At 59.0% G+C, this 57,671-nt stretch carries 48 protein-coding genes and 2 pseudogenes (1 of these 50 running past the window's edge); 15 read left to right on the top strand and 35 right to left on the bottom strand.

Annotated features, from left to right (window positions below):
* The 3 genes from ACI77H_RS29155 to ACI77H_RS29145 form a co-directional block, all read left to right on the top strand.
* Positions 1-698 carry the 3' portion of a glutamine synthetase family protein gene (locus ACI77H_RS29155; RefSeq protein WP_407015315.1) on the top strand. Its footprint begins 649 nt before the window's first position, so only the last 698 of its 1,347 coding nucleotides appear in the window; its start codon lies off the left edge, out of view; its stop codon occupies positions 696-698.
* 63 nt (positions 699-761) lie between these two features.
* The gene (locus tag ACI77H_RS29150) at positions 762-2,129 is read left to right on the top strand and encodes an aspartate aminotransferase family protein (protein WP_407015314.1); all 1,368 of its coding nucleotides are present in this window, start codon (positions 762-764) and stop codon (positions 2,127-2,129) included.
* A 118-nt stretch (positions 2,130-2,247) separates the two neighbouring features.
* The gene (locus tag ACI77H_RS29145) at positions 2,248-3,339 is read left to right on the top strand and encodes an alkene reductase (protein ID WP_348131587.1); all 1,092 of its coding nucleotides are present in this window, start codon (positions 2,248-2,250) and stop codon (positions 3,337-3,339) included.
* 498 nt (positions 3,340-3,837) lie between these two features.
* Here ACI77H_RS29145 and ACI77H_RS29140 read toward each other — a convergent pair whose 3' ends face one another.
* The 16 genes from ACI77H_RS29140 to ACI77H_RS29065 all read right to left on the bottom strand — a co-directional run bounded on the left by ACI77H_RS29140 (position 3,838) and on the right by ACI77H_RS29065 (position 23,550).
* Positions 3,838-4,707: a GyrI-like domain-containing protein gene (locus ACI77H_RS29140; protein ID WP_407015313.1), complete on the bottom strand. Its 870-nt coding sequence runs from the start codon at positions 4,705-4,707 to the stop codon at positions 3,838-3,840.
* Between the two features lie 558 nt (positions 4,708-5,265).
* Entirely contained in the window at positions 5,266-5,556 is a 291-nt protein-coding gene (locus tag ACI77H_RS29135; protein ID WP_407015312.1) for a fructose-bisphosphate aldolase, read from the bottom strand.
* Between the two features lie 575 nt (positions 5,557-6,131).
* Positions 6,132-6,350, bottom strand: a complete 219-nt coding sequence (locus ACI77H_RS29130) for a PLD nuclease N-terminal domain-containing protein (protein WP_407015311.1) — start codon at positions 6,348-6,350, stop codon at positions 6,132-6,134.
* 184 nt (positions 6,351-6,534) lie between these two features.
* On the bottom strand, positions 6,535-7,956 hold the full coding sequence (locus ACI77H_RS29125) for a mannose-1-phosphate guanylyltransferase/mannose-6-phosphate isomerase (RefSeq protein ID WP_407015310.1): 1,422 nt from the start codon (positions 7,954-7,956) through the stop codon (positions 6,535-6,537).
* A gap of 116 nt (positions 7,957-8,072) precedes the next feature.
* Complete coding sequence (locus tag ACI77H_RS29120) at positions 8,073-9,161, bottom strand: mannuronate-specific alginate lyase (protein ID WP_407015309.1); 1,089 nt, start codon at positions 9,159-9,161, stop codon at positions 8,073-8,075.
* Positions 9,161-10,558: an alginate O-acetyltransferase AlgX-related protein gene (locus tag ACI77H_RS29115; protein ID WP_407015308.1), complete on the bottom strand. Its 1,398-nt coding sequence runs from the start codon at positions 10,556-10,558 to the stop codon at positions 9,161-9,163. Before ACI77H_RS29115 ends, ACI77H_RS29120 begins: the two co-directional genes overlap by 1 nt.
* Before the next feature lie 11 nt (positions 10,559-10,569).
* The gene (gene algG / locus ACI77H_RS29110; RefSeq protein WP_407015306.1) at positions 10,570-12,084 is read right to left on the bottom strand and encodes a mannuronan 5-epimerase AlgG; all 1,515 of its coding nucleotides are present in this window, start codon (positions 12,082-12,084) and stop codon (positions 10,570-10,572) included.
* An 83-nt stretch (positions 12,085-12,167) separates the two neighbouring features.
* Positions 12,168-13,556 carry an alginate export family protein gene (locus ACI77H_RS29105; protein WP_407015333.1) on the bottom strand — a complete coding sequence of 463 codons (1,389 nt, stop codon included), beginning with the start codon at positions 13,554-13,556 and terminating at the stop codon, positions 12,168-12,170.
* Positions 13,557-13,597: 41 nt separating this feature from the next.
* Positions 13,598-14,998: an alginate biosynthesis protein AlgK gene (locus ACI77H_RS29100; RefSeq protein WP_407015304.1), complete on the bottom strand. Its 1,401-nt coding sequence runs from the start codon at positions 14,996-14,998 to the stop codon at positions 13,598-13,600.
* Entirely contained in the window at positions 14,995-16,209 is a 1,215-nt protein-coding gene (locus ACI77H_RS29095) for an HlyD family efflux transporter periplasmic adaptor subunit (protein WP_407015303.1), read from the bottom strand. Before ACI77H_RS29095 ends, ACI77H_RS29100 begins: the two co-directional genes overlap by 4 nt.
* A 64-nt stretch (positions 16,210-16,273) precedes the next feature.
* Positions 16,274-17,755: a glycosyltransferase family 2 protein gene (locus ACI77H_RS29090; RefSeq protein WP_407015302.1), complete on the bottom strand. Its 1,482-nt coding sequence runs from the start codon at positions 17,753-17,755 to the stop codon at positions 16,274-16,276.
* Between the two features lie 58 nt (positions 17,756-17,813).
* Positions 17,814-19,124 (bottom strand): nucleotide sugar dehydrogenase, encoded by a 1,311-nt coding sequence (locus ACI77H_RS29085; RefSeq protein WP_407015300.1) that lies wholly within the window; start codon positions 19,122-19,124, stop codon positions 17,814-17,816.
* Between the two features lie 723 nt (positions 19,125-19,847).
* Positions 19,848-20,999: an acetylornithine deacetylase gene (gene argE / locus ACI77H_RS29080; RefSeq protein WP_407015299.1), complete on the bottom strand. Its 1,152-nt coding sequence runs from the start codon at positions 20,997-20,999 to the stop codon at positions 19,848-19,850.
* Positions 20,996-21,673: a DUF1028 domain-containing protein gene (locus tag ACI77H_RS29075; RefSeq protein WP_407015297.1), complete on the bottom strand. Its 678-nt coding sequence runs from the start codon at positions 21,671-21,673 to the stop codon at positions 20,996-20,998. Before ACI77H_RS29075 ends, argE begins: the two co-directional genes overlap by 4 nt.
* Before the next feature lie 126 nt (positions 21,674-21,799).
* Positions 21,800-22,216, bottom strand: a complete 417-nt coding sequence (locus tag ACI77H_RS29070; protein WP_017338215.1) for a RidA family protein — start codon at positions 22,214-22,216, stop codon at positions 21,800-21,802.
* 23 nt (positions 22,217-22,239) lie between these two features.
* Positions 22,240-23,550: a flavin-containing monooxygenase gene (locus ACI77H_RS29065; RefSeq protein ID WP_407015295.1), complete on the bottom strand. Its 1,311-nt coding sequence runs from the start codon at positions 23,548-23,550 to the stop codon at positions 22,240-22,242.
* Between the two features lie 207 nt (positions 23,551-23,757).
* Here ACI77H_RS29065 and ACI77H_RS29060 point away from each other — a divergent pair, with 207 nt between their 5' ends.
* The gene (locus ACI77H_RS29060; protein WP_407015293.1) at positions 23,758-24,744 is read left to right on the top strand and encodes a GNAT family N-acetyltransferase; all 987 of its coding nucleotides are present in this window, start codon (positions 23,758-23,760) and stop codon (positions 24,742-24,744) included.
* Positions 24,745-24,783: 39 nt separating this feature from the next.
* A complete protein-coding gene (locus ACI77H_RS29055) occupies positions 24,784-25,164 on the top strand; it encodes a RidA family protein (RefSeq protein ID WP_150632989.1) in 381 nt (126 codons plus the stop codon).
* Between the two features lie 139 nt (positions 25,165-25,303).
* Here the strand turns inward: ACI77H_RS29055 and ACI77H_RS29050 are convergent.
* Positions 25,304-25,900: pseudogene (locus ACI77H_RS29050) on the bottom strand (LysR substrate-binding domain-containing protein); the annotation flags it as partial.
* Between ACI77H_RS29050 and ACI77H_RS29045 the strand changes: the two are divergent.
* Together ACI77H_RS29045 and ACI77H_RS29040 are read left to right on the top strand one after the other, a co-directional pair.
* The gene (locus tag ACI77H_RS29045) at positions 25,896-27,182 is read left to right on the top strand and encodes an agmatine/peptidylarginine deiminase (RefSeq protein WP_407015291.1); all 1,287 of its coding nucleotides are present in this window, start codon (positions 25,896-25,898) and stop codon (positions 27,180-27,182) included. The pseudogene ACI77H_RS29050 and the gene ACI77H_RS29045 sit on opposite strands and share 5 nt — an antisense overlap.
* 50 nt (positions 27,183-27,232) lie before the next feature.
* Positions 27,233-27,691, top strand: coding sequence for a metallophosphoesterase family protein (locus ACI77H_RS29040; RefSeq protein ID WP_407015289.1), 459 nt, complete (start codon positions 27,233-27,235; stop codon positions 27,689-27,691).
* A 169-nt stretch (positions 27,692-27,860) separates the two neighbouring features.
* Here ACI77H_RS29040 and ACI77H_RS29035 read toward each other — a convergent pair whose 3' ends face one another.
* The gene (locus ACI77H_RS29035; protein WP_407015287.1) at positions 27,861-28,745 is read right to left on the bottom strand and encodes a LysR substrate-binding domain-containing protein; all 885 of its coding nucleotides are present in this window, start codon (positions 28,743-28,745) and stop codon (positions 27,861-27,863) included.
* Positions 28,746-28,902: 157 nt separating this feature from the next.
* On the opposite strand from ACI77H_RS29035, the gene ACI77H_RS29030 reads away from it, so the two are divergent.
* Positions 28,903-31,926 carry an FAD-binding and (Fe-S)-binding domain-containing protein gene (locus ACI77H_RS29030; RefSeq protein WP_407015285.1) on the top strand — a complete coding sequence of 1,008 codons (3,024 nt, stop codon included), beginning with the start codon at positions 28,903-28,905 and terminating at the stop codon, positions 31,924-31,926.
* Between the two features lie 19 nt (positions 31,927-31,945).
* On the opposite strand, the gene ACI77H_RS29025 is transcribed toward ACI77H_RS29030, so the two are convergent.
* The 4 genes from ACI77H_RS29025 to ACI77H_RS29010 form a co-directional block, all read right to left on the bottom strand.
* Positions 31,946-32,401: a VOC family protein gene (locus ACI77H_RS29025; RefSeq protein WP_407015283.1), complete on the bottom strand. Its 456-nt coding sequence runs from the start codon at positions 32,399-32,401 to the stop codon at positions 31,946-31,948.
* 174 nt (positions 32,402-32,575) lie between these two features.
* The gene (locus ACI77H_RS29020; RefSeq protein ID WP_407015281.1) at positions 32,576-32,926 is read right to left on the bottom strand and encodes a hypothetical protein; all 351 of its coding nucleotides are present in this window, start codon (positions 32,924-32,926) and stop codon (positions 32,576-32,578) included.
* 262 nt (positions 32,927-33,188) lie between these two features.
* Positions 33,189-33,611 (bottom strand): MAPEG family protein, encoded by a 423-nt coding sequence (locus tag ACI77H_RS29015; protein ID WP_407015279.1) that lies wholly within the window; start codon positions 33,609-33,611, stop codon positions 33,189-33,191.
* A gap of 72 nt (positions 33,612-33,683) precedes the next feature.
* Complete coding sequence (locus tag ACI77H_RS29010; protein WP_407015278.1) at positions 33,684-34,637, bottom strand: hypothetical protein; 954 nt, start codon at positions 34,635-34,637, stop codon at positions 33,684-33,686.
* A gap of 198 nt (positions 34,638-34,835) precedes the next feature.
* Here ACI77H_RS29010 and ACI77H_RS29005 point away from each other — a divergent pair, with 198 nt between their 5' ends.
* Positions 34,836-35,792, top strand: a complete 957-nt coding sequence (locus tag ACI77H_RS29005) for an AraC family transcriptional regulator (protein ID WP_407015277.1) — start codon at positions 34,836-34,838, stop codon at positions 35,790-35,792.
* Between the two features lie 6 nt (positions 35,793-35,798).
* Here ACI77H_RS29005 and ACI77H_RS29000 read toward each other — a convergent pair whose 3' ends face one another.
* The 12 genes and pseudogenes from ACI77H_RS29000 to ACI77H_RS28945 form a co-directional block, all read right to left on the bottom strand.
* Positions 35,799-36,200 carry a GFA family protein gene (locus ACI77H_RS29000; RefSeq protein WP_407015276.1) on the bottom strand — a complete coding sequence of 134 codons (402 nt, stop codon included), beginning with the start codon at positions 36,198-36,200 and terminating at the stop codon, positions 35,799-35,801.
* Between the two features lie 139 nt (positions 36,201-36,339).
* On the bottom strand, positions 36,340-37,014 hold the full coding sequence (gene arsH / locus ACI77H_RS28995; protein WP_407015274.1) for an arsenical resistance protein ArsH: 675 nt from the start codon (positions 37,012-37,014) through the stop codon (positions 36,340-36,342).
* Between the two features lie 11 nt (positions 37,015-37,025).
* Positions 37,026-37,496 carry an arsenate reductase ArsC gene (locus tag ACI77H_RS28990; RefSeq protein ID WP_407015272.1) on the bottom strand — a complete coding sequence of 157 codons (471 nt, stop codon included), beginning with the start codon at positions 37,494-37,496 and terminating at the stop codon, positions 37,026-37,028.
* Between the two features lie 196 nt (positions 37,497-37,692).
* Entirely contained in the window at positions 37,693-37,992 is a 300-nt protein-coding gene (locus ACI77H_RS28985; protein ID WP_407015270.1) for a hypothetical protein, read from the bottom strand.
* A 315-nt stretch (positions 37,993-38,307) separates the two neighbouring features.
* Positions 38,308-39,087, bottom strand: coding sequence for a hypothetical protein (locus tag ACI77H_RS28980; protein WP_407015332.1), 780 nt, complete (start codon positions 39,085-39,087; stop codon positions 38,308-38,310).
* A 77-nt stretch (positions 39,088-39,164) separates the two neighbouring features.
* Positions 39,165-40,154 carry an alginate O-acetyltransferase AlgX-related protein gene (locus ACI77H_RS28975; protein WP_407015268.1) on the bottom strand — a complete coding sequence of 330 codons (990 nt, stop codon included), beginning with the start codon at positions 40,152-40,154 and terminating at the stop codon, positions 39,165-39,167.
* Positions 40,151-40,804 (bottom strand): alginate O-acetyltransferase AlgF, encoded by a 654-nt coding sequence (locus ACI77H_RS28970; protein WP_407015266.1) that lies wholly within the window; start codon positions 40,802-40,804, stop codon positions 40,151-40,153. Before ACI77H_RS28970 ends, ACI77H_RS28975 begins: the two co-directional genes overlap by 4 nt.
* A gap of 8 nt (positions 40,805-40,812) precedes the next feature.
* The gene (locus ACI77H_RS28965) at positions 40,813-43,356 is read right to left on the bottom strand and encodes an NfrA family protein (protein WP_407015265.1); all 2,544 of its coding nucleotides are present in this window, start codon (positions 43,354-43,356) and stop codon (positions 40,813-40,815) included.
* The gene (locus tag ACI77H_RS28960) at positions 43,353-45,467 is read right to left on the bottom strand and encodes a glycosyl transferase family protein (RefSeq protein WP_407015264.1); all 2,115 of its coding nucleotides are present in this window, start codon (positions 45,465-45,467) and stop codon (positions 43,353-43,355) included. The genes ACI77H_RS28965 and ACI77H_RS28960 overlap by 4 nt, the downstream gene beginning before the upstream one ends.
* A 12-nt stretch (positions 45,468-45,479) precedes the next feature.
* On the bottom strand, positions 45,480-47,693 hold the full coding sequence (locus tag ACI77H_RS28955; protein ID WP_407015262.1) for a hypothetical protein: 2,214 nt from the start codon (positions 47,691-47,693) through the stop codon (positions 45,480-45,482).
* Between the two features lie 42 nt (positions 47,694-47,735).
* Entirely contained in the window at positions 47,736-48,914 is a 1,179-nt protein-coding gene (gene wecB, locus ACI77H_RS28950) for a non-hydrolyzing UDP-N-acetylglucosamine 2-epimerase (RefSeq protein WP_407015261.1), read from the bottom strand.
* Positions 48,915-49,550: 636 nt separating this feature from the next.
* A pseudogene (locus ACI77H_RS28945) lies at positions 49,551-49,829 on the bottom strand (hypothetical protein); the annotation flags it as partial.
* 123 nt (positions 49,830-49,952) lie between these two features.
* Between ACI77H_RS28945 and ACI77H_RS28940 the strand changes: the two are divergent.
* Together ACI77H_RS28940 and ACI77H_RS28935 are read left to right on the top strand one after the other, a co-directional pair.
* Positions 49,953-50,966 (top strand): GlxA family transcriptional regulator, encoded by a 1,014-nt coding sequence (locus ACI77H_RS28940; protein ID WP_407015259.1) that lies wholly within the window; start codon positions 49,953-49,955, stop codon positions 50,964-50,966.
* Between the two features lie 505 nt (positions 50,967-51,471).
* A complete protein-coding gene (locus ACI77H_RS28935) occupies positions 51,472-52,869 on the top strand; it encodes an MFS transporter (RefSeq protein ID WP_407015257.1) in 1,398 nt (465 codons plus the stop codon).
* Between the two features lie 115 nt (positions 52,870-52,984).
* Here the strand turns inward: ACI77H_RS28935 and ACI77H_RS28930 are convergent, their stop codons facing one another.
* On the bottom strand, positions 52,985-53,902 hold the full coding sequence (locus ACI77H_RS28930) for a LysR substrate-binding domain-containing protein (protein WP_407015256.1): 918 nt from the start codon (positions 53,900-53,902) through the stop codon (positions 52,985-52,987).
* A gap of 383 nt (positions 53,903-54,285) precedes the next feature.
* Here ACI77H_RS28930 and ACI77H_RS28925 point away from each other — a divergent pair, with 383 nt between their 5' ends.
* The 4 genes from ACI77H_RS28925 (at position 54,286) to ACI77H_RS28910 (ending at position 57,524) form a co-directional block, all read left to right on the top strand.
* Complete coding sequence (locus tag ACI77H_RS28925) at positions 54,286-54,738, top strand: Ohr family peroxiredoxin (RefSeq protein WP_407015255.1); 453 nt, start codon at positions 54,286-54,288, stop codon at positions 54,736-54,738.
* A gap of 40 nt (positions 54,739-54,778) precedes the next feature.
* Positions 54,779-55,984, top strand: a complete 1,206-nt coding sequence (locus tag ACI77H_RS28920; RefSeq protein WP_407015254.1) for an epoxide hydrolase family protein — start codon at positions 54,779-54,781, stop codon at positions 55,982-55,984.
* A gap of 223 nt (positions 55,985-56,207) precedes the next feature.
* Positions 56,208-56,666 carry a MarR family winged helix-turn-helix transcriptional regulator gene (locus ACI77H_RS28915; protein WP_407015252.1) on the top strand — a complete coding sequence of 153 codons (459 nt, stop codon included), beginning with the start codon at positions 56,208-56,210 and terminating at the stop codon, positions 56,664-56,666.
* Between the two features lie 162 nt (positions 56,667-56,828).
* Positions 56,829-57,524: a tRNA (adenine(22)-N(1))-methyltransferase gene (locus ACI77H_RS28910; RefSeq protein WP_407015250.1), complete on the top strand. Its 696-nt coding sequence runs from the start codon at positions 56,829-56,831 to the stop codon at positions 57,522-57,524.
* Positions 57,525-57,671 lie beyond the last annotated feature (147 nt).

The following is a 57,671-nucleotide window of genomic DNA, read 5'->3' as shown; positions in this document are numbered from 1 at the left end:
TCAATTTCGGCCATCTAGACGACGGTCTGCGTGCCGCGGACTGGGCTGCCTTGTTTTGCCGTAGCACCCGTGGAGTAGCGCTGAAACATGGTTACCGTGCCAGCTTTATGGCCAAGCCCTATCTGGAACATCCAGGTAGCGGCATGCACGTACACGTCAGCCTGTACGACGCTGATGGCAACAACTTATTGGCGGCCAACGAGCAACAAGCATTGCGCCACTCGGTAGCTGGATGCCTGGAGTTGCTGCCGTTTTGCATGCCGATTTTTGCTCCTAATCAAAATGCCTACCGCCGCCTGGGTGGCTCAGTAAATTCCGCAGCGCGTGCCAGTTGGGGTTACGAGGATCGTGATGCCTGCGTGCGTATTCCCGAATCGGACGCGAAGAACTTGCGCATCGAACACCGAATCGCCGGTGCCGACGCCAACCCGTACCTTGTGCTGGCCGCGATTCTGGTCGGTATGGAGCAGGGATTGGAGAATCGTCTCGACCCTATAGCACCGCTAAATGAAGACCGAAGCAGTGGCATTGATTTTCCTCTGGACATTCTCCATGGCGTTCGCGCCATGCAGCAACAGCGTCAAGTTCGCGAAGGGTTAGGGGCCGAGTTTGTCGACGTGTACTGCGAAAACAAACGCCAGGATCATTTAGCGCTCCAGCACGAAATCAGTGTCCGTGAATACCGCTGGTTTCTCTGATTTCGAGTGGTTACTGCTCGGTTTCAGCAACCCGGACCAATAGAACACTTTCAGGAGACAGCCATGAACAAAACCGTGCATACCCCCAAGACTCTGGAATGGCAGGCGCTAAGCGACAAGCATCACTTGGCACCGTTCAGCGACTATAAACAGTTGAAACAAACCGGCGCGCGGATAATCACCGAGGCCAACGGCGTGTATCTATGGGACAGCGAGGGCAATAAGATCCTTGATGCCATGGCCGGGCTTTGGTGCGTAGCCATCGGTTATGGTCGAGACGAGTTGGCAAAAGCTGCCAGTCATCAGATGAACGTACTCCCTTACTACAACACCTTCTTCATGACGGCACACCCGCCGGTGCTGGAATTGGCAAAGGTCATTGCAGAGTTGGCTCCTGCGCATATGAACCATGTGTTCTTTACTGGCTCCGGCTCGGAAGCGAACGACACCATGGTGCGCATGGTTCGTCACTACTGGGCGGTCAAAGGCCAACCAGAGAAGAAGGTCATCATCGGTCGTTTGAACGGCTACCACGGCTCCACCGTGGCCGGCGCGAGCTTGGGTGGCATGAAAGCTATGCATGACCAAGGTGGGATGATTCCGGACATCGTGCACATCGCACAGCCGTACTGGTTCGGCGAAGGTGGCGATATGAGCGCCGACGAATTCGGCACTTGGGCCGCGGACCAGTTGGAAAAGAAAATACTCGAGATCGGTATTGATAACGTCGCGGCCTTTGTTGCCGAGCCTATCCAGGGGGCGGGTGGCGTGATCATTGCGCCTGACACTTACTGGCCAAGGATTCGCGAGATTCTCGCCAAATACGACATCCTGTTCACCGCCGATGAGGTGGTCTGTGGTTTTGGTCGTACCGGCGAATGGTTCGGTAGCGACTATTACGGCATCAGCCCTGATTTTATGACAATCGCAAAGGGGCTGACCTCTGGTTACATCCCCATGGGCGGCTTGATCGTCAGCGACAAAGTGGCCGAGGTGCTTAACGAGGGAGGTGATTTCTATCATGGTTTCACCTACTCCGGGCACCCTGTATCGGCGGCAGTGGCACTGGAAAACATACGGATCATCCGCGACGAAAAGATTCTTGAGCGCGTTCGGGAAGAAACGGCTCCCTATCTGCAAAAGCGTTTGCGCGAACTGGAGGACCATCCACTCGTGGGTGAAATACGAGGGTTGGGAATGCTCGGAGCGATCGAGTTGGTGAAGAACAAGCACACACGCGAACGTTTCGAGTCCAATGGGGTGGGCATGATTTGCCGCAACCATTGTTTCAACAATGGCCTGATCATGCGCGCAGTCGGGGAGACCATGGTAATCGCACCACCGCTGGTGATCAGCAAATCCGAAATCGACGAGCTGATAGCGAAGGCGCGTCTGTGCCTGGACCTCACCTATAAAGAAGTTCTTGTTTGAATAATTAAAGATTAGTGCGGGCTGTACTTTATAGCACGCTGAGATAACGCACCTTTCTCTCTGATACGCACAATCAACTTTAATAAACTTTTTCACCTTCAAGAAAATGAGAACTCCTATGAAATATAAAAAACTGTTCAGCCCGTTACAAAGTGGTGATCTTACCCTTAAAAATCGCATTATTATGGCGCCGCTAACTCGCATGCGGGCAGGAGAAGATTTTTCTCCGACTGAGCTAAATGCTGAATATTACGCACAACGTGCTAGTGCGGGACTTATTATTACCGAGGCAACGCAAATCTCACAGCAAGGGCAAGGATATTTGAATACGCCTGGTATTTATACCGACCAACATGAAGCCGCCTGGAAACGAGTAGTTGATGGCGTGCATGCCAACGACGGTAAGATTGCGCTGCAACTCTGGCATGTCGGTCGCATTTCTCACAGCAAGCTGCAGCCGGGCGAAACACTACCCGTTGCGCCCTCCGCCGTTCCAGTCACAGAGTCAACTTCGAGAATACCGAAAGATGGAGGTTTTGAACGAGTCTTGTGCGATGGCCCAAGAGCTTTAACTCTCGACGAAATTCCGGGCATTGTGAATGATTACACCAATGCTGCAATTCGAGCCAAGCGCGCGGGGTTTGATGCTATTGAAATCCACTCGGGCAACGGCTATTTACTAAACCAATTTTTATCAACCAATACCAACCATCGTAATGACATCTACGGAGGCAGCCTGGAGAATAGGGCGCGAATCTTGCTCGAAGTCATTGATGCAGCGACTTCCATATATGGTGCCGGACGTATAGGCGTGCGCTTAACCCCTAACGGCATCTTCAATGAAATTCAAGATACTGATGCTGAAGAAATGACTGAGTATTTGGCCCGTGCGTTTAGCCAGCGCGGGTTGGCCTATCTGCATATTGCTGAACCAGATTGGGCAGGAGGAGAACCGCTGACTGATACATTCAGACAGGAAATCAGGAAAAACTTCACAGGAAGCCTGTTTTTCTGCAGCCACTACACTGCCGAAAGAGCAGATAAACTGTTGTGTGAAGACATTGCAGACGCTGTTGCTTTTGGAAGGCTTTTTCTCGCGAATCCAGATCTCCCCGAGCGTTTTCGACTGAATGCTCCATTGAATGAACCAGACAGTTCTACATTTTATTGTGGTGGGGCCGAAGGGTATACGGATTACCCAGCGCTATAAGTTAACAACCAGCAAAGCTACTTTTCAGGCTTGAAATAATAGTTTCCGTATTGGCGTAGCCTGAGAAATATCTGAGATATTTCGGAGGAACATATATTTATGAAACCTCATCCTGGGGACTTCCGCATACGAACTCTGCACGCCGAGTGTCACAAAGACTTTGAACAAAATTTCGGGTTCAGCATCCTCGAAATAGCGGACGAACGTACAGGGAAGGACGAAATGATGCAGAAGGTAACCCCTTGGAAACGACGTCTTCTGACCTGCGACAGCGGCTTGAACGGAACTGAATGAGCTCGGAATCCTCTGTCGACAACTGACGATTCTGGAGAGCTCATATCGGCCGAAAGCTATTCTTCACGAAGGGCAGCTTTGGGTCGACTGGAGCCCTAGGCGACAGGCAGCTATGGGTCGTTTTCAGTCGGTCGCGACAGGCAGAAATTGGCCGTTTTTTGCCTGTCACGAATGATCAGTTTGGCTCGAAAGCTACTTGCTCCGCTATTGCAGCGGAACATACACATCTGTTTGCCATTGATCCTGTGGTGTCTCAGGATGGACGCTCAGGTAATTGAAGAATAGCGGCTGGTCACGAAGTTCCTCACCACTGGCAGGAAGCCAATCGCGGTAAATCGGATAGATTGTTTCGCCGATGTGATCCGGTGACCCCGCGTGTCGCACCACGACGTAGCGACCGGCAGGAATGACGATCTCGTGCACGCCGAACTCATTCGGCGCCACGGCCTCGTGAATCTCGCCGCAGATTGCGAAGCGGAATGCTTGTGGAGGTGTCGTATCGGGGTTGCTATAGGGAATGCCAAAGGTGCGACTCGATGCCACCGGCGACTGTCCGCTCTGCATACGCCACTCGATGAACGTGCGCACGCTCTCATTGACGAGCCCGGCTGGTCCGCAGTGCTCAAGCGCTGCTACCTTGACTTCAGGGAAATCTATGATTCGTACTTGCATGATGATAGTCCTGGAAAAGTGAGGGATTGCGAATACCGCATTCCAGACCTGCCAGTTCGGTTCCTTCCTGAACGCACTCGGCGACATACCGAACGCCCGCCTGAACGCCCTGCAAAATGCCTCGGGGCTTTCAAAGCCGGCATCGAGTGCGGCGTCCAGTACCGAGTGATCAGCGAGGGCGGCTAGTCTATGTGCCGCGCGTCGTAGTCGCATCAGTTGCACATAACGTGAGACAGGCACTCCTACGAACGCGGTGAATTGTCGATGGAAGTGAAACGCCGAAAAGTTCGCCACATGGCTCAACGTCTTCACCGACAGGTCACCTTCAAGATTGGCATCAATGTAGGCGAGTACGGCGTTGAAGCGTTTTGTGTAAGCGAAATTGGTCGGCATGTCAGACACTGGAAAAAGCTCCTGGAGGTACGGTCGGCAATAGAGTCGACTATAGCGGCGTGAACGCGCCTAGCCGCGTTTGCTCAAGGCACGTTTTGAGTTAGCCAATACGATCTCTTCCAAGGCGATGTAAAGGTCGGGGGTATTTCAGGTGTCCACTTCTGGCCGTTCTCTGCTGGTCATGGTTACGAAGCGTGCTGGTCAAGTCCGATGCAAATGACTGGTCAGGTCGAATGCAAACGGGTGGTCAAGTCAGTGCAATTACCCCGTTAATGGGGGGATTAAGGAAAAAAGGTGACAGATCTATTTAATAAATAGGTCTGTCACCTTTTTGATTTAATGCTGTGTCACCGGCCTTGATGGTTTCTGCGATGTAAGCAGCCATTATCTTCGGGCTGTCGAGAAAGCGGAAAGCTGAGTGAATACTTGTGCCAAAAGTATCGAGGTAGAGGATAGGCATAGCCCAAATGGCGTTTCTATTAGGTTATTGAAGCTCTTCCAGCTGAGTCGCTATGAGGTAATAAAAACCCGCATCACACGCGGGTTTTTTTGCTTTGAATTCGGTCATTAACCTTTGGACGTATCAAACCCACGCTGCTCAATCACTCGAAACACATCGCCGACATCCCGGAGCAGGATCAAGGCGATGTTGGTGACGGTGTTGATGTCGTTTTCGGCGTAGTCCGGCAGGCTGGTGCAGGCCATGAGGTTGAGGTATTTGAGGACGGCGTTGAGGCGTTCGCTGACGCAGTTGTGCAGTTCGCGGAGGGGGGCGTCGCTGTCGATGAGGAGGACGGGGTAGTCGGTGGCGAATTGGGACATGGGTGTGAAGCTGTGAGACGGATTGTTCATTGGCATAGATAAATCTTCCTCGTATTTGAAAGAAGAGCTGCCGCCGTTCGCTGCGAAACGAATTGGGTGGTAGCTGTGTGCGGGTTCGCAGACCAAGGATACGAGGAGCCCGGCAGACCCGAAGGTCTCCCACACACAGCCACCATAAAACGGGTTTCGGACACTGTTGCGACCGTCATTCCATTTATGGTGCTGCGTTCTACACGTATCTTAAGGGCTGCGAAACCCCAGTCGCTGACTTGTATCTGCGACTGGCCGAACTATAGGCGCCCATTTTGGCGCTCACAACCGGGCTGTAGGACGCTTTCGCGGTTGTTGCGGCAAGGCTGAATGCCACTGTTTTCCGGCTTGTCACGGTGATTCGGGACATGCGGAGTGCCTTGGGAAATGGGGTGCAGGTTTTGGGGCCGCTTCGCAGCCCAGCGGGGATAAATCCCCTCGCCACAAAGGGTAAATTCCTACGAAATTTTCGGACTTCAGTTTTGAAGTCGAGTGGCCAGAAACGACGAAGCCCCAATCATTGGGGCTTTGTCATTTCAAACTGGGGTGTTTTCCAAACTGCTATCGCGGCTCCCCCGACATCATTGTCCAGCCTGCGGCGAATGCGGATTGTGATCGGTGTGTTTCGGGCCGGCCACTGCCCACGCGATCAGCCCCAACAGCGGCACAAACACGATCACCACCATCCATACGAGTTTGTTGCTGGATTTGCCTTCGGCTTTGCGCACTTTGTTGATTGCCCATAGCTCAACCAGCACGAGAACTGCGGCGATTACGATCCAGATGGTTTCTGTTTGCACGGGTTACCCTCCTGATGGTTTTACAGTTAGGTGGGCAGCGGGTGGTGGGGTTCATTAATTTTTGAGACTTCCCGGGTGTTGTGGATGACTTGCTGATGGGTCAGCTAACGAGTAGGTCGGCAAGCCGGTCTCGCTCCCACAGGGGGAGCGTGTCGTGCCCTCACTATAAGAACGCCAGGCGGGCTTAATTATTGACCTGCTGATTCCTCCCATACACATCTTCCAAGCGCTGAATATCGTCCTCACCCAAATAACTCCCGGACTGCACTTCAATCACTTCCAACGGAATTTTCCCGGGATTGGCCAGCCGATGCACCGAAGCAATCGGAATGTAGGTGGACTGGTTTTCCGTCAGCAGAAACACCTTGTCGTTGCACGTCACCTGGGCGGTGCCGGAGACGACGATCCAGTGTTCGGCGCGGTGGTGGTGCATTTGCAGGGACAGTTGCGCGCCCGGTTTGACGGTGATGTGTTTGACCTGGTGGCGGATGCCGTTGTCCACCGAGTGGTAACTGCCCCAGGGACGATACACCGCGCAGTTGTTCTGGGTTTCCGAGCGACCCTTGGCGTCGAGCGCATTCACCAGTTTTTTCACGTCTTGCACGTTGTCGCGGTTTGCGACCATCAGTGCGTCCTCGGTTTCTATCACGACCAGGTTTTCCACTCCGAGCAGGGTCACCAGTTTGCTGCTGCCATGTACGAAGCAGCTGCGGCTGTTGTAGCTGACGACATCGCCTTTGAACACGTTGCCATCGGTGTCCTTTTCGTGCACATCCCACAGCGAAGACCAGCAACCGACGTCACTCCAGCCGGCGCTGAGCGGTACGACCCAGGCGCGGCTGGTGTGCTCCATCACCGCGTAATCGATGGAATTGTCCGGGCAGCATTCAAAGGTGACGCGATCGATGCTGGTCACGCCTTCGTTGCTGGGGCTGCGTTCCAGGGCCATCACGCAGGTGTCGTACATGTCCGGTTCGTGAGTGCGCAGTTCTTCGAGGTAGCGGCTGGCACGGAACAGGAACATGCCGCTGTTCCAGAAGTATTCGCCGGAGCGGACAAATTCGGCGGCGGTTGGCGCGTCGGGTTTTTCGATAAATTGCTCGACCTTGAAGGCGCTGGCGTCGGCATCGCTGCAATCGGCCTTGATGTACCCAAAGCCGGTTTCCGGACGCAGCGCCGGAATGCCGAACAGCACGAGATTGCCTTTGAGCGCTTCCTCCTGCGCGATTCCCAATGTGGCGCGCAAGGCGGGAACGTCGCCGATCACATGGTCGGCAGGCAGCACCAGCATGAGCTCATCGCGGCCTTCGGCGATCAGTTTGAGGGCTGCTAATGCCACCGCCGGTGCGGTGTTGCGACCGAAGGGTTCGAGCAGGATCGCCTGCGGCGTGCAGCCGATGGCGGCGAGTTGTTCGTTGACGAGAAAGCGATGCTCCTGATTGCACACCACGATCGGCTTGCCAATACCCTCGAATTCCAGGCGCTGCAGGGTTTGCTGGAATAGCGATCCTTCGCCGGCCAGGCTCAGGAACTGTTTGGGGTACAACTTGCGCGACAGCGGCCACAACCGTGAACCACTGCCGCCGGACAGAATGACTGGAATCATTTTCTTGCCTCCCGCACCTTCATCATTCGATATGAAGGCGCTTCGAACAGCGAAGGACTGCCTTCCATTATTTGAAACACGAGCTCAATTCAGAGTGGCCGCATCGGCTGATGCCTTTATTCCTTTTGGTCAGCAAACAGCTGGGTGATGTCGCCGCCCAAGCGATAGTTTTTCATCGGTTCGACCGATTCGCGCCAGCGGTTGGTTTGCGCCGAGCAGGCGTACAGCGCGCAGTACGGTTCCAGCCAGGCAAACTTGCCATCCTCGTTGAGGTCCTCGAGTGCTTGCTTGTAGCCGGTCTTGCGTTCAAACAAGCCAGGATCCTTGATGCCTTCTTCCACCCGCGCCGCCAGACGCCGCATGGCGCCATGGTTTTCTTCGCGCAGGTCGACGCCGTTGGTTTGGGCGAAGGAGGCGATCATCATCAGCGGCCCCATCGCGTAGTTGTGGTAGGCCAGCGCGCGGGTGTCGCGGCCCAGTTCGTTGGGCAGATAACCGTCTGAATCGACCTGGGACGCGCCGATGCGAAACTGCGCGACCGACCAGTCGAACAGGTCGCGCCGGTCGACCACCACCGAGGCCGCCATGACCGACCAGGCCGCCCAATACTGGTGATTGTTGAGGCGGTCCAGCGGTTGGTCACGCCAGTCGCGCACCACCTGTTCGGCAACCTTGCCGATCCAGGCCTCGATCGGCCGGGTCTGCGCCTCGCGGCCCCTCAGTGGTTGCGAACGCGAAAACTTGAGTCGTAAATACGCCGAAGAAATACTGCCCAGCGCCCATTTGCGCATCGACTTGCCGGTGTGGGTGTAAGTGGTACTCAGCAGCGCCTGCGCCTTGGCCCAATCGCCCAGCCAACTCAAGGTGCAGTCCACATGACCGGGACGGCCGACCCGTAAATAGGCGGCGACTTGTTTGTTGACGCCTTTTTCCAGTTCGTTGATATCGCCTGACATTTCTTTGTAGCGTTTGTTGGATTCGGCGTTGAGCTGATCCCGCGCCTTGCCCGAGCCCTCGTATTTACTGGGGATCATCAGGTCTCCGGTGTAGGGTTTGGGCGTCGCGGGGCAGTCCGGCGCGTCGCCTTTTTTTTCTATGGCCGGCGCGTAATAGCCCTGCGGCGGGCGAAGTTGAGCGCACGCCTGCACGATAGGCCCCATCAGAATGAAGGCCACGCCAACGGCGGCCCAGTGCGCCTGACGCATCAGTTCTGCTCCGTCTGCGCGGTGCGCAGGGAAGGTGCGGCGGTGATGACCGGCTTGACACACAAGCGGGTCGAGAGCGTTCCGGAGGTCATTTCCGGCGGTGGTTGCACGTCCATGGACAGAAAAGTCTGATCGACCCAGTCCCCGTCGCCGCGCAGTTCGAAGGCGAAGCGGCCCTGGGTACTGACCGTCGGCGAACGGCTCAAGCTGAGGTTTTCCTGGCGACCGTTCAGGTAGGTCAGAGTCGCGTTCAGCAGGCGTACGCCGGGATCAGAAAACGTGAGGTCGACCAGATAACGATTGCCCTTGATCGGGTACACGTTGCCGCCGCCGCCGTTGAACAACACCTGATTGCGCCCGCCGTGCAGGGTCGCCTGGCTTTTGAGCAGGGGGGCCTGGTTGTCGCAGCCATCGCTCAGCGCCGCCATCGCCTGCCGGGAGAAACTGGATTTGCCGAGGTTGTCGAGATTGTCGGTTTCCCACACCAGCACCGTCGGCGGGGCGTTCTGGAAGTCGTCGCCGAGCAAGTAGGCGATCAACGAATCATCGTAGCCACCGCCCGGTACGCTGAAGTTGCGGACTGGAGTTTCCAGATATTGTTCGAGGAAACCGGCAAAGTTGAACAGCTCGCTGCTGGCGCTGGTGCCGATCAACGCGACCTTGGCCGGGCCCTTGGAATCGCCCTGGGCGTGGGTTTGGTAACGGGTGACATACTGCGCCGCATAGCCGTTGCCACAGATTTGTGCGGCGGCTTTTTGCAGCGTGCCCGAGCGTCCGAGCAGGCCCGCCGGTTGGCTGGCGAAGAGCTGATGCGGCAACGCCTTGAGCACATCGTTGCCTTTGAGCGTCTGGGCCACCAATTGGGCGCTGCGGTCGGCGCCATAGGGTGTCCAGTTGTGGTCGCCCTTGAAGTAGAAGGACTGCCCGGCGGGCTGTGGCTCACTCAACAGGGGAGTAAAGTCCGGGGCCACAATACCCAGGCCGCGCACCCGGACCAGGGTTTGCAGGTAGTTCTGCCGGGCGCTGGCCTGATCGAAGCTGGCCAGTTCCAGCGGCGTCAGGCGGTCGGCGTGCAGCAAGCCGCGACTGGGCGGCATCACCAGCACCAGTTCGACCCCGCGCTGGGCGAGCCCGTCGCGCAGGCGCTTGAGGGTGTTGTAACCGCTCTCGTCGAGGCCAAAGTCGGTGCGAAAATCACTGCGGGTGCGAAACAGCCACTGGTCCTTGGCCTCCACCAGCGTCGCGTAGTTTTTCAGCTCCGGTGGTTCGTAATAGGTTGCCTGCGCCGCTTGCGGGCACAGCTGGCAACAGGCCTCGGCCGTGTAATGCGGCTGCGCCTGTGCCCCCATCGACATGGACAGCAAGGTCACAGCGGCAAATCCATGAAGGGTGTTCATCGGCAGGCTCCTCACAGTGTCACGGGCAGAATCAGCGCGGCGGCATGGCGGCGCAGGAGGATGTCCATCAAGTCGCTCTGAACCTCACCCAGCAAACCGGTGAAGGCCAGGCCGTCCTGTTTCTGTGGCGCCAGAAAGGTCAAGTCATAGAGTTCCAGGCGCGTGGGTGAAAACACAGCGATGGGGCTGGAACCGTTGCCGATCAGCTTGCCGCCGACGACGGTGAGCGACAGTTTTTCTTCGTAGGGGTCCTCCTTCAGATCGCGGTCGCTGCCACGCAAGTCCTTGATGTGGCCATAGATCCCGGTCAGGGCATTGGCCATCAGTTCGTTTTCATAAAGCCGCACGCCGGTGCTGTTGCGTACCCGGATGCCGTGCCGGTCATTGTCCGCCGCACGGTTGCGCCACATCAGGTTATTGCCGCTCTCATACAGGGTGATGCCGTCGGAGCGGTTTTTGTAGGTTTCGTTATAGGCCAGCAGGTTGTTGACGCTGGAACGGTCCAGGACGATGCCGGACAGCTGATTGTTGTAGGTGCGGTTGTAGATGATCCAGCTGTCGTTGACCTCTCGCGAAAGGATGATGCCGTGCTTCTTGTGGGTATCGAAGACATCGTTATGGGCAATGATCAGCCGGCGCGAACGGTCGTGCGGGTCGATGCCATACACGATGTTTGCGCGAAAGGTGTTGCGCAGAATCACCACGTCGTCGGCCTCGTAGCAATAGAAGCCGAAATAGTTGTCGACGAACTGCGAATTGATCAGCCAGCCGGTCGGTTTTTTGCGCTTCATCTTCGGTGCCATGCTCGGGCTGTACTGGGAAATACTCACCCCGTAGCTCTTGCTCTCGGTGTAGCCGAAACTGGTGATGGTGCTGTTGACGATGTAGGTCTCGGTGCCGCCCCAGGAGATGAGGAACGGCCGAAACGTTTCCTCTTTTTTGAACCAGGCCGGGCTGTTGTCTTTCTCGCTCCAGGCGCTGACCTTGGTGTCGGTAATGAACAGCTTGCCGTCATTGACCAGGAAGGAACCGCCGTCCTGGGACAAGCGCAATTCCTTGACCGACTTGTCGATATGCAGTGTCCCGCCGGGACGAATGACGATCGGCAGGCGCGCGAGGAACACCCCAGGCGCGGTTTCGCGCAAGGCGGACTGTGGCAGGCTGCGCGCCAGTTGCGTCAGGCTCATGTAGCCGCGATCGATGAAGATCGCCACGGGCATTTGCTTCTGGCGCACCACCCATTCCTTGAAGCGATCCTCGCCGCCGATAAACTCGTCGAGCGCGTTTTCCTTGATCATCGGCTGGATCAAGGCACGGCCGGCGGGCTTGTAGGCAATCTTCGCGGCGACTGCCTCGGCGGTATAGCCGGACAGGTCGGGCATTTTCGGTTCCTTGATCAGCAATGGTTTCCCTGGCGCCTCGCTGATGGTGTAGCGCGGTATCAGGATGTCACCCGCTGTGGCGCCTGCCGTCTGCATCAACAGCATGGCGGCGAGCAACAGTCCTATCTTGACGACACGGTCCATAAGTCTCACTCATCAAAAATGCAGCCTGGTGTGTTCAATGTGCCGTTGCCCGCGATGGCGTCACCGCGGGCAACCACCGGTTCCTAGATTTTCCAGACGAAATCAATGAACGCCCGGTGCATGCTCGAATCGGTGTCATTGGCGTAGGCGTCACCGGGGAAGAACACGCCCAGACGCAAGCGGATCAGTGCCGAGGGTTCGTCGACCCAATCCACCATGCTCGCGGGCAACAGGCCTTGTTTGAAGTACTTGGTCATGACCAGGTCGACTTCCTGGCCCAGGTCTTTCTCGCCGTCCACCAGCGCTGCATTGACGATCCCGTCGTCGCCGGTTTGCTCCTTGTCGTCGACCCGCCAGAAGCGGTGGTAGACGAGGCTGGCGTCGTAGTCCTCGCGCATCTGCCAGGAGCCGAACAGCGTCGCCGCCTGGAGGTTGCTCAGTTCACCGCGAAAGGCTTCGCCGAAGCGGTGTACGCGTGAACGGGTGCCGGTGAAGTTGGAGCGGTTGCTCTGCAGGCCGGTTTGCTGAAATTGATTTTCCTGATCGTTACCGCCGCCGTCGCCGCGGGCGGCGGCAGCACCGAGGCGCCAGCTTTCATCGATGTTCCAGCGCAAGCCAAGGTCTGCGGCCCAGGCGTTGACGTCGCCACTGGTGTGGCCCGTCGCGACTCGATCGCCGGCAGGGCTGATCACGCTGGTGAGGTTGTCGCGATCGCCAGTCAGCCAGGTTGCGCTGGCCCAGTAATTGAGCGGCATCGTCGAGCGATAGTTGTAGCCGTCACCGTTCGCTTCGAGACCGACCCAGGTCAGGCTGCCGGTGTTGGTCTTGTCGAGTGTATCGACCTGTTCGCCGGGATTGGGCAGGCTGCCGCTGTCCTCTGAGTGATGGACACGCAGGCCTACCCAGTTATTGGGCGTCCATTGCGTTGAGATGTCGGCGAAGACATGGGAGCGGTCTTCATCTTCGGGCGCCAGGTCGTCGAAGTCGGTGCGATAGTCGGAAAAGCGTTGGGCGGCGCCGAGGTGGGTGCGCAGCAGTGTGGTTTCGAAGGTCCAGTTGAGCGCTTCGATGTTGGAGTCCATCCACTCGCCACTGTCTTCTCGCAGACGCTGGCGTCCCAAGCGCAGATGTTCGCCCGGATAGGCCGTGATGCCCGAATAATCGACCCAGAACTCGCGAAGCGCGAGGTAGCTGTCATCCGCTTTGCGGGTGTTGTTCTGGTCGGTACCGTTGTTCACCGTATCGGTGTCAATGGTGTCGGTCGCCGCCACCGCCTGCGCCATCGTATAGGCGCTCCAGTTGCCCCATTGGCCGAAGGCCCAGGGGCGCAAGTCGAGGCCGATATCGTTGAGAGTCCCACCGGGGGCCGTGCCCAGGTCCCGGTCGTCCTGCGACTCACCGGTAATCTTCACATCCAGGCCGAAATTTTTCGGCGCCCCTTCCGCCGCCAGCACCAGGCCGGCGCTGCACATCAGCGAAGCTCCCAGACCACAACCAGCCAACAATGCTTGATTCATAGTAAGTCCTGTCCATCTTCCGGAGTTTGCAGCCTGGCTAAAGCCGCGCCCGTCAGACGGGCCTGGGCTTCTTCCTCAAGCAAGGGTTGCGCGATTTTCTTCTCTGCCGGGGTCATTCCCGACTGCACGGCCAACAGCACTGGCCCTGCATTGACCACGCCCTGGCGTTGTGCGAGTTGCGCAAAGACAAAAGCGTTGATCCGATTGACCTTGACCCCGCGGGAGTCGGAAAACATGTGGGCCAGGGCCAAATCGGCGTTGGGCGAGCCATTGCGGGCTGCCAGCAGCAAATGTTGCAGTGCTTTCTGCGGTTCGACCTGGCCCAGGTAACCGCGCCGGTACAACTGGCCCAGATAGTAATGCGCCTTGAATTCACCGGCCGCGGCCGCCTTGAGCAAGTGTTCTTGCGCCAGGCGCGGATCTTGCGGCAACCATTTGCCGAGGTAATACAGCCGCCCGGTCAGCAGTTCCGCCCGTGGATCGCGCGCTTCGCGCCCGCGCTGCAAGGCCGAGAGTAATTGCGCCGCATCGCCTTGGGCGGGGTAGTCGTCGATCAACCGAGCCAGACTGGTCCAGGCCGGCGGATACTCCGGTGCCAGTTCCTCGAGCAGGCGCTGGGCGCTTTGCGGGTCGGCCTGGCCTTCGAGGGCCGGCGATGACAGCACGCGCGCCACCGATTCGACCCGCAAGGGCGCTACTTGTCCCCGGTGCCAAGCCTGGCGCAACTGCACCAACAAGTCCGCTTGCGCCTTGGGCTGGGCGCGCATGCGGTTGATGGTGGCCAGCTCGATATAACAGGCATCGAATACCGCCAGCCGCACCCGGCACATCTGTTCGATCTGCAGCAGGTGAGCGTTATAGGTGCCTTGATTGCGGTAAATCAGAATCTGCGCCAGATCCACCTCGACAATGCCCTTGGCGCGCCAGCTGTCGACCTTCTGTTGCGGATCCACGCCAGGCGTCAGTTGCGGGTAACCCAGGTACAACACCGTCAGCGGCACCACCGCACTGAATTCGCGTTGATCCAGCGCGTCTTCCAAAAATTGCCGGGCCTCTTGCACTTGCCGGGGAGTAGTCGGCCCCTTACGTAGCAACAAGCGGCCCAGACGTGACTGCGCCTTGGCCGATGTCGGTGCGGCTCGCCGGTACAAGGCTTCAGCCTCTTTCAGGCTTGCCGGGTCACCCACCGAGGCGGTCAAGTCGCCCATCCCGGCCTGTGCGTCGGCATAGCCATCCTCGGCCAGGGGCGCGTAGTTATTGCGAGCCGTCTCGTAATCGCCGCGCGCCATGGCCTCGCCCGCCAACCCTTGATCGGGCAGGGTGCCGCAACCGTGGATCATCGTCAGAACCGCGGCCAGCGCAGACAACCGCAGCCCGGATCGCCTTGCGCCGTTCATTTTCCGGCCGCCATGACTTTATTTTCCCAGGTGTTCTTCATCCAGGTATTGGCCGCCGAGGCAGTCTGCACCCAGACATTGCCCTGCAGGTCTTCGATACTGACCTCCACCGGCCGCCCGGCCTGATCGGTTTGCAACGGGCTGTCAGGCTCAATGGTGACCCGCAGGTCGGAGGCCAGGCCGCCGTTGTCCAGCGCCACCGCGGTGATTTTTCCAGTGCGTGGCTGTGCTTCGCCGATCAGCTGGAAGCTCACTGCCTTACCGGGCTGGATCTTGGCGAAATTCTTGTAGGGGAAGCGCGCCTCGATAGTTGCCACGCCGTCGATCGGCATCAACTCGTACACCGTGGTGCCCTTGCCGACGACCTGGCCATCCGGCACCAATTGCGACACCACCCGGCAATCGCATGGGCTGGTCAGCGAACCTTGCAGGGTTCGGCTGAACAGGCGTTCAAGATTTTCCGGCGTCGCCTGTCCGGGCGGCAGGTTGCCTTTCATCACATCCAGCAACGAGGCGGAAAAGGTCGCCAGCGGGGCCCCCTTGGCCACTACTGAGCCCACTTTGACTAACGAATTGACGCTGCCGTCGCGCGGCAGACCGATCAACTGACCGGGCACATTGACCCGCGCCGATTCGGCATGAGTGATGAAGTAAATGCCATACAACTGGTGCGCCACATAAGCAAAGGCAGCCAGTCCCACCAGGAACATCAGCAGGCTGACTGTGGTCGCCCGCACGCGAGCGAACACACCCATGCCGCTGCCGCTTTCGTGCTTTCGCGGCTTGGTGAAATTGTCGCGCTGCTGGGTCGCGAGCATGTCGCCCAGGCGGACCACTCCACCCGAAAGGTAAGAGGTGATCACGTAACGCAAGGCGGAGATGGCGCGCGGACGCAGGTTGTGGAACTCGCAACCTATCCGCTGCCCCTCGTCGTTAATCGAACGCACCACAAACTCGACGTCGATGGCGAACCCTAGTGCATCGACCTGGAACACCAGCTTGCCTTTGTGTTGCCGGCCAACGATCAGCGATGTGCCCGGTTGACTGAGGCTGAAGCCGCCGGCCGACAAGTCGACCAGCTCGCAATCGAACGCCTCCCGGTCGGGCCCGTGAAACTTGATCCTCGCCGGTAGAGTCAGCCGCGCATGCTGACGCTGCACCTCCGACTCGTGCACGACATTGTCATCAACAGCAACAAAAGCGGTGTTCATATCGCGTTCCTTCCCATCGATTGAGTCCGAACCGGCACGGCCTGCCGACTGCCTGACACCTGCGCTACACAATCCACATCAGCAGCGCGCAAAACACGCTGCCGGCCGAAAACGTCATGGTTCGCGACGACCAGGTATTGAACCAGCGCTGATAGTTCGCCAGCCCGCGATCCAGTTTGGTTTTCTGGCGCGTCCACGATTGCTGGTCGAGGCGGAAGAACACGTAGATCTTCACCATGGCGCCGACCAACTGGTTGTAATAGAGAATCAGTGGGTAAGCCGGCCCGACCGGGTGCCCCGAGGCCAGCAACAGAAGACTCAGGATCAGGCGAGTCAAACCGATCCAGAGCACATAGATCATCAGGTAGGCGATGCTGTATTTGAGGCTGGCAATGATCGCCACCGATGGCCCGAGCAAGCTGGCCCACATCGATACGCGTTGGTCGAGCAGCACCAGCGAAGTGAACCAGCCCAACCGCCGCACGCCCAGGTGCAGAGCCCGGGAGTTCTGCCGCAGGTTATTGCCATACCAGCGAAACATCAGCTTGCGGCTGGCCTTGAAGAAGTTTTTTTCCGGGGGATGCTCGACGGTGTTGATCGCTGCATCGGGCACATAAAAGGTGTCGTAGCCCAGCCGCATCAGGCTGTACCAGCTGGACTTGTCATCCCCGGTCAAAAAGCGGAAACGGCCCAGACGCCAGTGCTGCAGATAATCGCGCTCGACGTCCTGGATAAAGCCGGGATCGGTCACCACCTGGGCGCGGAACACCGACATCCGCCCGGTCATTGTCAGTACTCGTTTACCCAGTGCCATCGAGCACATATTGATGTGCCGCTGGGCGAACCGCAGCTTGTGCCATTCGCTCATCAGGTAGCTGCCGCGCACCTCGCAGAACTCATTGGTGGTCAGCCCGCCGACGTTCGGAAACAGCTTGAACCAAGGCACCGTCTGCCGCACCAGCCCGGCGGTGAGCACCGTGTCGCCATCGACCACCGCCACCACCGCATCGGCGTCCGGCACATGCCGGGAGATCGCGCGAAAACCATGGGCCAGGCCATCACGCTTGCCGGTGCCGGGAATCCGCACGAAGCTCAGTTGGATCTGCTCCGGTGGGCTGTAACTGTCCCAGAGCGCTTTGATCAGCAATTCATCGGCGAGCTCGACGATGGAACAGACCACCGTGGTCGGATAGCCACAGCCGATGGCCTCTTCGATCACCGAGCGGTACACCTGCGCCGTGGTCAGCGCCTCGATACGAAAACTGGTGACCAGTAAAAACACGTGCGACGGATCGGCAATGCTGCCGAGCCGGGTGACTTTGCGTCTGTAGTACGGGAACACCAGATACAGGAACAGCAAGCCCCGAAGGTAATGGACAGCGCCCATCGAATACCGCCAGATACCGACTGCCCCCAGTAACAGGAGAAAGTCCCTGGATTGCGGATCGAACACTGAGCGCGGCAGCAACAGTGCAAGCGCCATCAGCGCGGTGAGGTAAAACAGCCACCCCGCAGCGTCGCGCAAATAATCCCTGGAATCAGCCATACCTGTGACCCCTATCCGATAAACCCCGAGTCGCTCGGGGGGCAGCCCAGCGCCGCACTTACCAGCAAATACCCTCGAGCCGATCGTCACTGGTGTGTTGCATGAAGCCCACCAGGTCAACTACCTGCTTGCCTTCGGGCACATCAAGCGCAATGGCTTTGAAGGACTCGTCACCGTTACCCAGCACAATCACATCCGCCTCCTCGATCACCTTCGGGAGGTCCGCGCGTAGCAGCGAAGCCAGATGCGGAATCTTCGACTCGATGTAGTCTTTGTTGGCTCCGTAGATACGTGCGTATTCAACGTTGCGGTCGAAGATATGCAGGTCGTAGCCCTTGCCGATCAGCATTTCGGCCAACTCCACCAGCGGGCTTTCGCGCAGGTCATCGGTGCCCGCCTTGAAGCTCAGGCCGAGCAGGGCGATACGCCGCTTGCCGTAACTGGTGATGATGTCGAAGGCTTTCTGAACCTGCGCCGCATTGCTGCGCATGATCGAGGCCAGCAGCGGGTGCTCGACATCCAGTTGCCCGGCGCGGTAGTTCAACGCACGTACATCCTTGGGCAGACAGGAACCGCCGAACGCGAAACCTGGGCGCATGTAATAGCGCGACAGGTTGAGTTTGGTGTCCTGGCAGACCACGTCCATCACATCGCGACCGTCCACACCGACGGCCTTCGCGATATTGCCGATCTCATTGGCGAAGGTCACTTTGGTCGCGTGCCAGACGTTGCAGGTGTACTTGATCATCTCCGCCACTTCGATGCTCCGGCGCAGGAGTGGCGCATCCAGTTCATGATAGAGCGTGGCGAGCAGGTCACCGCTGCGCGGGTCGAGTTCACCGATTACCGTCATGGGTGGGCAGTTGTAATCCTTGATCGCGGTGCTTTCGCGCAGGAACTCCGGGTTGATCGCCACGCCGAAATCGACCCCGGCCTTCTTGCCGGAACAGTCTTCCAGTATCGGGATTACCACATTCTTCACGGTGCCCGGCAGCACCGTGCTACGCACCACCACCGTATGCCAGCTGTCCTTGGTGTGCAGGGCTTCGCCGATCTCGCGACAGACCGATTCTATGTAGACCAAATCCAGATCGCCGTTCTTCTTGCTGGGTGTACCAACAACGACTAACGACATCTCCGAGGCCATCACTGCCGCCTTCACATCATCGCTGCCACGCAGGAGCCCCAGCTTCACCCCCTGCTCGAGCAGCAGTTCCAGGCCCGGCTCGACGATGGGCGATTTACCCTGATTGATCAGGTCTACTTTGACTTGTGAGACATCCACCCCGATTACGTCATGGCCGCGAGCACAGAGACAGCCCGCACATACAGCACCCACATACCCCAAACCAAATATGCTGATACGCATCGGTGAGTTCCCCATATACCTGAATTCGGAAGGCTGTCGGCATACCGCACAGGCCGACAGTTGCTCTATCTGGCTAACTAAGCGGCAGTTTGATTCAACTTGATTGTCGGGCCCGCACTCGCAGAGCTAAGAGTGTAGACATACATTATTCGGGTGCTGTCATTTTTTTTAACAGGATTTTCGAACACTTCGTGTCGACAATATAAATAGGACTCTTACAAGTAAAGTGCCAATAGACAGGGTGCGAATAATAAAATAAAAAAACCTTTTAAAAAATAATAGCTTAAATATTATATCGCGATTAGTTATATGCGTAGACTGTGCATTTATGCACCAAGATCAGGCGGAAAATTATATTGTTTTTTTGCGCCGGCACTGGCGCGGTGCAATACCAATTTTACAGTTCTGTAACGAGGGTAAATCAAGTTTTTCTTATGTTGTAAAGTTGTTGAAACATGTCAATTAATTAGTGTCGGTTTTATTGGCGTTTTCATTGCGTACGATAGTCAATATCTTGGAGCTGGGATTTGCTCAAGCAACAAAAAAACCGGATCAATGCGATTTTTTTTCGATTGAATGTGCGGACTACTAGAGGCTGTTGGCGAATGTTCCGGTAGTGAGGCGGCGCTAGTACGCGGTGTCGCGATTGGCCAGCCAGCAATACGCCAGTGACGGTGGGCCAGCTCGCTCCCACAGGGGATTTTGGGGTGTTCACAATCATTGTTATTCGCTGATCGATAGCAGCATCCGTTGCAGCATGGCATCGCAGGCAGTGAGTTGTTCGAGGCTGACGAACTCATCCGGTTTATGGCCCTGATCCATGCTGCCAGGGCCGCAGACGACGGTGGGGATGCCTGCTGCGTCGAACAGGCCGCCCTCGGTGCCGAAGGCCACTGTGCCGAATTCTCGGGAGCCGCAGAATGCTGCGATCAACTCGGCCGCCTCGCTGTGTGCATCGGTCGCCAGACCGGGATAGGCCGACAACTCGCTGAAGTGAATCTCGCTGTGTTCACTCACGGCTTTCATGCGCGGTAAAACCTGTTGCTCGGCGTAGGCTTTCAACGCCTGGGCAACCTCACTCGGATCATGGGCCGGCAATGCGCGGATTTCAAAGTCGAAACGGCAATCGGCAGGGACGATGTTCAACGCTTTACCGCCGCAAATCACACCGGTTTGCACGGTGCTGAAAGGCGGATCAAAACGCCTGTCGTGATGCTCGGGTGCTTTGAGCCTGTTACCGATTCGCCCCAGTTCACCGATCAATTCAGCGGCGTACTCAATGGCATTGACCCCAAGCGGCGCATGCGCCGAATGGCACGCTTGACCCTGAATATCGCAGCGCATCGCCAGTTTTCCTTTGTGGCCGAGCACCGGTTTGAGTTCGGTCGGCTCGCCGATAATGCATAGCATCGGTTTGACTGGCCGTTGCTCCAGCTCCGCCAGCAACGACCGCACGCCGAGGCAGCCGACTTCTTCATCGTACGAAAGCGCGATGTGCACCGGCAGTCGCAACGAGGCGTTCACCAACGAAGGAACAAGGGCTAAAACGCATGCAATATAACCCTTCATATCCGCCGTACCGCGGCCGAACAACTTGCCATCGCGCTCGGTGAGTCCAAACGGCGCGACAGTCCACGGTTGACCGTCAACGGGCACCACGTCGGTATGCCCCGACAACACGATGCCCGGCTTGTCAGCCGGACCGATTGTTGCGAACAGATTGGCTTTGCTGCGCTGCTCGTTGTAGAGCAGTTCACAAGGTACGTTGAAGCTCGCGAGATAATCGCGGACGAATTCGATCAGTTGCAGGTTGGATTCGCGGCTGGTGGTGTCGAATGCCACCAGGGTTTGCAGTAAATCGCGGCTGCTGCTCATCGGTCATCTCCGGCGACGCCGTAGCCGGGGGATTTGTCGGGGGCGAGGGCGCGGTCGATGTAGTCCTGGACTTGCGGGCGATAGGCAACCCAGAGTTTTTCCAACTGGCCGATTGGATCATCGTCCGCCCAGTCGACCCGCAGGTTGATGATCGGCCAGGTCAGTTCGCCGACCACCACCAGCGCCGCCGAATGCACCGGCCCGGCTTCGCCACCGGCGGCGATGGCAGCTTTCATCGCCGCGAGCAAGCGGTCGGCCAGTTGCCCTTCGCCGTGTTCGAAGGCTTCAACCATGGCTTCGATCACTGAGCGCTCCGCGAGCATGTTGCCGGCGGCCACACATTGTTCGCCGGACACAGCGTTGTGGTTGCCCAGGGTTTGCGCACCGCTGAAGTGGCTGGTCTGGCCGAGGTGGTCGATGGCGGTGATCTGTCGGTATTGGCTGTAGCCATTGCGCGTCAGGACGTTGTCCAGTGCTTCAGCAGGGGCCAGGCCTTGCTCCATCAGGGCGAGGACGTCCGGGCCGAGGGAGGGCAGGGTGATGTTTTGCGTGGACACGGCGCCGACACCCGGCAGCAGCCACGGGCAACGGGCGCCGACGGCGATGCTGGAGGAGCTGATGGCAATGCCGAACTGGCCGGTTTCGGGGCAACGGGCAGCGATGGAGAAGGTCATGGTTGTGCTCCTTGGCAAATGAGGTTTCTGGGCGGGCCTCATCGCTGGCAAGCCAGCTCCTACACGGGGGGCGTAGATATTCTGTAGGAGCCGGCTTGCCGGCGATGGCCGCGACGCGGTCCCTGCTTACTCGGGAATCACCGCTATCACATCAATCTCCATCAACCACTGCGGCTGCCCCAGTGCCGACACCACCAGCCCGGTCGAAATCGGAAACACGCCTTTGAGCCACTTGCCGACTTCCTGATACACCGGCTCGCGATAGCGCGGATCGATCAGGTACGTCGTGGTTTTAACGATGTGGCTCAGATCGCTGCCAGCCTCTTCCAACAACTGTTTGACGTTACGCATGGCCTGCTCGGCCTGGGCTCGCGGGTCACCGAGACCGACCAGTCGGCCTTCGAAATCCGTTCCGACCTGACCACGAACATAAACCGTATTGCCGGCGCGGACGGCTTGGCACAGGTCGTTGTCCAGGCTCTGGTTCGGGTAGGTTTCCTTGGTGTTGAACATACGAATACGGGTATGGGTTGGCGTGGACATTTGTCGCTCCTGACAGAAAAGGCTTAGGCACTGACCGTGGTTTTATGGGGGAGCGGGCCTTTTTCGGCCGCGCGTTGCGCCGCATCGTGGTAGTCGAGATATGAGCGCTGAATGGCGATGTGATCAGCCACATATTTGGCATCGTGCCAAACGCCCCAGATGAACGAAGACCCGCGACGCGACTGCCATGGCAAACCGAGGAAATACACCCCCGGTTCGCTCGACACACCGCGCTGATGCTGCGGTTTACCCTTGTCGTCGAAGGCGTCAACGTTGAGCCAGCTGTAATCGGTGGCAAAACCGGTGGCCCAGATGATCGAGGTCACGCCGGCCTTGGCCAGGTCGAGTTCAAGAATCGGGTGGGTCACGCATGCCGGATCGGGGAAGGTGATGCGCGCTTCAGGTTCTTCCGGCAGATCCAGGCCATTGCGTTCGATGTAGGCGTCGGCGGCGTTGAGCAGCGCCAGGTAATTCTCGTCGCCACGAGCCAGGTTCTCCGCCAGGTTCGGTTGGAACGTCGCAATGCCGCCGTTGAATGCCTGGGTCAGACCGACCAGCGTCATGCCGCGATGGGCCAACCCGCGGAAGTCCACCGTGCGGCCGCCATGTGCGCCGCTGACCGCGATGGTCACGTGTTCACGACCGGGTTTCATCGCCGCTTGATCCCACTCGCCAAGCACCCCCAGCCACCAGCAGAAGTCCCGGTTGCGATAGGCGCGAGGAGGGCGGTCATGGGCGCCTACGGAGAGGTAAACCTGCTTGCCATTGCGCTGCAATTCATCGGCGATCTGCACACCGGATGAGCCGGCACCGACCACCAAAACAGCGCCTTCAGGCAATTGCTGCGGGTTACGGTATTCGGCGGAGTGAATCTGCAGGAATGGCTGATCTTGCGGTGCTATCGGCGGGATGACCGGACGCTGGAACGGCCCGGTGGCGGCGACCACGCGGTTGGCTTCGATCACGCCTTCAGAGGTTTCAATGGTGAATCCCGGACGACCGATGTTGCGTTCAACCTTCAGCACATCCACGCCGGTGCGGATCGGCGCGTTGAATTTCTTCGCATAGGCTTCGAAGTAATCGGCGACACGCTCTTTCGGCGCAAACGCGTCGGGGCTGAGGTCGTCAAAATCAAGGCCAGGAAAACGGTCATGCCACGCCGGACCATTCGCCACCAGCGAATCCCAGCGTCCGCTGCGCCAGCGCTCGGCAATACGGTTGCGCTCCAGCACCAGGTGCGGCACGCCCAGTTTGCTCAGGTGTTCACTCATGGCCACGCCAGCCTGACCGGCGCCAACAATCAGCGTATCTGTTGTTATTTTTTCAGTGGTCATCTCTATACCCTTCGAGTTGGATTTAGGTCGCGAGCGGCCTGCCATTTCTTGGGCTCAAGACTAGGGATGACCCTGGTATCGGTAAAATATTATTAAGCTGGCATTTGAGTATAAATAACTGAGGCAGAGCGTTTCATTCGGCGACTGTTGAACCCCTGTGCTGAAATATAGTTGTATTGTGCAACTAAATTTCAGGAGGGACTTGAAGTGACCACTGATCCGGCACTGGTTGAAGAAATCCGCTCTGCGTCGCGCACTATGGTGCGTGAGTTGGGCTTTATGCGCGCCACGCTGGCGGCCACCGACTATTCACCTTCAGCCGTACACACACTGTTGGAAATCGAGACCCGAGTAGCCGTGACCGCCGCACAGCTCGTGCAGCTGCTCGACCTGGACAAGTCCAGTGTCAGCCGCATGGTGGCCAAGCTCATCAAGGCCGGTGAGTTGATGGAAAGTGCCGACAACGATGGTCGCGTCAAGCGTCTGCATCTGACGAAGCAGGGCCGGCGCACGGTTGCGGCGATCCATGCCTACGGCCAATTGCAAGTCAAAACGGCTCTGGAGCACTTGAATCCATCGCAACAACAGGCGGTCGCCCAAGGGCTTTCTGCGTATGCCCATGCGCTGAATGCACGTCGTACAGGCGAAGGCCAAACGCCGCGCACCTCGGTTGAGATCAGCGCCGGTTATCGCCCCGGAGTCGTGGGGCGCGTGACGGAAATGCAGGCTGCTTTCTACGCGAGGCACTGCGGATTCGGGCAGTTTTTTGAGAGCAAGGTTGCCAGAGGCGTTGCTGAGTTCGTCGGTCGCCTGGACCAGCCGGGCAACCATATCTGGGTAGCGACAATGAATGATCGCATCGTCGGCTCGATCGCCATCGATGGTCAGGACCTGGGCAACAACCAGGCTCATCTGCGCTGGTTCATCCTGGACGAGGGTTGCCGTGGTGGCGGGGTTGGCCGCCTGTTGTTGCGCGAGGCGGTCGCGTTCTGCGACCGGTTCGCTTTCGAGGCTATCGAACTATCGACGTTCAAGGGGCTGGACGCCGCGCGTCGACTCTATGAAGCCGCTGGATTTGCGCTGACGCACGAGGAGCAAGGGAGTCAGTGGGGCCGCGTCGTCACCGAACAGCAATTCACCCGCCGCCGGCCCGATGCTCAGTCAGGCGGCGCAAGTCGCCAAGTGACGCTGTAAACTGCCCACACTTTTTATTCCCTCAAACAAGAGAACCCCATGGCCAACCAAGACATTACCTTCACCCCCGATCCCGACGCGGATTCCATCTCCTCCGACGTTGCCGGCTTCAACGGCATCCTGGTCTCCACGCAGATCCCGACCCGCGCCGACGGCAGCCTGGAACTGGGCGACATCACCCTGCAGAGCGAGTGCACGTTGCAGGCATTGAAGGTCGCGCTGGAGCGCGCCGGCAGTTCCATGGACCGGGTCATGCACCTGACCATCTACCTCACCGACATGGCCGACCGCGCCGCGTTCAACGAGGTTTACAAGCGTTTCTTCGCCAAGCCATGGCCTGTGCGTGCGGCGGTTGGCGTGGCCTCGCTGGCGGTTGACGGCATGCGTGTGGAAGTGACCGCGATGGCGGCCAAGGGCTGAGTTGGCGCGCGTGATACGCGACCTGTAGCAGCCGGCTTGCTGGCGATTGAGTACGCCGCGGTTTTTCAGGTACACCGTGGTGATGCGACCGCCAGCAAGCCGGCTCCTGCAACGACGGCGCTTTTCGCAGAGCTGTTCGTTACATCGTCTTGCTGGCGGGTGCCAGATTGCCCAGCAACCACTCGATAAAACTGCGCGCCAACGGATTGTTCTCCCTGTCACGGTGAGTCAGCAACGCCCAGTTCGGCCCGCGAATGGTTTCCTCCACCAATGGTTGCAGCAACCCGTCGTCACGCCCTTGCCGACTTAATAGCTGACTGACCAGCGCAATACCGAGCCCCGCGCACGCCGCGTCCAGCAACAAACCAGGGTCGGAAAAATTCAGCCCCTGATCCTTCTGCCCGACATCGATGCCAGCCTCCACAGCCCAATGACTCCAGTCCATTTCCCGCTCGCCGTGCAGGGTGGTGCGCTGTTCGCTGGGCAGCGCCAGCACATCGGGGTAGCAGGCCGGATAGAGGCGGTCGGTGTGCAGCACCTTGAAGCTGCACTCAGCCTGGGAGCTGATGTCATCGCGCACGGCGAGGTCGATGGTCTGGGTGGTCATGTCCGGGACTTCATCGGTGCTGAAAATCCACAGATCGACTTCCGGATGCTGCCGGCGAAAATCCCCCAGGCGTGGCAGCAGCCAATGACGAGCGAACGTCGGCGTGGTGTTGAGCACCAGTTGATTGGGTGCCAAGGCGCTCTGTGGGCTGAACATCGAACTGATCGAATTGGCGGTAAACGACAGTTGGTGTCGCGACTCCAGCCCAAGCTTCGTCTGCCACCCGCAACAAGGGTTGGCCGGTGTGAGCTGGCGCTTCAACGCGTGGGGCGGCAAGTCGGCGCACGATCTGGATGAAGGCCTGGCGCGCTGCGTACTCAACCAACTTGGCGTGCAGTGTTTTGGCACACCGCTGAGTAACGAAGGCGGGGCGATTCATGTCGACGGCGAGGGCACGCTGATCACCACCGAGTCGGTGCTGCTCAACCCCAACCGCAACCCGGGCATCGCTTTTGGTGCACAAGAATCGATCTGGGAGGATTTTACGGCCGACGTGCAAGCGGCCATTGGCCTGATCGCGCGTACCATCGCCCGCCATGAACCGGTCACCGTTTTCTGTCGCCCGCACGAGCGGAGCCTGGCCGAAGAACAATGCGGCGAGCGCAACATCACCTACGTCGTTACCGAGCTTGACGACATCTGGATGCGCGACATCGGCGCCAACTTCGTCATCGATGGCGAGGGCGAACTTGGCGCCGTGGATTTCAACTTCAACGGCTGGGGCAACAAACAGCAGCACGCCGACGATGCGCAACTGGCGGCACAGGTGGCCGATGTGACGCAGGCCCGTTACCTGCGCAGCGAACGGGTGGGCGAGGGCGGTGGTATCGAAGTGGACGGTCACGGCACCGGGATCATGACCGAGAGCAGCTGGATCAACCACAATCGCAACCCTGACTGGAGCAAGGCCGAAGTTGAACAGGAACTGAAAGACCGACTCGGCCTGCGCAAAATCATCTGGCTGCCGGGCATCAAGGGCAAGGACATCACCGATGCGCATGTCGATTTCTACGCGCGTTTCGTCAAGCCCGGCGTGGTGATCGCCAACCTCGACAACGACCCCCAGTCTTACGATTACAAAGTCACGCGGGCCCATCTGGAAATTCTGAAAAACGCCACCGATGCCGAGGGTCGCAAGCTGCAGGTACATACGGTGTCGCCGCCGCTCCATCCACGAAAGAGCAAGTTCAACCGCAACAACCCGGATTTTGCGGCGGGCTACATCAACTACTTCGTGATCAATGGCGCAGTGATTGCGCCAGAGTTTGGTGACAAACCGGCAGATGCCAAGGCGTTTGCCCTGTTATCCGGGCTCTATCCGGATCGCGAGGTGGTGCAACTCAATATCGACGCAATTTCCGCCGGCGGTGGCGGAATACATTGTGTGACCAGTCATCAGCCGTTGGTTTAGTCTGGACATCCATCGATGTTCCACATCGCGAACCTGGTCTGGAGCTTTGCATGAAAGTTGGCGTGATCTCCGATACTCATGGCTTGCTCCGCCCGGAGGCCCTTGCTGCTTTGGAGGGGTGTGAGCGGATCATCCATGCGGGCGATATCGGCCGCCTCGACATTCTCGATCAATTGGCGTCCATCGCCCCACTGCACGTTGTGCGCGGGAACAATGACCTGGACGCTCCCTGGGCAAAGGATGTTGCAGATTGCCTGCGTTTCAACCTCAACGGGTGGGAGACGTTGCTGGTGCATGACATCGCCGATGCCCCGGTCGTGCTCGATGCAACCATTAAACTGGTGATCACCGGCCATTCGCACAAGCCGTGTATCGAATGGCGCGGCGAACGGCTTTACCTCAATCCGGGCAGCGCGGGCCGCAGGCGCTTCAAGCTGCCGGTGACGCTGGCGTTGTTGGAGGTAGTCGAGACGGTGCTAGAGCCGCGCCTGGTCTCGCTGCTGGAGTGACGTTCGCGAAGTCCACGGCGCGGCTGGTCGGATCGCCGCGTCGCCTGAATCGCCAGCAAGCTGGCTCCTACAGGATTGGGGGATGGCTCGGTCCTGCGTACGCCGTTGCATTGTAGGAGCCGGCTTGCCGGCGATGGCGGCGCCCGGCGGAACACTCAGCCGGCGTCGCTTATATTTGCTCCAGCAGCCAGGTACGGAAGGCGATCAGTGAGGGCAGCCTTTCGTTGCGCGGAGGGTAGGTCAGGTAGTAACTGCGCTGACTGGCGAAGGGCTGGTCGAGGCTGATCAGTTCGGCGTTGGCCAACTCGTCGGTCACCAGGATGCGCGGCACCAGGCCGATGCCGATACCCGCTCTTACAGCCTGGATCAAATGTGAAGTGAGTTCGAAGCTGGGCCCCAGACGCATCATCCGATGGGGCAAACCGTGGTGGCTGAACCACTCGCCCCAGACGTTGGCATTGTTCGCGACGTTGAGTAGCGTCTGTCCGCCAATGCGTTCCGGGGTCCAGGCGTCATGGGCCGCGGCCGCTTGTGGAGAAATGATCACCATCAGTTCTTCCGTATGCAGTCGATGGCTGATCAGGCCCGGCACGTCGGCAGTGCCGACGACGATCGCGGCATCGATGCCGCTGGTTTCGAAGTCGATGGCTTCGATCCGGGAATTGATGTGCACCAGCATGCCTGGATGGGTTTTGTAGAAATCATGAAGGCGCGGCAATAACCACTTCGAGCCGAACGTGGGCAAAGTGGCCAGGCGCAAGGTTCCGCTGCCTGATTGATAAGCCAGCGCCTGCAATGTGGCGCTGCGGATGCGTCCGAGCGCGTCACTCATTTCCCGCTGGTAAAGACGACCGACATCGGTCAATTGCACCTGTCGGCCTTCGCGGCGAAACAGCGTCAGGCCCAGTTGCTGCTCCAGCGCCTGGACTTGCCGGCTGACGGCGCTTTGGGTCAATGACAGTTCCAGCGCAGCGCGGGTATAGCTTTCATGCCGGGCGGCGGCTTCAAACGCCAGCAGCAACGACATGGAAGGGGTGAGGTGGCGGTAATTCATTCGTAAAAGTCATCGATAGCGGCAGGATTATCCGTTTGTCCGGCGCCAGAGCCTGCAGGATCATTGGCTAAGCCGACGACCTGAGGCTGACCTATTAATGCTCAGGCGACAAGTGTTTTGATTTTTCCGTGATAGACCTACAAGAGACCCTCCAGCGATGATCGCCCCGTTGCCTACCGCTGCACCCGCGGCACAGTACCCGGAATTCCTCCAGGCCTTGCGTGCCAACGGTTTCCGCGGTCAGCTCAGTGCCGACTATGCCACCCGCACCGTATTGGCGACCGACAACTCGATTTACCAGCGTTTGCCGCAAGCGGCGGTGTTCCCACTGGATGCGGACGATATCGTGCGCATCGCGACGTTGATGGCCGAACCGCGCTTTCGCCAGATCAAGCTGACTCCGCGGGGCGGAGGTACCGGCACCAATGGCCAGTCGTTGACTGATGGCATCGTGGTCGACTTGTCACGGCACATGAACACCATTCTCGAAATCAATGTCGCCGAACGCTGGGTGCGGGTGCAGGCGGGCGTGGTCAAAGACCAGCTAAACGCAGCGCTCAAGCCCCACGGGCTGTTTTTCGCCCCGGAGCTGTCGACGTCCAACCGGGCCACCGTGGGCGGCATGATCAACACGGACGCCAGCGGCCAGGGCAGTTGCACCTATGGCAAGACCCGCGATCATGTGCTGGAACTGCACAGCGTATTGCTCGGTGGTGAACGCCTGCACAGCCATCCGCTTTCCGACTCGCAGCTGGAAGCGGCGTGTACGCAGCCCGGCCGCATCGGTGAGGTCTACCGTACCGCGCGGCAGATTCAGGAAACCCAGGCCGACCTGATCGAGTCGGTGTTCCCTAAACTCAACCGCTGCCTGACCGGTTACGACCTGGCGCACCTGCGCGACGAGCAGGGGCGTTTCAACCTCAATAGCGTGCTGTGCGGAGCGGAAGGTTCGCTGGGTTACATCGTCGAGGCCAAGCTCAACGTGCTGCCGATTCCCAAGTATTCGGTATTGGTGAACGTGCGCTACAGCAGCTTCATGGATGCGTTGCGCGATGCCAACGCGTTACTGGCACACAAACCGCTGTCCATCGAAACCGTGGACTCCAAAGTGTTGCTGCTGGCGATGAAAGACATCGTCTGGCACAGCGTCGCCGAGTATTTCCCGACGGATGCCGAGCACCCGACGCTGGGCATCAACCTGGTGGAATTCAGCGGCGAAGACGCGGCGCAAGTGAACGCTCGCGTGGCGTCGTTCGTGACGCATTTGCAGGCCGACACGACGATCGAACGGCTGGGCCACACGCTGGCCGAAGGTGCCGAAGCGGTGACCCGTGTCTACACCATGCGTAAACGCTCTGTCGGGCTATTGGGCAACGTCGAAGGCGAAATTCGCCCGCAGCCTTTTGTTGAAGACACCGCCGTGCCGCCGGAGAAACTGGCGGACTACATCACCGAGTTCCGCGCTTTGCTCGACGGTCATGGCCTGGCCTACGGCATGTTCGGTCACGTCGATGCCGGCGTGTTACACGTGCGCCCGGCACTGGACATGAAAGACCCGGCCCAGGCGGCGCTGGTCAAGCCGATTTCGGATGCCGTGGCCGAGCTGACACGGCGCTATGGTGGTTTGCTGTGGGGCGAGCACGGCAAGGGTTTGCGTTCGGAATATGTCCCTGAGTTTTTTGGCGAGCTGTACCCGGCGCTGCAATCGCTCAAGGGCGCGTTCGACCCGCACAATCAGCTCAACCCCGGCAAGATCTGCACCCCGCCGGATGCCACCCAAGGCCTGCTCAAGGTCAACGAAGTGACGCTGCGCGGTGATCTGGATCGGCAAATCGACGAGCGCGTCTGGCAGAGTTTCGGCAGCGCCGTGCACTGCAATGGGAACGGCGCTTGCTACAACTATGACCCCAACGATGCGATGTGCCCGTCGTGGAAGGCCACCCGCGAACGCCAGCACTCGCCGAAGGGCAGGGCGTCATTGATTCGCGAGTGGTTGCGTCTGCAAGGCGCGGCCAACATTGACGTCTTGCAAGCGGCCCGCGGCAAGTTGTCGTGGTTGAGCGGCTTGCCGACGCGCTTGCGCAATAACCTCGCGCGCTCGCACGGCGAAGCGGATTTTTCCCATGAGGTGTACGACGCCATGGCCGGCTGCCTGGCCTGTAAGTCCTGCGCGGGACAATGCCCGGTCAAGGTCAACGTTCCGGAGTTCCGTTCGCGTTTTCTCGAGCTGTATCACGGTCGCTATCAACGCCCGATCCGCGACTATCTGATCGGTTCGCTGGAGTTCACCATTCCCTACATGGCCTACGCACCGGGCCTGTACAACGCGGTGATGGGCTCGAAATGGGTGAGCCGCTTGCTTGAACGGCACGTCGGCATGCTCGACAGTCCGCTGATCAACCGCTACGACTTGCAGGCCACGTTGACGCGCTGCAAAGTTGCTGTCGCCAGTGTGCCAGCCCTGCGCGAATTGACTGCCGCACAACGTGAGCGAAGCGTGGTGTTGGTGCAGGACGCCTTCACCCGATACTTTGAAACACCGTTGCTGGCGAGCTTTATCCAGTTGGCGCATCAGTTGGGCTACCGCGTGTTTCTGGCGCCCTACAGTGCCAACGGCAAGCCTCTGCACGTGCAGGGTTTCCTCGGCGCATTCGCCAAGGCAGCGATCCGCAACGGTAATCAGCTCAAGGCCCTGGCCGACTACGCTGTGCCGTTGGTTGGCCTGGACCCGGCGATGACGCTGGTCTACCGCCAGGAGTATCAGAAAATACCGGGCCTCGACGGCTGCCCGAACGTCTTGCTGCCCCAGGAGTGGCTGGTTGACGCGTTGCCTCAGCGGCCTCGCGGCGCGACTCAGGCGTTTCGTTTGATGGCGCACTGCACCGAGAAGACCAACGTCCCGGCCAGTACTTCGCAATGGGAAACCGTGTTTGCCAGGCTGGGGCTGAAACTGGTGACCGAGGCGACCGGCTGTTGTGGCATGTCGGGTACTTACGGCCATGAAGCGCGTAACCAGGAGACCTCGCGGACTATTTTCGAGCAGTCATGGGCGGGCAAGCTGGAGAAGGCAGGTGAGGCGCTGGCGACCGGGTATTCGTGCCGCAGCCAGGTCAAGCGCCTGGCCAACAGGCAACTGCGTCACCCGCTGGAAGTGGTGTTGGAGCATGTGCGCGTTGAGTGAGGCGGGCGAGTAACATCTTTCAGGCAAACGCCTCCTCGATAAATGCTTCCAGCGCCTTGTCTTCCAATATCTCGATGGAGAAGTGCCCGAAGCGCTTGGGCAACCAGATGATGCGGGCCCCGGACGGGGATTGCAGGTTCGCGCGGGCGAGTGGTTTTCCATTTTCGTCTTCTGGCTGAACACCCGTGGCCAGCAATTCGTCATAGGCCTGCTCGATGTCCGGCGTGGAGTAGCAGTGGCGGTAAATCATGCCTTCGCCCGACGAGTCCAAAAGCTCCTTCAGATTCCCCGCCAACGGTTGCACCAGCATGAAACGCTCCTGACCGATCAACGCAATCGCGTAGCGCACGTGCAGACCACCGCGTTCCCAGACGAGCGTTTTAGAGATCCTGGCCTTCAGAGTCTGTGCGTAGTAAGCACAGGCTTCTTCGAGATTCATGACCAGCACATCGACGTGACTGAACTTCAGTTCCATTGCATTTCTCTTTTCGATCCGGTGTCCAGGGCAGTGACCGCAGCCTCAGCATCAGCAGGGTTTTCACGTAGCTGTTTGCGCACCGAACAGTTGAATCGAGAGCTGCGCGGCTAACACTTGCGCGCAGCGCCAATTGTGCATTTGCAGGGTTACTCAAGTGCCCCTCCAATTTGCCTACACAGATACATCAACGCTCCCACGAGCCAACAGCCATTCCTGATAGACCGCAGTGCTGTCAATCGAGAAGTCGCCATGGTTAGCGCTGATGGTGTTCTCTTCAAGGCTTCCGGATTTGATCAGAGGCTGGAGGTCTTCCACCACAGGCGAAGCGCCGCTTTTGCTGATGAACTGCTCATTGGGCAATTCGACAGCGTTGCCTTTCGCGTCGAACGTTGCCGGGTTTTGATCAGATTTATAGCGGGCTTTCAGCTGTTCCAGATCGCGTTCTGCCTCGCGAAAACTTTTATCGATCTGTGCCTGGGTTTGCGCTGTCACATTGGCGATCTGGATCTTGCCGGCGGTCACGTTGCCACTTTCCAAAGACCTTTTGAGCGCATCAACGTATTGCGGCGCAGGTAAGTTGCTTCCGATCATTTTCACGCTCCTTGGTTGGTCACCGAGTAGCAGAGCAAAAGTCAGGCCACTCGCTGAGTGCCTTGTCCTTCAAGGCGTTGGAGGGTCACAGAGGTGAGTCGGTGGCACGCGCTTGCCGAGAACGGCAAAGCATTGCCCTCGACGTTTCCGGCAAGCACTCCTGGGCCTGGATTCATTCCTCTCTTCAAATTACTCATACGCCGTAACAAGCCGCTGTAACAATGAGCGCGAGGAAACAGACCAGTTGAACGCAATAGAAGGTAAACCGAACCGCCACCAACCTGCCGGTTTGCGCATGAGATACGTGAACCAGAGACTGGCACACGCGAGCGATCAGGACGAGTATGCACAAGTAGTTAACGGCAGGGGTGTTGACGCCAAGGGCTGAAATCACGAACACGATGGCGCCAAAGACCGGCAGGTTTTCCACACAGTTCGCGTGTGCTCTTGTTCCGCGCCGATACCAATCCTCGCCCTCGAGCTGATCGCTTCGGAAAGAGGCAATCGGAACATTCGAGAACAGGATTCTGACCCAGCGATACACCCCGACCGTTGCCATCAACAGCAGCAAAGTCCAGGTTGAAAATCCAAGCAACATCCACATCGGTATCGTCATGGCTGCCATCCTCGATTCAGCGCGTCATTTCACAGCTGCGCGGCCGACGCGCGGTCGGTCGCGCCCCGTCGATCAATTGCTCATGATGGGAGCCAGCGCGGTCTGAATCCTGGACATCTGTGCGGGTGTTGTCATGTGCACAAGCAGCTGGCCAAAGTGTGGGTGCTGCACGCCCGAGATAATGTATTGCCAGCGGTAGGCGCTCAGTACGCAGGCTTTGATCTGCGCTGTCTCGTCAACACTGAACGATCGTGAAACATTGCGAATAAAGTAGTCGGCATCGGCTGCCGATTGTGCCTGCAGGATTACGTCGACGGCTGTCACCAGCGCAATCAGATCGTTCACGGCCTGGTCGTGCTCGGCTGGCGAAAGTTTCGCATGCTCCGCCTGCCACTCCAGCTCATCGAGTACGACGTGCCGGCTTTCATCCTTCCAGTGAAATTTGAAGACATCCTTGAAGAGCGGGCACAACTCCTCGCGCGGGGCGATGCTTTTTGCGTAGTGCGTTTGAACAAAAAGCTCGATATGACAGGTCAGCGCCAGCACCGACCAGGTGCTGGCCGCCAGTACCGCGCGCGCCACATCGTTTGGATCGGCAACTTGACGATATCCCGCTGGCAATTGCGAGCCCATCATCGCCTCTATGCGCCGGAACAGCTCCTGGTGCTTGATCTCATCATTGGAAAAACGCACCAGCGCTTCGAGCGCGAACTGATCGTCAAAGACATGGGCCCGACCTTGATCGAGCATTTTGGCACTGATAAAACGCTCGACCAGGCCAAAGATATACGCATAGGTTCGGCCCTGAATCTGACTGAGCAGGCGCGCTTCATCCGTGGTGAGAAAGGTCAGGCGGTCGATCCGCGAGAGTCCGTCGGGCAAGAATTTTCGCGAAAAGTCGAAGCTGCGGTCCTGTAACAAATCGCGGTCGATCTGCCATTCGGCTTTCTTCGAGGATCTGACAAGTTGAGCATAACGGGCGGCGTTGCCCGAATCTGCGCCGGGTCGGGTAGCGACGGTGTTCATCTCGATCTCCTGCGTCCTGGTTGAGTTGGAAGGGGGCAATTACGGTTCACGTCGGAGCCAATGAGCCTGGTTGAAGCCTCTGGGGATCGTCTCGATCACTGAGTCCACGTTGGTGCTAATCTAGACCTCGCCGTTCAGGCGAAGAATGACTGGTGCGCCTGATTACATGCTCCGGACTCCGGAAAGGAGGGCTGGCAATTGTTGGATGCGCTTTCTGATGTCCTGCGTGTCATTCGGCTGTCTGGCGGGGTCTTTCTCGAGGCGGAACTCACTGCGCCTTGGTGCATCAACGGAAGAATTTCCGCGGATGATTGCAAACCGTTCCTGGCGGCACCCCGACATATCATTGCGTCGCATTTTGTCGCGGCGGGGCACATGCAATTGCGAATCGGCGATGGCGCCACCCTCGACGTGCGGGCAGGCGAACTCATTCTCATACCTCGCAATGACGTTCATACGTTTGGCAGTGATCTAAGCATTGCGCCCATGTCGGCGCGCGACGTTATTCAGCCGCCGGAGGTCGGCGGCATTTCACGTATCAAGTACGGTGGGGGCGGCGAGGTCACACAATTACTGTGCGGATTCCTCGGCTCTGAAACGCCGTTCAGTCCGTTGCTTTCGTCGCTGCCATCCTTGTTGAAACTGGACATGCGCGCGACGGCTTCGGGAGCCTGGATTGAAAGCTCATTCCGATTTGCTGTCAGTGAGATCGCGGCGGGGCGCGTCGGCTCGACAACGGTCATCGCCAAGCTATCCGAATTGCTCTTTGTCGAAGCCGTCAGCCAGTATGTTGCGAGCCTCCCTGCTGAGCGGCGCGGGTGGCTGGCGGGTTTGCGGGATCCGCCTATCGGGCGCGCATTGGCGCTGCTTCATGCTCGGCCAACCGAGGGCTGGACTGCAGAAGGCCTGGCGCTTGAAGTTGGCATGTCGCGCTCGGTATTCGCCGAGCGATTCACGGCATTGGTCGGACAACCACCGATGCAATACCTGACGCTTTGGCGTATGCACGTGGCGGCTCAGCACCTGCGCGAAGGTCGCGGGAGTGTGGCGCAAGTCGGTTTTGCAGTTGGCTACGAATCCGAAGCCGCGTTCAGTCGCGCCTTCAAACGCCAGTTCGGCACATCACCCGGCACCTGGCGCAGACAATCGGCATGAGCAGGGCTAGCGAGACTGCGGCCAGTGATCCTGGATTTCATGCCATACAGCCTTGGACGTCACCTCGACATGCTTCTGTTTGTCGCACGCAAAGGAGGTGTCCAATGTCCCAAGCGCTATGGAGATCCAATCGGAGTATTCGCCCTGGCTGGTTGACCAGAATAGCGACGAGCCGCAGCGAGTGCAAAACTGGCGCTCGACAGATTCCGAGGACGGGTAAGACCGGATGTCATCGTTACCCTGTACAAGATCAAAGTCGCCACGCAAAACACTGCCATAGCTCGCAAATGCAGCTCCATGGCTTTTGCGGCATTGGCTGCAATGGCAGTGCGAAACGGCTTTTGGACGTGACCCGAGTTGGTATTTGACGGCGCCGCAAAGGCAACTGCCTTGTAAGGTCTCGGTCATTTTTGCTGGCGTTCCAATGATGAGGGGACGGCACTGTAAGCGGTGGGCAGATGCAGTGTCGAGCGAGTGCCTCAGGCTGTTTGTTCGCCGATGCGAGGGTCCACTTTTGGCCAAGAGCACATGCCTGGCTTTTCTCGATCTACGTCATCGGCAGTTCCTTTGCCAACTCCTTGCGTTCCGAGTAACGGTCAACGAGGTCCGGACGATCCCGCAGCAACAGGGTGAACTTCACAAGCTCCTCCATGACGTCCACCACCCGGTCATAAAGAGAGGACGGTTTCATGCGGTTGTCTTCGTCGAATTCCAGATAGGCCTTCGGTACGGAGGATTGATTGGGGATGGTGAACATCCGCATCCAGCGCCCCAACACGCGAAGTTGATTCACCACGTTGAACGACTGAGAGCCACCACTGACCTGCATCACTGCGAGGGTTTTTCCCTGGGTCGGGCGAATGGCGCCTATCGCGAGCGGTACCCAGTCTATCTGCGCCTTGAACACGGCAGACATCGAACCGTGGCGCTCGGGCGAACACCAGACCTGTCCTTCGGACCATTGCATCAGCTCGAGCAACTCCTGGACTTTCGGGTGATCGCTCGGTGCGTCATCCGGTAGAGGAAGGCCCGATGGATTGAAGATCCTCGTTTCTGCACCGAAGTGTTCGAGCAAGCGGGCGGCTTCCTCGACCAGCAGGCGACTAAATGAACGCGGTCGGGTCGATCCGTACAACAGCAGGATTCGCGGCTTGTGCCGGGGGTCGTCACCGGCAATGGACTGAGTCAGGGAGGCGTCGAGACAGGGTAGTTCGTGGGTCATGAGGGCTCCGGTCAGAGGGTGCTGATACGATCGAGTTCGCGCTTCAAGGCATCTCGGTCAAGTTCGCCGAAGGGCAGGGCGAGGAAGGCACGGCAGCGTGTTTCGATACGCGCCAGGGTCGAGTGGAAGGCTGCGGTGACGACCGTTTCGTTGCCCTGCACTTCAGAGGGGTCTTCCAATCCCCAGTGGGCCTTGAGCGCCGGCCCGAAGTAAACCGGGCACGCCTCGCCAGCGGCGTTGTCGCAGACGGTGATGACAATGTCCGGTGGATTGGCTTCGAACGCGTCGTTGCCTTTGCTGCTCAACCCGTCGATCGCGATGCCGGCCTCCTGCAACGTCACAAGACTGCACGGCAAAACCTGGCCCTTGGGGAAGCTGCCGGCACTGATCGCCTGAAAACCTTGCGGCGCAAGATGATTGAACATCGCCTCGGACAGGATGCTGCGGCAGCTATTGGCGGTGCACATAAACAGAACGCGCATGGTGATTCCTATTTGCACATATGGTTATTCGAATATACGGTTACCCATATGAGCTGGTCAAATGCTGTCTAACTGCTCATTCACGCCCCGCAACCGACGTGAAATGGTCGACGGCTTTCAGAACGCAAGCCTGAGGACGCTTAATCACGCGCCTTGCGTGGATGTTCAATGTGCGCGGGCGCAGACGACGGCACGCCTAATTTCTGCATTCGGCCAACACCACTTGGCAGGTATCCGGCGTGCCACCGGAGCGGCCGGCATAGCGAATGCAGTTACTCAAGGATTTCTGGCGGGCCATGTTCAAGGTGTCCCCCCAAGCGAGGCCGCCTTCGCCGGAAGTGGGCAGCGCTTTGGCATAGCAGCTTGAGCCTACGCTTGAGGCCGAATAGCGAGCCGTGGCCGCTTTGCCTGAACATCCCGCCATCATCGCCAGGTTGATGGCAAGCAGGGAGGGCAGGATCCATGACGAATATTGGCGTGCTGTTTTTCCGGTCATGGCGTTTTCCTGCAAGAGGCGGCTAGCAGCGTGTATGTAGTCGTGTACTTATCAGGTTAGACGGTTGGCTGAAGTTGAGAAGTGCAGATGAGGCAAGCTGCGCGACAAACTCTTACGCGCAGCCAGAAGGGTTAGCGAGCCTGCGGCCAGTGATCCTGAATGTCATGCCACACAGCCTTGGACGCCATCTCGACATGCTTTCCTTTGTCGAAAGCGGTGGGCGGATGCAGTGCCGAGCGAGTGCTTCAGGATTGTTGCCCGATGCAAGCGTCCACTTTCGAGCGAAATCACAGGCCTGGATTGTCTCGATCTACGTCATCGGCTCAATTGCTCGACCAATTCAGGCGTCACGTAATGCGGCCCGTCGAACAGGTACAACGGATAGCCGTCATACGCCGCCAACTGCGGTTTGAGTTCGGCGGCAGTGGCGGAGCGGAAGCCGCCACCAAAGTTGGGGCGGAAGGCTTCGACGATGATTCGCACACGGTCTTTGCCCAGGCGTTGGCGCAAGGCGTCGGCGTAGGTTCTGGCGACCGGTGCGGTGCGGGCGTAGACGCCGACGCCGTCCTGGAAAAACACGCCAATGTCATTCGGCAGCCACTGTTTGAGCCATTCGGCGGTGGCGGCAGGGCCGATATTGGCGCCGTCATACACGCTGATCCACAGCGGTCGCGGCAGCTTGGCGAGCAGGGCAGGCAAGTCTTTGGCGCGGGTCCAGCTCGGATCGACTTCCGCAGGGAAATACCAGCCGGTGACGTGTAGCGGCGTAGGCAGTTTGGCGATGCGTTCGGAGACTTCAGCCAATTGTTCGATGTTGTCCCGCGAGCGATTCTCGCTGAAGTAGCCGGCCAGCCCGAGGATCACATCCTGCGCCCAGGGCGCCTTGGCGATGCGCGCCCAATCGGGGAGTACCGGCACACTCGGTAGCCCGGTACCGGCAATGAAAGCCTGATCGTCGACCACGGTCCATTGCACCAGCAGTTCACGGGCGCCGAGTTTTTCCCAGTGGCCGGTGATGCCGACCGTCTTGTTGTCCGGCTGCCAGACGATGCCGACAATCCCCGGGCTCGGGGCCTTTTTGGTCATGTAGAGCATGCCGGTTCCTGCACTGAGGGTGACGGCAAACAATAGCGCGGTGACCGTCGCGCGACTCGCGGTGTAGCCAGGAATATTCACGGCAGTGCCTTGTTGATGCGTTGATGCCATTGGCTCAGCGAAGTGACGCCCTTGGCGTTCCAGTTGGCTGTCGCATCGGGGCCAAGGTGAAACTGGCCCTCGTTGAATTGCCAGACGATCACTTGCGGTTTGTGTTGAGCAAAATCCGCCGACTCCAGGTATTGCAGCAGCGTAGCCCATGGGCCGACATCGCCGGGGTTCCAGGTCAGCGCGACGGGGCGGTCGAGCGCATTGGAGAGCTTCTGTGTAAAGCCAAGATAAGGTTGGACAAAGCTGTTGCCGATGACTTGCACCGGTGCTGGCGCATCATCGATCAGCAAGTCGTTTTCCGCTTGATGGCGAACGGTATAGATGTCGCGACCAATCGCCTTGCGTTTGACCGCCGGCAAAAAATTGCTCGCCAGGTCGCCGAACGCGCGGCGGTCGAACCACTGGCCCAGCGCCGCGCCACCACCGGGTTCGCCTTGCAGCCGGTAGCGCTCGGTAATCAGTTGTGCGGTGGCGTCGGCGGTGTTTTCGGCGCTCCAGGCAGTCCAGTGATAGTCGGCGCGGTAAAAAGCCGTGTGTTGACCTTGCTCGGTGCTTTGCAGGATGGGCTTGATGTTCAGCGTGCTCAGCCCTGCGCGAATCAGGTCACTCTGCAAGTGTTCGTAACGCTGCATCACCGCCGTGCTCAGCGGCTGATCGGCCGGCAGGCGCTGTGCGTAGAACGGCGCTTTCATCGGCACCACCAGCACGACCAGCCCGATGTGCGCGCGTTCGAGTCGCTGCTGGAGTGCTTTGATCAGCTCAATGTTGCGGGTCGTGCCGGTGGTGTCGACCTTGTTCAGGCTTTCCCAGGCCGGAAACAACCATCCGCCATTGCCAGTGATCACAGCAGACGCCGCTTGCACGGCGGTGCCTGACAAGCTCGACAGGAGGCCGGCGAGCAGGGCGGGCATCGACCAGCGATGGATAAAACGCGAGGGTTTGCATTGAAGGGTCATGGCGCGGTCTGATCGACAAGGCCAATCAGCCGTGGCGCCTGGCGGGTGCCAACCAGAAACAGGCTGTAGCGATCGCCCGCCTTGAACGGTGCCAGTTTCATCGGGAGGCTGCGGTGCTGATCGCAGCTGGCAACCAGCGTCGCCTGCACCGGGTTGATGGCGCGCTGGGCTTGCCCATTGAACGGCACCTGACTGAATACCGGGGCGCCGTTGGCCAATTGGACATTGGCCCGATCGCAACCGTTGCCCAGGTTGTACACGTTAAGTTCGGCGCGCAGGTCTTTGCCGCGCAGTGGCGGGTCGATGACCAGGCGTGGTGCCAATGCCGGGTCGTTGTCGAGAATCAACGTTACCCACGCACCTTTTGGGGCGCTCAGGTCCTTTATCTCGCGACCATTGACGGTCAGCTGCAGCGGCTGCCGCGAGTCGACGACCTGGAAGGGACTGGCCAGCGTGTTCTGGGCGGAAAGGGCAACATTCGCGCCTTGGCCCACCCGGACCTGCATGGCGGTGTCGTGCGGGTTGACCACCCGCATCCAGGCCGAACCCTCGGGCAATGTTGGCGCGTACAGCTGTGCGATTTCGGGGGCAGCTTGCACCCACGTCGGGATCAGGCCAAGGCCCAGCCACAAACAGATTCGGGCGTTCATGCACGTCCTCAATAGGAATAAGTCAGGCGAGCGAACACGCCTTCAGCGCGGTCATCGCCCATGACTTTTACGCGGTACTGCAGGGAAAAATCCACGTAGGAGCGGGGCGCGTTGTACGCATCTTCGCGGAACCAGTAGCGCACGTTATTGCCGACACCCACGCCCCCGGCCTTGCCGGAGGATGACTCGGTGTTGCCATCGGCGCCGGTCCCGCTGTTCATTTTCGAGTCGTAGTCGAACGCGGCCACGACATGGGGGAAACTGACCCAGCGCGAACCTGCGCCGCCGATGGCGTAGCTGCGACCGACCTGCCATTCGCTGTTGAAATAATCCCGCGAGTCGTTGATGTAATGACCGGCTTCAGCGAACAACTGCGAGGTCCACCAACTCGAGGCGTCGACCCGCAAATCGGTGCCGATGCTTGAGCCATAACCCAGGCGCACCAGCCAGTCACCGTCGATGTCCGACGATCCCAAGGGGAACGTGCGCTCGACGGCGGCCATCACGTTCAGCGCGGTGAAGGGTTTGATGCGTACGCCCACGGCGCCTTGCAGCGCATCGAAACCGGTATCCGAATCACCGTTCTTGCTCCACAGCGTGTCGGTGACGCGTCCGTACAGTTCGACGAATCGTGCATTGCGATAACCCAATGGGCGCCAGGACAGTTCAGTGCTGTTTTGCAAGCTGTCGTTGCTGGTGCTGCCGCTGCTCGGCGCTGAACTCAAGCCACTGCTGGAGCTGTTGCCGCGATAACTGGTGGTGCTGGTCAACCCGATTCTGCGCGAGACATCGCCCACCGCACGGCGGGTGTCGAACAGCTGCTGCGCGGGCATGTCCATTTCACCGGCGTGCTGCGCGTCGATGACGCGCTCGAAGTACCCCACGGCTTGCTCGTCTTCATGGGCGCGCATCGCGGTGTAGGCCGCATCCTGAGTGGCCGTCGGCGTGAGCCGGGTGTCGGCATCGGCCTTGCGGAACGACGCGTTGGCCGCTTCATCATCGCCGGCCTGGACCGACAAATAAGCGATCTGCAAATCACTCATCGATTCCAGTTCGCCGCTGTCGCGAGCTTGTTGCAGCCGTTCGCGGGCGGTGCGGCGCTGGCCGATGGCGGCGTACAAACTGGCCTCTTCGTACGCGGGCAGGCTGCCCAGGGCCAACGCCTGGGTAAAGTCTTTGCGCGCTCCGGAGTCATCGCCGATTTGTTGACGCAGGCGCCCGCGTTGAGACAGCAATCGGGCGTCATCTCCCGTGAGCTTCAGACCTTCGCTGGCCGCCGCGATCGCTTCAGGCACCCGTTTTTGCTCGCTCAGGGCACTGACCAACAGGCGCCGGTAAGCCGGATTTTGCGGTGCACGGCGGACGGCCTCATTCGCCAGGGCAACCGCCGTCGCAGCCTCCTTGCGGGCCAGCGCTGCATAGGCCTGGGCGGCCATGTCGGTTCCGCCGTCGCGCTGATTGCCCGGCCAGATATCACAGACAAGGCCGAAGGCGGTTTCCTGACAGTTCAAGGCCGGTGCAGGAAAATGGGCCACAGTTTTCGCACCGTTGTCTTTCTGCCGCAGCGCCAGGCGGGCAGCGGTGCGTCGGCGGGCTACTTCGCCGCTTTCATCGTCGGCCAGTGGCTGCAGATGATCGAGCGCTTGTTGCGGCTCGCCATGGGCCAGTGCGGCGTCGGCGGCGAAGAAACGGATGTCGCGGGTTTCCGTTTCCAGCAGGCCGTCGATGGCCAGAGCGTGATTCAGATCAGCCTGGGCCGCTTGGGTTTTGCCCTGACGATCCAGGGCGTAGCTGCGCAGAATCCACGGTGCGATCTCCCCATCGTCCTGAGCCAATGCGCCTGACGCCGCCAGCTCGGCCCCTCGGTAGTCGTTGGCAGCGAGCAGGGCGCTGATCAGCAGTTGTTGATTGGCGGCAATTTCCGGTGCCCAGGCGACGGCCTTTCTGGCCTGATCCATGGCAAACGGCACACGGCCTTGCTCCAGGGCGCGATAACCCTCAACCGCCAGCGGCGCGGCCAGTTGTCGACGAATCGCTTCGCGGCGCATCAGTAACGTATCGTCGTCGGGAAACACAGCCAGCGCCTGGGTGGTGGCTTGATCCGCCTCTTGCAAATGCTGTTGGCGCTGCAAGGACTCGATCAGCAGCAGGCGATAGTCCATGCGTTTTGGCGCCTGCGCGATGGCTTTGCGTGCCGCCACGGCAGCGGCGTCGAAGTCATCCCGGTCATAGGCCTTGAATGCCTGGGCAGCGGCACCGAAACCTGGGGCCTGGCGCGACTGTGGATAGCGCTTGGGATGATCGCGCAACTCCTTGTCGCGCTGAGCCAGCGCAATCAGCGTGTGCAGACGGCTGATGTCGGCGCGCTGGCGCAAGGCTTCGCGGGCCTTGGCGATGGCCAGGTCATAGTCTTTGCGTTCGTAGGCGCTATACGCCTCGTTGGCGTTGACATAGGCCGGGCCGGTCAACGGCAGCGGCAGGGTTTCGCCATGCACCAATGCAGGCAGCAGGCTCAGCCCCGTGGCCATGAGGGTCAGCAAGGGACGGTTCATGCCGGTAGCTCCGCAGGGTAGTGACTGTGCTGACGGGCGACGGCCTTTTCGATGGTGGCGCGAGGCAACACGCCGCTGTCGACCAGATAGTCGCCGATGCGACCGTGACGCTGCGGGCGGTACTGCAACATGGCGCGGTTGAACTCGCCGCGATCCAGCAGGCCCATTTCGATCAACAGGTCACCCAGCAGTGGCGCGCGGGCATCTGGCACGGCTTGGCCATCGCGTACGTTCAGTTGACGCAACTGCGCAACGATTTCGCTTTCCCGGGCAATCAGCTGCACCGGTTCGCTACCCAATACCTCGCTGACCTGTTGCAGGCCTGCGGCCGGCAACGGGCTGGCCACGGCAACTTGTGCGCGGCCGTCGGCATTCAAGCCAAGCGGCACCACGCGCCAGCGCAGAGCGAATTCATCGTCCAGTGTCAGGGGCGACGACTGCGCCTTGGCGGCCACATCGAACACCCGCGGCAAGTCGTTCTGAAAGGCGATGGCTTCCGCCAGTGTCTCGTCATCCAGCCAGCCGTTGCTGAGCAAAATCCGCCCCAGTGGCATGTGCCGGGTTTTCTGTTCGGTGAGGGCACTTTGCAGATCGGTTTCGTTGATCGCCTGCCAGGACAACAGCACGCTGCCGAGCTTGCGCGGTGCGGCGGCCACCAGGTCGGTGGACGGGAAGTCGTGCATGGTCTTGTCCCACACCAGCTTGCGGTTGAGCACCTTGCCGACCAGGAACATGCGCCAGGCCCGTGACGCGGCCATGAAGTTGACGAAGTTGCCGACCACCATGCGCGGGATCGACAGCAAGCCATGCTGCCAGCCGTACAGCACGGTGGTGAAATAGCAGCGGTGAGCGATGCGCCAGGCCAGCGCGATACCGTTGGCCAACAGCAGGTATTGGATGACGCCGCTGGTTTCAAATGGCGTCGGGAAACTGACGTCCCACAGGCCGCTCTGGCGCAGGATGATCAGCGCCAGCAGTTGCACCAGAATGACGTAGGCGATGATGCTGACGAACGCCGTCACCACGCCTTTGCGATCGCGAAACAGCAGGTAGCGGTTGGCCAGCGAACCGTTCCAGCCCATTTGCTCCCAGCCTTGCAGGCCAATGCCCAGGGTCCAGCGGGCTTTCTGACGGAACGCGGTGCGGAAGGTATCGGGAAAGAACTCCCGCACGCACAACGGCATCTCCAGGGTCGATTCGTAAGGCTTGCGAAACCATGATTTACGCAACACCCGGAACTGCACCGGGAAGCGTACGAAGATTGCATTCATGCCGACCTTGGCCAGGCGTGCGCCGACGTCGTAGTCCTCGGTGAGGCTGTCGGTATTGAACGGCTGGTTCTGGGTCTCCCCGGCCAGCACGCGCAGGGCGCGATGGGAGAAACAGGTGCCGACCCCGGCGGAGGGCACGGTGTCGGTCATGCTTTCACGCACCACCAGATCTTTGCCATGCCACTCGGCGAATTCATCCATGTACGTGCCGGCCACCCACTCGTACCAGTTGCGCTCCAGCGACACCACGGGCAACTGGATCATGTCCTTGCGCGGCAGCAAGTAGTTGAAGAGGCGCAATTCCATCGGGTGCAGTACGTCTTCGCTGTCGTGCAACACCACGCCAGCGAAGGTCATGCCGTGGGTTTTTTCGTGCAGGAAAATGGCCTGGATCACCCAGTTCAGGCAGTCGGCCTTGCAGGTCGGCCCGGCATGCGGGACTTCCACGCGATGCAGCTGCTTGTAGCGCCGACGCATGCGCTCCACTTCATCGATGGTGCGCTGGTCGTTGATGTAGGTACCGACGAAGACCACATAGTTCTGATAATCCAGGGTCGACACCATGTTCTCGATCATCGGCGCGATAACGTCGTATTCCAGCCAGGCCGGGACCATGATCGCCAGCGGCTGTTCATCCCGAGCCATCAACTGGTCGGCGGTCAGCGGCCGGTATTTTCGGTCCACGGTGAACTTGCGAAACAGGCGGCGAGACCAGTACCACAGGTCAATGAACAGATCGTCCAGGCTGGAGATCAGGATCAGCACCGCGACCACGAGGGTCGAGATCTCCAGGAAGCTGTAGTAGTGGGCCAGCCAATAGGGCCAATAAAGCGACGTCATCTAAGGTTACCGTTACTGGCGATTGCGGCGGGCACTACGGCCAGCCAGCAACAGGATGAGGACCAGCAGGATGCCGCCCGGAATCAGCCACAACAGCGACGGCGTGCGCCAGGCGTCGAGGCCCTTGGGTGCTTCGTTGTCGATCAATTGGCTGCCGCTCGGATCCTGTGTATCGAAGGTGGTCAGTGCACCGTGGTCACCCAGAATGGCGACGTCGCCGCGGCTCAGCAGAATCTGTTTGGCGAAGCGCGGTGCGTCGGTGCCCAGGGCGCGATAGACCAGACCGTGTTGGCCGCCGGCATCCACCACTTGCAACGAGGCCAGATGGTTGAGCGGCTGCACGTCCAGCAACACTTGATCCTTGTGATTGATGCGCAGGCGACCCTGTTCATCGACTTGCACCGATTCCTTGCTGTCCTTGATCGGCAACTCGAAGGCCAGGAAGGTTTTGTCCGCTGTGACCGAAGCCTTTGCATCAGCACTGACCTTCAACTGCGCGCGCAACGGCGATACGCCCACGGCGTCAGCCACCGAAATCACCTGCGGCAGGCTGCTCGCCGGGTGTTCGAGGTAGGCCTGTGGCACAAGGATTTGCGCGTCCATGGCAAACCGCGCGGCCATACCGGCGAAGTCATCACCCAGAGCCGTTTTATCCAGCACGATGTGGCTGGTCGGCAGCACCGAGACCGGGAAGGCTTGCGGCGTTTCCAGGCAGCGATCACTCACTGGCTGACGCTGGAACGACACGCGCAAGACGTTCGTTGCCCCCACCGCATAACGCGGGATACGCGCTTCGATGCGCTGCATTTCACCGTTGGCCTCCAGCTGTTGCGCGCCAATCAGATAATCGTTGAGAAACAGCGAAGCCACTGGTGCGGTGTCCGATGCACCGGGTGCGGCGGACACGTCGATCACGGCCTTCACCGGCAGGCGACCGTCATAGGCCACGCTGCCCAACGGGAACGACGTGCTCCAGTCGGACTTGGCCAGCACGTCGATGGCGCCGGGGTTGCCACCCAATCGCGACAACGCCACGCGACCGTCGGCGCTCAATGGCAACTGCGCTTCGCTGACCGTTAATTGGCGGCTGCGTGCCAGGGTGTTCCAGGCTGAGCTGAACAACGCCAGCGCCTTGCCGGTGGCTTGCGGCGCGATCATCAGCACCGGACGTGTGCCGAGCAAGGCCAGGCGCACGTTGTCAGTACCGGTAGCGGCCAGACCTGCGTTGACATGGCGCTCACGCCACTGCGTGAAGGCGCTCGTTGCCGTGGCGTCGAGGCCTTGGATCTGGCTCTGCAGCGCGTCGAGTGATTCATTGACGGCCTTGAGCAGTTGCGGGTCGTTGATAGCCAGATCGGCCTGGACGTTTGGCGTCTGGCCCAGCATCAGCAATGCGCCGATTTGCGCCGCGTCCGCCAGAACGTGGGGGCTTTTGCCGTTGAGGCTGGCGAACGCGGGAATGGCCAGCAACTCGGCCGGGATGCGCAGGCCGCCAAGGTCAACGCTGTCTTGAATGGCCGGGAAGGGCAGGATGCGGCTGTGCTTGCCGATCCGCTCCAGCGCTACACCGAGGCGCCAGGCCGCATCGTAGCTTTCGGCAGACAAGGTGCCCGGCGCGACCATGATGCCCGGTTTGCCAGGCAATGCCGTCCAGGCAGCGCCGACGTCCTGCAACAGGTTGGCGTCGTAGCTGTAGGTGAGGCGGGTGTCGGGCTCGATCCGCAACACATTGCCGATGGCGCGTTCGTCTTCGCACAACACACGGGACACGATGGACGACCAGGCAACGCCCAGGCGTAGGGAGCCGCTGTCCCGTGCTTTCTTGTCCACGCCGAGCGTGGCGCTGGCGTCACCCTGGGCTTCGCTGAGCCCTTCGGCGCGCACCGGATAGCCGTCCAGCGACAGCAACAACGTGTTGCGGCCGCCTTCGCCATTGAGGTAACTGGCGTTGAAATTGAGGCTGGCCTCCGTCAACGGTACACCCGCCGGCAGCGGCAGATACAGTTCGCGGCGGGCATCGGTGGAGCCGAGGATGATTGGCGCGTCGATTCCCAGATCGCTCAAGCGCACCTCACGCTCCTGGCGAGTGTCGGCATTGAGTCGGTTGATCGCCTGGGTGAGCGGGCTGTCCGCGGCCAAGGCAAAGGTCGGCATGAGCGCGAGCAGGCTCACGCCACAGGCAAGGGCGCTGAGCGCACCCGTATGGATGGCAACGGAAGACTTCATTCAGGTCGATCTCGAGCAGATTGGGGGAGGAGCAGTTTTGGTTTATAGAGAGGTGGAGGCCGGGAGGTTTTCCCCGGGCTCCTCGCGCACGGCAGCCGCTGTCGGGTGTTGCAGGAACGTGGGCAGCGCGCGTGCCATGACGAAATCATCGACCGCGCGACCCAGCAAGGCGTCGACGATGCGCGCGCTGGCCTTTCCATCGCCATAAGGGTTGGCCGCCTGGGAGCAGCGACGCCACAGGAGGTCGTCGTCAAACAGCGCGTTGACCCCGGCGATAATCGAGTCCGGTGCAGTGCCAACCAGGCGCACAGTGCCCGCTGCGACCGCTTCCGGACGTTCGGTCACGTCACGCATGACCAGCACCGGTTTGCCCAGGGACGGCGCTTCTTCCTGCACGCCACCGGAGTCGGTGAGGATCACGTGAGCCCGTTGCATCAGGCGCACGAAGGCCAGATAGTCCAGCGGCTTGATCAGGTGCACGTTGGGCAGATCGCCCAGGTGCTCGGTGACCGGGCCCATGACATTGGGGTTCAAATGCACCGGATAGACGATCTGGATATCCGCGCGCCGGGCGAGATGACTCAGGGCCTTGCAGATATCCAGGAAGCCTTCACCGAAGTTTTCCCGCCGATGCCCGGTCACCAGCAGCACCTTGCGGCCGCTCTGCAGAAACGAGAACTGCTGGTCCAGGCTGGCCCGCAAGTCAGCGTCCAGCTCGATGCGCCGTGCGGTCATCTGCAACGCGTCGATCACCGTATTGCCGGTCACGAAGGTGCGGCCCTGCAAGCGTTCATCGAGCAGGTTCTGGCGCGACTCTTGGGTCGGCGCAAACAGCATGTCGGCTCCCAGGTCGATGCAGCGACGGTTCATTTCTTCCGGCCACGGGCTATAGATATCGCCGGTGCGCAGCCCGGCTTCCACATGGCCAACCGGGATGCGTCGATGAAACGCCGCCATCGCGGCGACCATGGCCGAGGTGGTGTCGCCATGCACCAGCACCCTGTCCGGGCGGGCTAATTCCAGCACCGGGTCAATCGCTGCGTATAACGCCGCAGTCAGCGAGTTGAGCGATTGGTGTTGCGTCATCACATCAAGGGTGTAATCAGCCTTGAGGTCGAACAGATCCAACACCTGTTTCAGCATGCTTTGATGCTGGCCGGTGACGCAGATCTGCGAATCAATGCTCGGTTCTGCGGCGAGAGCTTTGACCAACGGCGCCATCTTGATGGCTTCTGGACGGGTCCCGAAGATCGAAAGGATCTTAATCTTATGGCGAGCGATGATGCCTTCCTTGCGCAGTTTTAGTGCACAACACAACAGCGGCTCAGGTTTATTGAAACTTGAGCAAGCTAGCGGTTTGAGTTTAATTAAGGTCGGGTCATCGGCATATGAGGTTAGCTGATGTTCACTTCTGATGAGGAAGTGTCTTGCCGGGAACCCGGAATCGTCCGGATTATTAGCATCTAAGAACAGTATTTAAAAGTGTTATATGTATTTTTTTATTTAATTAAAAAGTTTGAAACTTTTATATTCGTGGTCGGGTCTTTTATGGTTTTTTGAAATTTCAGAAAGATAGTTGTAGGTCGTTGGTTCATGATTAACATGATGAATTATATAGGGTTTTATTTCTGCAGTCCGTTCGTCGGTGCGTTTGAATTATTCTCGCAGTGTAAGAGTCGGGGGGTGTTCTGTAAGGCGTCGGCTGGCTGGAGTATAGCGAGTAATAGTCACTTAAGTGGCGCCTGTATATTGTCGCGATGTCGTTATTTTTTATGTTCGCGTCACGCGTATTTTATAAAAGTCGTGCTGCGAATTGGCAGGGTAAGTGTTGTGGGCTGCCAAATAAAACCTGGCCAATCACTTCGCTTTCCAGTGTCCACCGCCTGACTCACAATCGATCTTCACCTGGCTCAAGTGTTCCGCCTCGTAGTAGTACGTTGTTACTTGGGCAGTGTCGGGAATGTTAAGCGACTTGGTGTTCTTGTCCTTACTGGTGGAGTGAGGATTGGCCAGCGACTCCTGAGTCAAGGTTGCGATGCAAGTGGCCTGATAATGATCGTCGCACTGTTCGACCTTTTTCTTGGTGCTGGTCGTCATTTCCTTGCTTTCATTGCTGCCTGACCAATCGATGGAGTTTGCGAGCAAGGTGCGGATCATGGCGCTGTCTGCAGAGGAACCGGATGGAGGAGCGTGGACCGTTTTGCGATATCCTCATTTACCAGACTCCCTGTCCGTTAACGCAACCGAGTGCCACACACATTGATCGAACGACGCCAATTTAGCGGGGGCATGAAGGGGAAGAATCTTCGCTATCTGAACGACAACCCCGATGAGCCTGTTCAACTGACACGGACCGGCTTTTTGCTGCTCGAACATTTTTCGCTGCCGGCGTTTACGCAGGCGCTGGATACGATCGTCACCGCGAATCTGCTACGGCCAAAACTGTTCTCGTCGCGCACGTTCGGCTTGCACGACGGGGAGGTCGTCAGCGATCTGGGACTGGTCATCCGGCCGGATGCGCGCATCGATTGTTCCGTCGTACACGACCTCGATCTGTTGGTCATTTGCGGTGGCTACAGGACAGAGCTGAAGGCGACAGATCAGCTGATCAGCTTGCTGAGAGCCGCGTCGGATCATGGCGTGAGTCTGGCCGGTTTGTGGAATGGCGCCTGGTTCCTCGGGAGTGCAGGCTTGCTCGATGGCTATCGTTGCGCGATTCACCCCGAACATCGCCCCGCGCTCGCGGAGGTGGCGAAAACGACGCATGTCACCAGTGAGCCTTTTGTCATTGACCGAGACCGGCTCACGGCATCCAGTCCTTCGGGTGCCTTCCACATGGCCCTGGACTGGATCAAAGGTCTGCACGACAAGGCCCTTGTCGAAGGGATCGAGGACATCCTGGCGTTCGAAGAGTCGCGTTACCGGCGGATCAAACCGACGGAAAACGTCTGTGTGAGCGCACCGTTGCGTGAAGTGGTGAAGCTGATGGATGCCAACCTCGAAGAGCCGCTGGAACTGGAGCAGTTGGCGGTTTACGCAGGCCGTTCTCGCCGCCAACTCGAGCGTCTGTTCAAGGAGCAGCTCGGCACCACGCCTCAACGCTATTACATGGAATTGCGGATTACCGAAGCGCGGCGCCTGCTCCAGCACACGGAACTGTCCCAGGTGGATGTGCTGGTGGCGTGTGGTTTTGTGTCACCGAGTCATTTCAGCAAGTGCTACAGCTCGTATTTCGGGTACAGACCGTCCAAGGAAAAGCGGCTGGTCAAATAGACCCCTCAATAACTGTAGGAGCAAGCTCGCTCCTACAGTTCAAATGTTCGTCTCGACATGCGTTGTCGTACGACTATCTGATTTTCAAATACCCACGGCCACACCCGGACGACTAACCTCTTCAAGGGCGGCACAGCCTTTGCTATTCGGCGTGTTGTCTGTCGAGACGAACGGCCGTTTTCAAGATTGACAGCCGGGTAGGGGAGTCGTTATAAAAGGCGCAGTTGTACGATGACATACGATGTTACACCCCTAAAAACAAAAACCGGGTCCCATCATGAACTCAATCCGCTTTCTCGCCTCACCGCTTGCCGCTTCTTGTGGTCCGGTCCTGACTGCCTGCCCTTGCGCTCAGTCATCTCCGTTGTTTGTGGCCGCCCCGCCAACTCCCCGATTGCAAGTGCTACTCGTCTGACGCGAGCCACAGAGCAGTGTGCTGTGCGTAAGAATTGATCTCGCTTGAAACCGAGAGATCATCACCACAATCCAATAATAAAGTGATGCCATGAATCTGAACGAGCCCATTAATGCGCAACGTGTCGGCCAGGCGGTCGGCAAATATCGCTGGACGATCTGTGCGCTGCTGTTCTTCGCCACGACCGTCAATTACCTCGACCGCCAGGTGCTCAGTCTGTTGGCACCGGATTTGTCGACGCAATTTGGCTGGAGTAACAGCGACTACGCCAACATCGCGTCCGTTTTCCAGTTTGTGTACGCGATATCCATGCTGTTTGCTGGCCGGTTCGTCGACAAGATCGGCACCAAAAAGGCCTACATCATCGCGATCAGCATTTGGTCGACCGGCGCCATGATGCATGCCTTTTCTGTGCCGATGGGCGAGGGCATCGCGGCGGTGAGCAGTGCGTTCGGACTTGCCGTCATCCCGGTCTCGATCGCGGGCTTCATGCTGTCTCGCGCCGTGCTGGCGATAGGCGAGGCGGGTAACTTCCCGATCGCGATCAAGGCCACGGCCGAATACTTCCCGAAGAAGGAACGCTCCTTTGCCACCGGTATCTTCAACTCCGGCGCCAACGTCGGCGCGATCCTGGCGCCGATCTGCGTACCGCTGATTGCCAGCCTGTGGGGCTGGGAAGCGGCGTTCATCGTAATCGGCATGTTGGGTTTCGTCTGGGTGACCGTGTGGATTGCGCTGTACGAAAAACCTGAAAATCAAAAACGCCTCTCGGCAGAGGAACTGGCCTTCATCCGCAGCGATGCGCAGGTGATTGCCACCCCGGCGCCGGGCGTTGCCGAGAAAAAAGTCTCGTGGTTCAAGTTGCTGACCTACCGTCAGACCTGGGCGTTCGCCTTCGGCAAATTCATGACCGACGGCGTGTGGTGGTTCTTCCTGTTCTGGCTGCCGACCTACCTGTCGGCGCAGTACGGCATGAAGGGCGCGGCCATCGTGTTGCCGTTGGCCGTGTTGTACAGCATGACCATGGTCGGCAGCATCGGCGGCGGCTGGTTCCCGAGCTATTTCATGGCACGTGGCGACGCACCGTATGACGGTCGGATGAAGGCCATGCTGGTCATCGCGTTCTTCCCGTTGCTGGTACTGCTGGCGCAGCCACTGGGTTACATCAGTTTTTGGGTGCCGGTGATATTGATCGGCATCGGGGCGTCGGCGCATCAAGCGTGGTCGTGCAACATCTTCACCACCGTGTCGGACATGTTCCCGCAAAAATCCATCGCTTCGGTGGTCGGCATTGGCGGTTTGGCCGGGGGCATGGGCGGGGTCGTGATGACGAAGATTGGCGGGTGGGTGTTCGACTACTACAAATCGATCAACGATATTCACACCGGCTACATGATCATGTTCGCCATCTGTGCGGTGGCCTACCTGGTGGCGTGGAGCGTGATGAAACTGCTGGTACCGCGCCACAAGGAAATCACCGATCTGTAATCGGCCGGCCTGAGAAGTTGAACCGGGGGGCGGCGCGCGCAGCCGCTACCGGTTCAGTTCGCTGGCCACTGCACTTCCGTTAGCGGGCTTATGCGGTTGAATGACGATCCGAGCCTCACCCCTTGGCTCGGTGTCGCAATCGTGAGTACGAAATCAGCATGCTGGTCAGTTCTTGGGTGACTGGAGTGAAGGGTGACACTCGGCGGCTGATCAAGCACACCTCGCGCGACTCCAGCGGCTCGCGAATCGAAATGCTGGTCAGCGACGACGAAAACAGCTTCATGCCGGGAAGCAGGCCGGGCTCAATAGTCAGGTAGTCTGTCTCGGAAATGATGTGCAGGATTTCCAGCGGCGATTCGGTCGTGATCGCGATCTTCGGAGGCGGCAAGCCCTCGGCTTTGAACAGCTCGACCAGATGGTTCTCCGCGCTCCCTGCAATTCCCTCCGGGCGGACGCTGATCCACTGGCAATCGGCAAGGTCGCGCACTGAGCCTGCATCCGCCAGCGGATGTCCCTTGCGTGCGATGACGCTGGCATTCGAGCGGTAGAGCTGCTCAATCTGCAAGTCGATATCGCAGACGTCGGCGCTCAGTGGACACATCACAAAGTCGAGCCGGCCCGCGCGAATCATTTCGATCAGCCTCTTCGTCTGACCACTGGCGACGTGTAACTGCACGTTTGGAAATCGACGGGTAAAACTGTTGAAGACGGGCATCAGGCACGCAGCCAATGGTTCCGCCGTCACCCCCAGGGCGATCAGACCTTCGGGCGCACCGTTGCACTCTCGGACGTCTTGTACTGCGCGATCACACTCCAGAATGATCGAGCGTGCCCGGCTCAGGAAAACCTTGCCGGCCAGGGTCAGGCTGATGCCTTGATTGGAGCGCACCAACAAGGTTGCTCCCAGTTCTCTTTCCAGACTTTGAATCGACTCGGTCAATGTGCTTTGAGCTGCGTCCAGTGCCCGTGCCGCCGAACGAAAGCTGCCCATATCGACCACCGAGCAAAACGCTCGGAGCTGGATCAGCTTCACGAAGCAGTGATCCAGTTGTTGCCGTTGTGGGCATGGGAAGCGAGTGGGGTAGAGATTTTGAGGCTGCTTGCGGTGTTCATGGCTGACTCTCCAAACGGCAAGGGTTATGGCTGCTGATTATCGGTATCGATTGAATCGTATGCGATGTAATAATATTCAAGCAAAGACCCATCGATGTCAAAGCTCGTGTTACGACTTGGCGACGAGCGGTGATGTGTTTCATCTCAACGGGCGAAGGGCCGCGGGGTGGTCGGAAAAGCCGAAGGTGATCGGTTTTTCCGTCATTCCCGGCACTTTGTGTGTGTCTATAAAATGAGCTGCGTCAAATAGTTACGTTTCTTTAGTGCTATTTGACTTTAATAAAAAAACTCAAGGAATTACTGATGAGCAAAATCGAAAAAGTCTTGGCTACCGGCAAAACGCACACCACCCTGAGCAGCTCTGGCAACACTTCGCGCGGGCACAACGGCAACCTCGACATCGAACTTTCAACGCCGGGAAACGCGAGGCCGGCCCACGTATTTGCCGCCATCCAGCCGCACCCCACGGCCGAGCAGTTGTTTGCCGGCGCATGGTCGGCCTGCTACATCGCAGCGCTTGGCCTCGCGGCCAAGGAGTTGAACGTAACTATTCCAGCTGAAGTGTCCGTCGATATCGAGATCAATCTGGGGCAAACCGGGAACGCTTACTTCCTGCAGGCAGGGTTCAACGTAAACCTGCCAGGCCTGCCTCATGAGGTCGCCTGCGCTGTCGCGCATGCTGCGGATCAGATTTGCCCTTACTCGAAGGCCACGCGCGGCAACATTGACGTTTATTTGAATGTTCAGACGTCGTGATTCAGATGATTTGCTGGGTTTCTCAATCAGGACTGATGCCATGACTACTGCTTCAACAAATACAGACCGTGCTTCTGCTGAAATACGCCCCTTTCATTTCAGCGCCCAAGAAACTGAACTTTCCGAGTTGCGCAGGCGTATAAATGCAACAAGATGGCCAGACAAGGAAACCGTCAATGACTCCTCTCAAGGGGTACAACTGGCGACCATCCAGAAGCTCGCCAAACATTGGGCGACGACGTATGACTGGCGAGTCATTGAATCGAAAATAAACGTCGTTCCAAACTTCATCACTCATATTGACGGCTTGGATATCCATTTCATTCATGTCCGCTCAAAACACGAGAACGCGTTGCCCCTGTTGATGGCGCATGGGTGGCCTGGGTCGGTGATCGAGTTGATGAAAGTCATCGGGCCGCTCACCGATCCCACGGCGCACGGTGGTAGTGCTTCCGATGCGTTCAGCCTGGTGATTCCATCGATGCCGGGTTACGGATTCTCGGAGAAACCGACTTCGGCCGGTTGGAATCCCGCTCGTATTGCCGATGCATACATCGAGCTGATGCAGCGTCTCGGCTACACCCGGTACGGAGCACAAGGGGGTGATTGGGGCGCTATCGTCGTTGATCTGATGGGTGTGATGGCTCCACCTGGCTTGATCGGTATTCATTCGAACATGCCTGGCGTCATTCCACCTGACATTGATGCCGCGTTGTTTCGCGGCGCCCCGTTGCCCAGTGGTCTTTCAAAGGAAGAGAAGCGAGCAACTGATCAACTCGCCAACACCTACAAGCACATCGGCTACGCAATCATGATGGGTGACCGGCCTCAGTCGCTGGCCGGCCTCACTGATTCGCCCGTTGGTTTGGCGGCCTTCATGCTTGATCACGACCCCAAAAGCTACGAGATGATTGCGCGTTCAATTGACGGGCAACTGGAAGGCCTTACGCCCGATGACGTCCTCGACAACATCACGCTGTTCTGGCTGACCAACACGGCCGTTTCCTCGGGGCGGCTCTATTACGAGAACAAGTCGACCTTCTTCGCCATCAAGGGTGTCAACATCCCGGTGGCGGTCAGCGTGTTCCCTGATGAACTGTACGAGGCGCCGAAAAGTTGGTCGGAGCAGGCCTATCCCAAGCTTGTGCATTACAACAAAGTTGCCAAAGGGGGGCACTTTGCTGCGTGGGAGCAGCCAGCGTTGTTCTCACAGGAAGTGCGGGCCGGGTTCAAGTCGCTGAGGTAAGTGACAAGCCACAGGCATGAAGAATCTGATTCTGGATGTGTAAGGATCAGACTCGCCGCTGCCGGCAGCAGTTTCCGTCGACGCACGGCTCGCCAGGGTCATCCCTGGTGAGTCGTTCGCCTGCCGCAGGAGGAGTAATAATGGAACGAGCACTTCCGATACCATCGCATGCGATGTATAGTTTGGCCTTGCGATCCATTTATCTCTGGCCCGGAGAATGCTCATGAAACCTGCTGAAAAGCCATCCGCCCTCGACCTGAAGCTTTCCGACTTCCTGTGTTTTGCGGTCTATTCCTCTAACCTCGCCTTCGGCAAGGCTTACAAGCCAATGCTTGAACGGCTCGGACTCACCTATACGCAATACATCACCCTCGTTGTGCTGTGGGAGGAAGACAACCAGACCGTTGGCAGCCTCGGCGAAAAACTATTCCTCGAATCCAACACCCTCACGCCGATCCTGAAAAAGTTGGAAGCCATGGGTTATGTGCTGCGCCAGCGCGACCCCGAAGACGAACGCCAAGTGCGGATCAGCCTCACAAAAGAGGGGCGAAAACTGCGTGAGGGTCTCTCGGAAGACGGTTTCCCGCAAACCGGTCTTGATGCTGACGAGTTCGTGCAACTGCAGCAGGCCATTGTGAAGTTGCGGGGCAATCTCATTCGTACGACGAAAGACAGGGAGTAAGGCGATTCAACCGTTCGAGCCTGTCTTCCCTATGGCACGACGACAGGCAAGCCAGTCATACAACCCGCGGCGGCCCTTTACCCTGCTTACCTCACCAAGCATCATGGCGGCCCGCACTCAAGCCAACCGGTGCCGGACATTCCTGGTGAAAAGGAGCTGCAGTTGAACGAACAGACATTGTCCAAGCGCCTGGAGCGCGTGGCGGCGCATATGCCTGCCGCTGCGCGCCTGGCCGATATCGGCTCGGACCACGCCTACCTGCCGGTGGCGTTGATGCGCCGTGGCGCCATCGCGGCGACGGTGGCGGGGGAGGTGGCACTGACGCCGTTCCGCTCGGCCGAACGCACCGTGCGCGAAAACGGCCTGGATCAGTGGATTACCGTGCGCCTGGCCGATGGCTTGGCGGCGATCGAGCCGGGAGACGGGATCACGGCGATCAGCATCTGCGGCATGGGCGGCGAGACGATCCGCGACATCCTCGACAACGGCAAGGTGCACCTGAGCGGCGGCGAGCGCTTGATCCTGCAGCCCAACGGCGGTGAGCAGCCACTGCGTCAATGGCTGATGGAAAATGGCTATCGCATCCTCTGCGAGGAAGTGCTTCGCGAAAACCGTTTCGACTACGAAATCATCGTCGCCGAGCGCGCCGGGCCGGTGACGTACACCGCCGAGGAACTGTACTTCGGCCCGCTGCAGATGCAGGTGCGTAGTCCGGCGTTCCTGGTCAAGTGGCAGCGCATCCTGCGCCATAAGCAGCAAACCCTGACCCAGTTAGCCCGCGCTCGGCAGGCTGTGCCTGAGGAGAAGGTGCAGGATGTCGCCCGGCAGGCGCGGTGGATCAGCGAGTTGTTGGCTTGAGTACGTTCCAGGGTTGGATGAAAGGTTAACCAAGCAGCGAGGCGCGCCCGACTCCTGCGTGGGTAGTGCCATAGACTTCGGCAACCTTCGCAAGCACTGACAGCACACTATAGTAGAAGGCGTCATTGGACATAAAGAAGGTGCCCG

Origin of the sequence: Pseudomonas sp. O230, from assembly GCF_045447035.1 — a bacterium.
GTDB lineage: Bacteria > Pseudomonadota > Gammaproteobacteria > Pseudomonadales > Pseudomonadaceae > Aquipseudomonas.
This window is presented reverse-complemented; position numbering and strand designations above follow the sequence as displayed.

What these genes read in the sequence shown, in the direction of transcription:
- ACI77H_RS29150 (WP_407015314.1), top strand. Translation starts at nt 762, where the DNA reads ATGAACAAAACCGTGCATACCCCCAAGACTCTGGAATGGCAGGCGCTA.
- ACI77H_RS29145 (WP_348131587.1), top strand. Translation starts at nt 2,248, where the DNA reads ATGAAATATAAAAAACTGTTCAGCCCGTTACAAAGTGGTGATCTTACC.
- ACI77H_RS29135 (WP_407015312.1), bottom strand. Translation starts at nt 5,556, where the DNA reads ATGCCAATGAACAATCCGTCTCACAGCTTCACACCCATGTCCCAATTC.
- ACI77H_RS29125 (WP_407015310.1), bottom strand. Translation starts at nt 7,956, where the DNA reads ATGATTCCAGTCATTCTGTCCGGCGGCAGTGGTTCACGGTTGTGGCCG.
- ACI77H_RS29120 (WP_407015309.1), bottom strand. Translation starts at nt 9,161, where the DNA reads ATGCGTCAGGCGCACTGGGCCGCCGTTGGCGTGGCCTTCATTCTGATG.
- ACI77H_RS29115 (WP_407015308.1), bottom strand. Translation starts at nt 10,558, where the DNA reads ATGAACACCCTTCATGGATTTGCCGCTGTGACCTTGCTGTCCATGTCG.
- algG (WP_407015306.1), bottom strand. Translation starts at nt 12,084, where the DNA reads ATGGACCGTGTCGTCAAGATAGGACTGTTGCTCGCCGCCATGCTGTTG.
- ACI77H_RS29105 (WP_407015333.1), bottom strand. Translation starts at nt 13,556, where the DNA reads ATGTGCAGCGCCGGCCTGGTGCTGGCGGCGGAAGGGGCGCCGAAAAAT.
- ACI77H_RS29100 (WP_407015304.1), bottom strand. Translation starts at nt 14,998, where the DNA reads ATGAACGGCGCAAGGCGATCCGGGCTGCGGTTGTCTGCGCTGGCCGCG.
- ACI77H_RS29095 (WP_407015303.1), bottom strand. Translation starts at nt 16,209, where the DNA reads ATGAACACCGCTTTTGTTGCTGTTGATGACAATGTCGTGCACGAGTCG.
- ACI77H_RS29090 (WP_407015302.1), bottom strand. Translation starts at nt 17,755, where the DNA reads ATGGCTGATTCCAGGGATTATTTGCGCGACGCTGCGGGGTGGCTGTTT.
- ACI77H_RS29085 (WP_407015300.1), bottom strand. Translation starts at nt 19,124, where the DNA reads ATGCGTATCAGCATATTTGGTTTGGGGTATGTGGGTGCTGTATGTGCG.
- argE (WP_407015299.1), bottom strand. Translation starts at nt 20,999, where the DNA reads ATGAGCAGCAGCCGCGATTTACTGCAAACCCTGGTGGCATTCGACACC.
- ACI77H_RS29075 (WP_407015297.1), bottom strand. Translation starts at nt 21,673, where the DNA reads ATGACCTTCTCCATCGCTGCCCGTTGCCCCGAAACCGGCCAGTTCGGC.
- ACI77H_RS29070 (WP_017338215.1), bottom strand. Translation starts at nt 22,216, where the DNA reads ATGTCCACGCCAACCCATACCCGTATTCGTATGTTCAACACCAAGGAA.
- ACI77H_RS29065 (WP_407015295.1), bottom strand. Translation starts at nt 23,550, where the DNA reads ATGACCACTGAAAAAATAACAACAGATACGCTGATTGTTGGCGCCGGT.
- ACI77H_RS29055 (WP_150632989.1), top strand. Translation starts at nt 24,784, where the DNA reads ATGGCCAACCAAGACATTACCTTCACCCCCGATCCCGACGCGGATTCC.
- ACI77H_RS29040 (WP_407015289.1), top strand. Translation starts at nt 27,233, where the DNA reads ATGAAAGTTGGCGTGATCTCCGATACTCATGGCTTGCTCCGCCCGGAG.
- ACI77H_RS29035 (WP_407015287.1), bottom strand. Translation starts at nt 28,745, where the DNA reads ATGAATTACCGCCACCTCACCCCTTCCATGTCGTTGCTGCTGGCGTTT.
- ACI77H_RS29030 (WP_407015285.1), top strand. Translation starts at nt 28,903, where the DNA reads ATGATCGCCCCGTTGCCTACCGCTGCACCCGCGGCACAGTACCCGGAA.
- ACI77H_RS29025 (WP_407015283.1), bottom strand. Translation starts at nt 32,401, where the DNA reads ATGGAACTGAAGTTCAGTCACGTCGATGTGCTGGTCATGAATCTCGAA.
- ACI77H_RS29015 (WP_407015279.1), bottom strand. Translation starts at nt 33,611, where the DNA reads ATGACGATACCGATGTGGATGTTGCTTGGATTTTCAACCTGGACTTTG.
- ACI77H_RS29010 (WP_407015278.1), bottom strand. Translation starts at nt 34,637, where the DNA reads ATGAACACCGTCGCTACCCGACCCGGCGCAGATTCGGGCAACGCCGCC.
- ACI77H_RS29000 (WP_407015276.1), bottom strand. Translation starts at nt 36,200, where the DNA reads ATGACCGAGACCTTACAAGGCAGTTGCCTTTGCGGCGCCGTCAAATAC.
- arsH (WP_407015274.1), bottom strand. Translation starts at nt 37,014, where the DNA reads ATGACCCACGAACTACCCTGTCTCGACGCCTCCCTGACTCAGTCCATT.
- ACI77H_RS28990 (WP_407015272.1), bottom strand. Translation starts at nt 37,496, where the DNA reads ATGCGCGTTCTGTTTATGTGCACCGCCAATAGCTGCCGCAGCATCCTG.
- ACI77H_RS28985 (WP_407015270.1), bottom strand. Translation starts at nt 37,992, where the DNA reads ATGACCGGAAAAACAGCACGCCAATATTCGTCATGGATCCTGCCCTCC.
- ACI77H_RS28980 (WP_407015332.1), bottom strand. Translation starts at nt 39,087, where the DNA reads ATGCTCTACATGACCAAAAAGGCCCCGAGCCCGGGGATTGTCGGCATC.
- ACI77H_RS28975 (WP_407015268.1), bottom strand. Translation starts at nt 40,154, where the DNA reads ATGACCCTTCAATGCAAACCCTCGCGTTTTATCCATCGCTGGTCGATG.
- ACI77H_RS28970 (WP_407015266.1), bottom strand. Translation starts at nt 40,804, where the DNA reads ATGAACGCCCGAATCTGTTTGTGGCTGGGCCTTGGCCTGATCCCGACG.
- ACI77H_RS28965 (WP_407015265.1), bottom strand. Translation starts at nt 43,356, where the DNA reads ATGAACCGTCCCTTGCTGACCCTCATGGCCACGGGGCTGAGCCTGCTG.
- ACI77H_RS28960 (WP_407015264.1), bottom strand. Translation starts at nt 45,467, where the DNA reads ATGACGTCGCTTTATTGGCCCTATTGGCTGGCCCACTACTACAGCTTC.
- ACI77H_RS28955 (WP_407015262.1), bottom strand. Translation starts at nt 47,693, where the DNA reads ATGAAGTCTTCCGTTGCCATCCATACGGGTGCGCTCAGCGCCCTTGCC.
- wecB (WP_407015261.1), bottom strand. Translation starts at nt 48,914, where the DNA reads ATGGCGCCGTTGGTCAAAGCTCTCGCCGCAGAACCGAGCATTGATTCG.
- ACI77H_RS28935 (WP_407015257.1), top strand. Translation starts at nt 51,472, where the DNA reads ATGAATCTGAACGAGCCCATTAATGCGCAACGTGTCGGCCAGGCGGTC.
- ACI77H_RS28925 (WP_407015255.1), top strand. Translation starts at nt 54,286, where the DNA reads ATGAGCAAAATCGAAAAAGTCTTGGCTACCGGCAAAACGCACACCACC.
- ACI77H_RS28920 (WP_407015254.1), top strand. Translation starts at nt 54,779, where the DNA reads ATGACTACTGCTTCAACAAATACAGACCGTGCTTCTGCTGAAATACGC.
- ACI77H_RS28915 (WP_407015252.1), top strand. Translation starts at nt 56,208, where the DNA reads ATGAAACCTGCTGAAAAGCCATCCGCCCTCGACCTGAAGCTTTCCGAC.